General features: G+C 68.4%; 50 protein-coding genes (1 of these 50 running past the window's edge). 29 read left to right on the top strand and 21 right to left on the bottom strand.

Features of this window, described 5'->3' with window-relative positions:
- The 3 genes from ACW4E8_RS12390 to ACW4E8_RS12380 form a co-directional block, all read right to left on the bottom strand.
- Window positions 1–1,130: the 5' portion of an ABC transporter substrate-binding protein gene (locus ACW4E8_RS12390; RefSeq protein WP_456804789.1), read on the bottom strand. Its footprint begins 34 nt before the window's first position; 1,130 of the gene's 1,164 nt are visible here — the first part of the coding sequence; its start codon is at window positions 1,128–1,130; its stop codon lies beyond the left edge, outside the window.
- A gap of 85 nt (window positions 1,131–1,215) precedes the next feature.
- Window positions 1,216–2,379, bottom strand: a complete 1,164-nt coding sequence (locus ACW4E8_RS12385; protein ID WP_456804788.1) for a methyltransferase — start codon at window positions 2,377–2,379, stop codon at window positions 1,216–1,218.
- Between the two features lie 89 nt (window positions 2,380–2,468).
- Window positions 2,469–3,410, bottom strand: coding sequence for a CysB family HTH-type transcriptional regulator (locus ACW4E8_RS12380; RefSeq protein WP_456804787.1), 942 nt, complete (start codon window positions 3,408–3,410; stop codon window positions 2,469–2,471).
- 165 nt (window positions 3,411–3,575) lie between these two features.
- Here ACW4E8_RS12380 and ACW4E8_RS12375 point away from each other — a divergent pair, with 165 nt between their 5' ends.
- Genes ACW4E8_RS12375 through cobA form a run of 7 tightly spaced genes read left to right on the top strand, consistent with a single transcriptional unit; the run spans window position 3,576 to window position 10,598 of the window.
- Window positions 3,576–4,349 (top strand): sulfite exporter TauE/SafE family protein, encoded by a 774-nt coding sequence (locus tag ACW4E8_RS12375; protein WP_456804786.1) that lies wholly within the window; start codon window positions 3,576–3,578, stop codon window positions 4,347–4,349.
- A gap of 28 nt (window positions 4,350–4,377) precedes the next feature.
- The gene (locus ACW4E8_RS12370; RefSeq protein ID WP_456804785.1) at window positions 4,378–6,060 is read left to right on the top strand and encodes a nitrite/sulfite reductase; all 1,683 of its coding nucleotides are present in this window, start codon (window positions 4,378–4,380) and stop codon (window positions 6,058–6,060) included.
- A gap of 16 nt (window positions 6,061–6,076) precedes the next feature.
- Window positions 6,077–6,661: a DUF934 domain-containing protein gene (locus ACW4E8_RS12365; protein ID WP_456804784.1), complete on the top strand. Its 585-nt coding sequence runs from the start codon at window positions 6,077–6,079 to the stop codon at window positions 6,659–6,661.
- Window positions 6,658–7,461, top strand: coding sequence for a phosphoadenylyl-sulfate reductase (locus ACW4E8_RS12360; RefSeq protein WP_456804783.1), 804 nt, complete (start codon window positions 6,658–6,660; stop codon window positions 7,459–7,461). Before ACW4E8_RS12365 ends, ACW4E8_RS12360 begins: the two co-directional genes overlap by 4 nt.
- Before the next feature lie 13 nt (window positions 7,462–7,474).
- Complete coding sequence (gene cysD / locus ACW4E8_RS12355; protein WP_456804782.1) at window positions 7,475–8,440, top strand: sulfate adenylyltransferase subunit CysD; 966 nt, start codon at window positions 7,475–7,477, stop codon at window positions 8,438–8,440.
- Between the two features lie 25 nt (window positions 8,441–8,465).
- A complete protein-coding gene (locus tag ACW4E8_RS12350; RefSeq protein WP_456804781.1) occupies window positions 8,466–9,770 on the top strand; it encodes a sulfate adenylyltransferase subunit 1 in 1,305 nt (434 codons plus the stop codon).
- A 27-nt stretch (window positions 9,771–9,797) separates the two neighbouring features.
- On the top strand, window positions 9,798–10,598 hold the full coding sequence (gene cobA / locus ACW4E8_RS12345; RefSeq protein ID WP_456804780.1) for a uroporphyrinogen-III C-methyltransferase: 801 nt from the start codon (window positions 9,798–9,800) through the stop codon (window positions 10,596–10,598).
- A gap of 81 nt (window positions 10,599–10,679) precedes the next feature.
- Here the strand turns inward: cobA and ACW4E8_RS12340 are convergent, their stop codons facing one another.
- From ACW4E8_RS12340 to lptF, 3 genes are read right to left on the bottom strand one after another with little or no spacing between them, the layout of a single operon-like run.
- Window positions 10,680–11,072: a sirohydrochlorin chelatase gene (locus ACW4E8_RS12340; RefSeq protein ID WP_456804779.1), complete on the bottom strand. Its 393-nt coding sequence runs from the start codon at window positions 11,070–11,072 to the stop codon at window positions 10,680–10,682.
- Between the two features lie 13 nt (window positions 11,073–11,085).
- A complete protein-coding gene (lptG, locus tag ACW4E8_RS12335; protein ID WP_456804778.1) occupies window positions 11,086–12,252 on the bottom strand; it encodes an LPS export ABC transporter permease LptG in 1,167 nt (388 codons plus the stop codon).
- Window positions 12,249–13,376 (bottom strand): LPS export ABC transporter permease LptF, encoded by a 1,128-nt coding sequence (lptF, locus tag ACW4E8_RS12330; protein WP_456804777.1) that lies wholly within the window; start codon window positions 13,374–13,376, stop codon window positions 12,249–12,251. The genes lptG and lptF overlap by 4 nt, the downstream gene beginning before the upstream one ends.
- Before the next feature lie 187 nt (window positions 13,377–13,563).
- Between lptF and ACW4E8_RS12325 the strand changes: the two genes are divergently transcribed.
- Genes ACW4E8_RS12325 through ACW4E8_RS12315 form a run of 3 tightly spaced genes read left to right on the top strand, consistent with a single transcriptional unit; the run spans window position 13,564 to window position 16,056 of the window.
- Window positions 13,564–15,102 carry a leucyl aminopeptidase gene (locus tag ACW4E8_RS12325; protein WP_456804776.1) on the top strand — a complete coding sequence of 513 codons (1,539 nt, stop codon included), beginning with the start codon at window positions 13,564–13,566 and terminating at the stop codon, window positions 15,100–15,102.
- 37 nt (window positions 15,103–15,139) lie between these two features.
- Window positions 15,140–15,574 (top strand): DNA polymerase III subunit chi, encoded by a 435-nt coding sequence (locus ACW4E8_RS12320; RefSeq protein WP_010814936.1) that lies wholly within the window; start codon window positions 15,140–15,142, stop codon window positions 15,572–15,574.
- On the top strand, window positions 15,571–16,056 hold the full coding sequence (locus ACW4E8_RS12315; protein ID WP_316151256.1) for a hypothetical protein: 486 nt from the start codon (window positions 15,571–15,573) through the stop codon (window positions 16,054–16,056). Before ACW4E8_RS12320 ends, ACW4E8_RS12315 begins: the two co-directional genes overlap by 4 nt.
- An 83-nt stretch (window positions 16,057–16,139) precedes the next feature.
- Here the strand turns inward: ACW4E8_RS12315 and ilvD are convergent, their stop codons facing one another.
- Window positions 16,140–17,813: a dihydroxy-acid dehydratase gene (ilvD, locus tag ACW4E8_RS12310; RefSeq protein WP_456804775.1), complete on the bottom strand. Its 1,674-nt coding sequence runs from the start codon at window positions 17,811–17,813 to the stop codon at window positions 16,140–16,142.
- A gap of 169 nt (window positions 17,814–17,982) precedes the next feature.
- On the opposite strand from ilvD, the gene ACW4E8_RS12305 reads away from it, so the two are divergent.
- Complete coding sequence (locus tag ACW4E8_RS12305; protein WP_456804774.1) at window positions 17,983–18,918, top strand: LysR family transcriptional regulator; 936 nt, start codon at window positions 17,983–17,985, stop codon at window positions 18,916–18,918.
- A gap of 43 nt (window positions 18,919–18,961) precedes the next feature.
- Window positions 18,962–19,780 carry a prolipoprotein diacylglyceryl transferase gene (gene lgt, locus ACW4E8_RS12300; RefSeq protein ID WP_013957819.1) on the top strand — a complete coding sequence of 273 codons (819 nt, stop codon included), beginning with the start codon at window positions 18,962–18,964 and terminating at the stop codon, window positions 19,778–19,780.
- Between the two features lie 13 nt (window positions 19,781–19,793).
- Here lgt and ACW4E8_RS12295 read toward each other — a convergent pair whose 3' ends face one another.
- Complete coding sequence (locus ACW4E8_RS12295) at window positions 19,794–20,813, bottom strand: M48 family metallopeptidase (protein ID WP_456804773.1); 1,020 nt, start codon at window positions 20,811–20,813, stop codon at window positions 19,794–19,796.
- 29 nt (window positions 20,814–20,842) lie between these two features.
- On the bottom strand, window positions 20,843–21,937 hold the full coding sequence (locus ACW4E8_RS12290; RefSeq protein WP_456804772.1) for a YjgN family protein: 1,095 nt from the start codon (window positions 21,935–21,937) through the stop codon (window positions 20,843–20,845).
- An 850-nt stretch (window positions 21,938–22,787) separates the two neighbouring features.
- On the opposite strand from ACW4E8_RS12290, the gene ACW4E8_RS12285 reads away from it, so the two are divergent.
- The 5 genes from ACW4E8_RS12285 to ACW4E8_RS12265 all read left to right on the top strand — a co-directional run bounded on the left by ACW4E8_RS12285 (window position 22,788) and on the right by ACW4E8_RS12265 (window position 28,664).
- Window positions 22,788–23,507, top strand: a complete 720-nt coding sequence (locus ACW4E8_RS12285; protein ID WP_456804771.1) for a GntR family transcriptional regulator — start codon at window positions 22,788–22,790, stop codon at window positions 23,505–23,507.
- Between the two features lie 68 nt (window positions 23,508–23,575).
- Window positions 23,576–25,051 (top strand): malonyl-CoA decarboxylase domain-containing protein, encoded by a 1,476-nt coding sequence (locus ACW4E8_RS12280; RefSeq protein WP_456804770.1) that lies wholly within the window; start codon window positions 23,576–23,578, stop codon window positions 25,049–25,051.
- 148 nt (window positions 25,052–25,199) lie between these two features.
- Window positions 25,200–26,213: a Bug family tripartite tricarboxylate transporter substrate binding protein gene (locus ACW4E8_RS12275; protein ID WP_035823532.1), complete on the top strand. Its 1,014-nt coding sequence runs from the start codon at window positions 25,200–25,202 to the stop codon at window positions 26,211–26,213.
- Between the two features lie 44 nt (window positions 26,214–26,257).
- Window positions 26,258–27,040, top strand: coding sequence for an enoyl-CoA hydratase/isomerase family protein (locus ACW4E8_RS12270; protein WP_456804769.1), 783 nt, complete (start codon window positions 26,258–26,260; stop codon window positions 27,038–27,040).
- 70 nt (window positions 27,041–27,110) lie between these two features.
- Window positions 27,111–28,664, top strand: a complete 1,554-nt coding sequence (locus ACW4E8_RS12265; protein ID WP_456804768.1) for a malonate--CoA ligase — start codon at window positions 27,111–27,113, stop codon at window positions 28,662–28,664.
- A gap of 48 nt (window positions 28,665–28,712) precedes the next feature.
- Here ACW4E8_RS12265 and ACW4E8_RS12260 read toward each other — a convergent pair whose 3' ends face one another.
- From ACW4E8_RS12260 to ACW4E8_RS12240, 5 genes are all read right to left on the bottom strand, one after another.
- On the bottom strand, window positions 28,713–29,411 hold the full coding sequence (locus ACW4E8_RS12260; RefSeq protein ID WP_316151244.1) for an SIMPL domain-containing protein: 699 nt from the start codon (window positions 29,409–29,411) through the stop codon (window positions 28,713–28,715).
- A 114-nt stretch (window positions 29,412–29,525) separates the two neighbouring features.
- Window positions 29,526–30,350, bottom strand: a complete 825-nt coding sequence (locus ACW4E8_RS12255) for a sulfite exporter TauE/SafE family protein (RefSeq protein WP_456804767.1) — start codon at window positions 30,348–30,350, stop codon at window positions 29,526–29,528.
- Window positions 30,351–30,402: 52 nt separating this feature from the next.
- The gene (locus tag ACW4E8_RS12250) at window positions 30,403–30,885 is read right to left on the bottom strand and encodes an EVE domain-containing protein (protein ID WP_456804766.1); all 483 of its coding nucleotides are present in this window, start codon (window positions 30,883–30,885) and stop codon (window positions 30,403–30,405) included.
- Between the two features lie 565 nt (window positions 30,886–31,450).
- Window positions 31,451–31,783, bottom strand: coding sequence for a cell division protein ZapA (locus tag ACW4E8_RS12245; protein ID WP_456804765.1), 333 nt, complete (start codon window positions 31,781–31,783; stop codon window positions 31,451–31,453).
- Window positions 31,780–32,100, bottom strand: coding sequence for a hypothetical protein (locus tag ACW4E8_RS12240; protein ID WP_456804764.1), 321 nt, complete (start codon window positions 32,098–32,100; stop codon window positions 31,780–31,782). The genes ACW4E8_RS12245 and ACW4E8_RS12240 overlap by 4 nt, the downstream gene beginning before the upstream one ends.
- 582 nt (window positions 32,101–32,682) lie before the next feature.
- Here ACW4E8_RS12240 and ACW4E8_RS12235 point away from each other — a divergent pair.
- From ACW4E8_RS12235 to ACW4E8_RS12205, 7 genes are read left to right on the top strand one after another with little or no spacing between them, the layout of a single operon-like run.
- Complete coding sequence (locus ACW4E8_RS12235) at window positions 32,683–34,599, top strand: TonB-dependent receptor plug domain-containing protein (RefSeq protein WP_456804763.1); 1,917 nt, start codon at window positions 32,683–32,685, stop codon at window positions 34,597–34,599.
- A 15-nt stretch (window positions 34,600–34,614) separates the two neighbouring features.
- Window positions 34,615–35,622, top strand: a complete 1,008-nt coding sequence (locus ACW4E8_RS12230; protein ID WP_456804762.1) for a FecCD family ABC transporter permease — start codon at window positions 34,615–34,617, stop codon at window positions 35,620–35,622.
- Window positions 35,619–36,458 (top strand): ABC transporter ATP-binding protein, encoded by an 840-nt coding sequence (locus ACW4E8_RS12225; RefSeq protein WP_456804761.1) that lies wholly within the window; start codon window positions 35,619–35,621, stop codon window positions 36,456–36,458. The genes ACW4E8_RS12230 and ACW4E8_RS12225 overlap by 4 nt, the downstream gene beginning before the upstream one ends.
- Window positions 36,455–37,087 (top strand): cob(I)yrinic acid a,c-diamide adenosyltransferase, encoded by a 633-nt coding sequence (gene cobO, locus ACW4E8_RS12220; protein WP_456804760.1) that lies wholly within the window; start codon window positions 36,455–36,457, stop codon window positions 37,085–37,087. Before ACW4E8_RS12225 ends, cobO begins: the two co-directional genes overlap by 4 nt.
- Before the next feature lie 33 nt (window positions 37,088–37,120).
- Window positions 37,121–38,161, top strand: a complete 1,041-nt coding sequence (gene cobT, locus ACW4E8_RS12215; protein ID WP_456804759.1) for a nicotinate-nucleotide--dimethylbenzimidazole phosphoribosyltransferase — start codon at window positions 37,121–37,123, stop codon at window positions 38,159–38,161.
- The gene (locus tag ACW4E8_RS12210; RefSeq protein ID WP_456804758.1) at window positions 38,158–38,994 is read left to right on the top strand and encodes an adenosylcobinamide-GDP ribazoletransferase; all 837 of its coding nucleotides are present in this window, start codon (window positions 38,158–38,160) and stop codon (window positions 38,992–38,994) included. Before cobT ends, ACW4E8_RS12210 begins: the two co-directional genes overlap by 4 nt.
- Window positions 38,979–39,560 (top strand): histidine phosphatase family protein, encoded by a 582-nt coding sequence (locus ACW4E8_RS12205; RefSeq protein WP_456804757.1) that lies wholly within the window; start codon window positions 38,979–38,981, stop codon window positions 39,558–39,560. Before ACW4E8_RS12210 ends, ACW4E8_RS12205 begins: the two co-directional genes overlap by 16 nt.
- Here ACW4E8_RS12205 and ACW4E8_RS12200 read toward each other — a convergent pair whose 3' ends face one another.
- Genes ACW4E8_RS12200 through cobU form a run of 4 tightly spaced genes read right to left on the bottom strand, consistent with a single transcriptional unit; the run spans window position 39,561 to window position 43,164 of the window.
- Window positions 39,561–40,466, bottom strand: coding sequence for a cobalamin-binding protein (locus tag ACW4E8_RS12200; RefSeq protein ID WP_211980179.1), 906 nt, complete (start codon window positions 40,464–40,466; stop codon window positions 39,561–39,563).
- An 18-nt stretch (window positions 40,467–40,484) separates the two neighbouring features.
- Complete coding sequence (gene cobD, locus ACW4E8_RS12195; protein WP_456804756.1) at window positions 40,485–41,504, bottom strand: threonine-phosphate decarboxylase CobD; 1,020 nt, start codon at window positions 41,502–41,504, stop codon at window positions 40,485–40,487.
- Window positions 41,501–42,475 carry an adenosylcobinamide-phosphate synthase CbiB gene (gene cbiB / locus ACW4E8_RS12190; protein WP_456804755.1) on the bottom strand — a complete coding sequence of 325 codons (975 nt, stop codon included), beginning with the start codon at window positions 42,473–42,475 and terminating at the stop codon, window positions 41,501–41,503. Before cbiB ends, cobD begins: the two co-directional genes overlap by 4 nt.
- Window positions 42,469–43,164 carry a bifunctional adenosylcobinamide kinase/adenosylcobinamide-phosphate guanylyltransferase gene (cobU, locus tag ACW4E8_RS12185; RefSeq protein ID WP_456804960.1) on the bottom strand — a complete coding sequence of 232 codons (696 nt, stop codon included), beginning with the start codon at window positions 43,162–43,164 and terminating at the stop codon, window positions 42,469–42,471. The genes cbiB and cobU overlap by 7 nt, the downstream gene beginning before the upstream one ends.
- A 42-nt stretch (window positions 43,165–43,206) precedes the next feature.
- On the opposite strand from cobU, the gene ACW4E8_RS12180 reads away from it, so the two are divergent.
- Together ACW4E8_RS12180 and ACW4E8_RS12175 are read left to right on the top strand one after the other, a co-directional pair.
- Window positions 43,207–44,727 carry a cobyric acid synthase gene (locus ACW4E8_RS12180; RefSeq protein ID WP_456804754.1) on the top strand — a complete coding sequence of 507 codons (1,521 nt, stop codon included), beginning with the start codon at window positions 43,207–43,209 and terminating at the stop codon, window positions 44,725–44,727.
- A gap of 131 nt (window positions 44,728–44,858) precedes the next feature.
- Complete coding sequence (locus ACW4E8_RS12175; RefSeq protein ID WP_456804959.1) at window positions 44,859–46,052, top strand: PepSY-associated TM helix domain-containing protein; 1,194 nt, start codon at window positions 44,859–44,861, stop codon at window positions 46,050–46,052.
- Window positions 46,053–46,101: 49 nt separating this feature from the next.
- Here ACW4E8_RS12175 and panC read toward each other — a convergent pair whose 3' ends face one another.
- From panC to ACW4E8_RS12160, 3 genes are all read right to left on the bottom strand, one after another.
- Window positions 46,102–46,950, bottom strand: coding sequence for a pantoate--beta-alanine ligase (gene panC, locus ACW4E8_RS12170; RefSeq protein ID WP_456804753.1), 849 nt, complete (start codon window positions 46,948–46,950; stop codon window positions 46,102–46,104).
- A 203-nt stretch (window positions 46,951–47,153) separates the two neighbouring features.
- The gene (locus ACW4E8_RS12165) at window positions 47,154–48,044 is read right to left on the bottom strand and encodes a segregation and condensation protein A (protein WP_456804752.1); all 891 of its coding nucleotides are present in this window, start codon (window positions 48,042–48,044) and stop codon (window positions 47,154–47,156) included.
- A gap of 31 nt (window positions 48,045–48,075) precedes the next feature.
- On the bottom strand, window positions 48,076–48,267 hold the full coding sequence (locus tag ACW4E8_RS12160) for a DUF3460 family protein (protein WP_456804751.1): 192 nt from the start codon (window positions 48,265–48,267) through the stop codon (window positions 48,076–48,078).
- A 167-nt stretch (window positions 48,268–48,434) separates the two neighbouring features.
- Here ACW4E8_RS12160 and ACW4E8_RS12155 point away from each other — a divergent pair, with 167 nt between their 5' ends.
- Genes ACW4E8_RS12155 through bamE form a run of 3 tightly spaced genes read left to right on the top strand, consistent with a single transcriptional unit; the run spans window position 48,435 to window position 55,021 of the window.
- Window positions 48,435–50,237: an autotransporter assembly complex protein TamA gene (locus ACW4E8_RS12155; protein ID WP_456804750.1), complete on the top strand. Its 1,803-nt coding sequence runs from the start codon at window positions 48,435–48,437 to the stop codon at window positions 50,235–50,237.
- Window positions 50,238–50,277: 40 nt separating this feature from the next.
- The gene (locus ACW4E8_RS12150) at window positions 50,278–54,429 is read left to right on the top strand and encodes a translocation/assembly module TamB domain-containing protein (RefSeq protein WP_456804749.1); all 4,152 of its coding nucleotides are present in this window, start codon (window positions 50,278–50,280) and stop codon (window positions 54,427–54,429) included.
- 43 nt (window positions 54,430–54,472) lie between these two features.
- On the top strand, window positions 54,473–55,021 hold the full coding sequence (gene bamE, locus ACW4E8_RS12145; protein ID WP_456804748.1) for an outer membrane protein assembly factor BamE domain-containing protein: 549 nt from the start codon (window positions 54,473–54,475) through the stop codon (window positions 55,019–55,021).
- Window positions 55,022–55,184: the final 163 nt, after the last annotated feature.

Here is a 55,184-nt window from a genome sequence, read left to right as displayed (position 1 = left end):
CGGATCACCCCCATCACGCGCGAACGCTGGTCGAAGCCCTGGTGGTCCTTCGGGTTCAGGTTCATCACGCCGTTGGGGATGGTGAGATTGGTGGTGGCTTCCAGTGCGTCGCGCATGGCGGCGCGGAATTCGCGCGTGCCAGGCTGGGCGCCGGTCTTCAGCGCGCGGCGGGCGGCGTCGTCCAGCAGCATCCACGCGCCCCAGGCGTCGCCGGCAAACTGCGTGACGCTGTCGGCGCCGTACTTGCTCTCGTAGCGGTTGACGAAGTCCAGCGCCACCTTGCGCACCGGGTGGCTCTCGGGCAGCTGGCGCGCGACCACCACCGGCCCGGTCGGGAACAGCGTGCCTTCGACATCCTTGCCGCCCATGCGCAGGAAGTCCCAGGTGGCGATGCCGTGGGTCTGGTAGACCTTGCCCTTGTAGCCGCGCTCGCTCAGCGTTTTCTGCGGCAGTACGGACGGCGTGCCGGCGCCGGCAATCAGGATCGCGTCCGGGTTGGCCGCCATCAGCTTGAGCACCTGCCCGGTCACCGAGGTGTCGTTGCGCGAGAAGCGCTCGTTGGCGACCACCTTGATCTTGCGCACCTCGGCCAGCTTCGAGAACTCGCGCCACCAGCTCTCGCCGTAGGCGTCGGCAAAGCCGATAAAGCCGACCGTCTTCACGCCATGGTTGCTCATGTACTCGGTCAGCACGGTCGCCATGTGCGAGTCGTTCTGCGGCATCTTGAAGGCCCAGCGGCGCTTGGCGTCGGTCTGCGGCTCGACAATGGAGGCCGAGGCGGCCAGTGCCACCATCGGGGTCTCGCCCTCGGCCACGGCGTCGAGCGCGGCGATGGCGGTGGGGGTGATGTTGGGGCCGACGATCACGTCGACCTTTTCCTCGGAGATCAGCTTGCGCACGTTGCGCACCGCCGCGGCCGGGTCGGTGCCGTCGTCCAGGATCACGTAGTGCGCCTTCTGGCCGCCCAGCGTCTGCGGCCACATCAGCACGGTGTTCTTCGAGGGGATGCCGATCGAGGCCGCCGGCCCGGTGGTGGACACATCGATGCCGACGCGGATGTCGGCATGCGCGGCGCTGGTGAAGAGCAGGGCGCCGGCCAGCAGCAGGGGGCGCAGGGGCAGTTTCAGCATCGTCTCCTCCGTTCTTATATGTGACGGGAAGGATAGCCGAACTCGGCCGGCGGGGCACGCCTGCGCCCCGCCGCGGCCGTGCTGGTCAGCGCACGCTCAGGCGCCAGAGCGTGGTCATCTCGGCGGAACGCGCCGCATGCAGCGGGTCAGCGGCATCTGTTGCGCGCGGGTGGCGAGGACGGATATCGGAGCGGCCCAGCACTTTCAGCCCGGCGGCGTCGATCCAGCCCATCAGTTCCTCGCGCGGGCGCAGGCCGAGATGCTCGGCCAGGTCCGACAGCAACAGCCAGCCTTCGCCGCCCGGCGCCAGGTGGTCGGCCAGACCTTGCAGGAAGCCACGCAGCATGGCGCTGTCAGGGTCGTAGACCGCGCGCTCGACCGGCGAGCTGGGCCGGGCCGGCACCCAGGGCGGGTTGCACACCACCAGTGGTGCCCGGCCTTCGGGGAACAGGTCGGCCTGCACGATCTCGACCTGCGCGGTGTAGCCAAGCTGCGCGATGTTCTCGCGCGCGCAGGCCAGCGCGCGCGGGTCCTGGTCGGTGGCGACCACGCGCTGCACGCCGCGGCGGGCCAGCACCGCGGCCAGCACGCCGGTGCCGGTGCCAATATCGAAGGCGAGGGTCTTGGCCGGCAGCGGCTCGGCCGCGACCAGGTCGACATACTCGCCGCGCACCGGCGAGAACACGCCGTACCAGGGGTGGATGCGGTCTTCCAGCGCGGGGATCTCCACGCCCTTCTTGCGCCATTCATAGGCGCCGATCATGCCCAGCAGCTCGCGCATCGACGCCACGTAGGGCTCGCTGGCCGGGCCGTAGACCTGTTCGCAGGCGTCGCGCACATCCGGCGCGCGGCGCAGCGGCACCTCGTGGCTGGCCTCGAATGGCAGCAGCAGCATGCCCAGCGTGCGGGCGCGCTGCGATTGGGCCAGCCGGTGCAGGTTGAAGGCCTCGGTTGGTGACGCGGCCCCGCCCTTGGCCTTGTCCTTGGCTTTCTGGCCGGGGCGGCTGGCCTTCTTGGGCTTGCGCTCGGTGCGGCGGGCCAGCGCGTGCAGCAGCTGGCGCGCGTTCTGGAAGTCGCCGCGCCACAGCAGCGCGGTGCCTTCGCAGGCCAGGCGGTAGGCAGTGTCGGCGCTGGTGGTGTCGTCGGCGATGACCACGCGGCGCGGCGGCGGCAGGCCGGCTTCAGAGCGCCAGGCGGCGCTGCGCTCGACGCCGTCCTCAGTCCAGTGAATGCGGGGCAGGTCGCTCACAGGGCCTCCGGCCGGCAGGGCGTGATGGGCAGCAGATGCATGGTTGGGTTTGCTTCTTATATAGAGAGAGAGGCGGCGCTGGGCCGTCCTCACAGTTCGTAGGCTTCGTGTTCGCCGGACATGGCCTGCTCAACCAGCTTGCGGTTGAGCGTCGGCGAGAACAGCTCGATGAAGGTGTAGACAAAGCTGCGCAGGTAGGCACCCTGCTTGACGGCCAGGTGCGTCACGTTGCTGCCGAACAGGTGGCCGGCCGGGATGCCGCGCAGGTTGCGGTCGCGCTCGGCATCATAGGCGACGCCGGCGACGATGCCCACGCCCAGCCCGATCTCCACATACGTCTTGATCACGTCCGCGTCGATGGCCTCCAGCACGATGTCCGGCTCCAGGTGGCGCAGCCCGAAGGCCTTGTCGATCTTGGTCCGGCCGGCAAAGTTGGCATCGTAGGTGATCAGCGGGTAGCCCATCAGGTCTTCCAGCGCCAGGTGCTTCTTGTCCAGCAGCGGATGCTCGGGTGGCGTAATCACCATATGGGTCCACTGGTAGCCCGGCAGCGACACCAGGTTCTTGTCGCTGGAGATGCCCTCCGTGGCGATGCCGATGTCGGCCTTGTCATGCAGCAGCATGTCGGCGATCTGCGCCGGGTTGCCCTGCTGGATCGACAGCCGCACCTTGGGGTAGCGCTTGGTGAACTCGCTGATCACCCGTGGCAGGGCGTAGCGCGCCTGGGTGTGGGTGGTGGCGATGGTGAAGTTGCCCTGATCCTGTGCCGCATAGTCCATGCCGACGCGCTTCAGGCTTTCCACCTCCTGCAGGATCTTCTCGACCGAGCTCAGGATGCGGCGGCCCGGCTCGGTCAGGCTGCGGATGCGCTTGCCGTGGCGGGTAAAGATATCCACGCCCAGCTCTTCTTCCAGCTCGATGATGGCCTTGGACACGCCTGGCTGTGACGTGTAGAGCGCTTTTGCGGCCTCGGTCAGGTTGTAGTTCTGCCGGACGGCCTCACGCACGAAGCGAAACTGGTGCAGGTTCATATATCTGGGTTCGTATAAACAAACAACTTCTTATTAGTTTGAGGTATGAGGCCAGTTTATTACGATTCTCGAACTTTGTTAATTAATGGCCCGCCCTCCGTGCGTCCACTCGCAGCAGCCACTTTGTGATGCGAGACCCACGGGCCAGGCCCCACCGAGTCCCCTATGTCTGTTGCCTATACCGTTTCCGGTCTGTTTGTAGGCGTCCTCGTCGGTCTGACCGGGGTGGGAGGGGGCTCGTTGATGACGCCGCTGCTGACGTTGCTGTTCGGCTTTTCGCCGGCCACCGCGGTCGGCACCGACCTGGCCTTCGCCGCCATCACCAAGGGCTTCGGCACCATCGCGCACCGCGCCCACGGCCATGTGCAGTGGCAGGTGGTGCGGCGCCTGTGCATCGGCAGCCTGCCGGCGGCAGTGGCCGCGATCCTGGTGCTGAAGAGCGCCGGCGAGCTCAACGCGCAGTGGCTGCACGCGATCCGCCTGACCATCGGCGTGTCTGTGCTGCTGACCGTATTGTCGCTGCTGTTCCGCAAGCAGATGCTGGTCTGGCTCGAACGCAATCCGCGCTTCCAGCTGCACGGCCGCGCCCAGGTCATTGCCACCGTCGCGGTCGGCGTCGTGATCGGCGTGCTGGTGACCGTATCGTCGATCGGCGCCGGCGCGGTTGGCGCCACGCTGATCCTGCTGCTGTACCCCCATATGAAGCCGGCCGAAGTGGCCGGCACCGACATTGCCTACGCCGTCCCGCTGACGGCGATTGCCGGGCTGGGCCATGTGTGGCTTGGCACGGTCGACTGGAATTTGCTGCTGGCGCTGCTGGTGGGTTCGATCCCCGGCATCTGGCTGGGCGCGCAACTGTCGCGGGCGCTGCCCGAACGGCTGGTGCGTGCCGCACTGGCGACCACGCTGACGCTGGTCGCCATCAAGCTCGTTTCCTGAATTCAACGAATACTGAACGGACCCCGCCATGTATCAGTACGACCAATATGACCAGCGCATCGTCGCCGAGCGCGTCGCCCAGTTTCGTGACCAGGTGCGCCGCCGCCTGTCCGACGAGCTGACCGAGGAAGAATTCCTGCCGCTGCGGCTGCAGAACGGCCTGTACATGCAGCGCCACGCCTACATGCTGCGCGTGGCGATCCCGTACGGCCTGCTGTCGTCGAAGCAGATGCGCAAGCTGGGCCATATCGCGCGCGAGTACGACCGCGGCTATGGCCACTTCTCCACGCGCCAGAACATCCAGTACAACTGGATGGAACTGGAGCGCGTGCCCGACGTGCTGGCCGAGCTGGCCAGCGTCGAGATGCACGCCATCCAGACCTCGGGCAACTGCGTGCGCAACATCACCACCGACCACTTCGCCGGCATCGCGCCGGACGAGTCGGTGGACCCGCGCGTGCTGGCCGAGCTGCTGCGCCAGTGGAGCACGTTCCAGCCGGAATTCGCCTTCCTGCCGCGCAAGTTCAAGATCGCCATCTCGGCCTCGGCCGACGACCGCGCCGTGGTGCAGATGCACGATATCGGCATCTACGCCTACAAGAACGCCGAAGGCGAAACGCGCCTGCGCATCCTGGCCGGCGGCGGCCTGGGCCGCACGCCGATCCTGGGCACGATCATCAAGGACGACCTGCCGTGGCAGCACATGCTGTCCTACGTCGAGTCGGCCATCCGCGTGTACAACCGCTATGGCCGCCGCGACAACAAGTACAAGGCGCGCATCAAGATCCTGGTGAAGGCCATCGGCGCGGAGAAGTTCGCGCAGGAAGTCGAGGAAGAGTGGCAGCACAGCAAGGACGGCCCGGCCACGCTGACGCAGGCCGAGTTCGACCGCGTGGCGCAGTACTTCACGCCGCCCGCCTATGAAAAGCTGGCCGACACCGACGCTTCGTACGAGAACCACCTGCTGGAAGACAAGGCCTTTGCCCGCTGGGTGAGCCGCAACGTGCACGGTCACAAGGTGCCGGGCTACGCCGCGGTGACGCTGTCGACCAAGCCGGGCGTGGCCTCGCCCCCGGGGGACGCCACCGACGCGCAGATCGAAGCCGTGGCCGACCTGGCCGACCAGTTCGGCTTCGGCGAGCTGCGCGTCGCGCACGAGCAGAATCTGATCCTGCCGGACGTGAAGAAGCAGGACCTGTACGCGCTGTGGCAACTGGCCAAGAAGGCCGGCCTGGCGACCCCGAACATCGGCCTGCTGACCGACATCATCGCCTGCCCGGGCGGCGACTTCTGCTCGCTGGCCAATGCCAAGTCGATCCCCATCGCGCAGGCGATCCAGGAGCGCTTCGACGACCTCGACTATGTCTATGACCTGGGCGAGATCTCGCTGAATATCTCGGGTTGCATCAACGCCTGCGGCCACCATCACGTCGGCAATATCGGCGTGCTGGGCGTCGACAAGGATGGTTCGGAGTGGTACCAGGTCACTCTGGGCGGCGCCCAGGGCAACCAGACCGCGCTGGGCAAGGTGATCGGCCCGTCGTTCAGCGCCGAGGAAATGCCTGAGGTGGTGACCCGCATCATCGACACCTTCGTGGCCAACCGCATCGAAGACGAACGCTTTATCGAAACCCTGTCCCGCATCGGCATCGCCCCGTTCAAGGAGCGCGTTTATGCCGACAAGCAGCCGCGCGAGCGCGCTGAAGCCTGAGGACCGGAGACTGAACATGGCAAAGATCATTCAACTGCAACAGGACGGCGCTACCGTCGCCCCCGTCATCGTCGATGACGCCTGGACCGTGCTGCGCGGCACCGCCGAGCAGCCGCTGACCGACGAGCAGATCGCCGCGGCCGTGCAAAGCCAGGACGCGGTGCTGTTCCCGCTGTCGGTGTTCAAGGCCAACGAAGCGCTGCTGGCCGGCCGCGACGCGGCCCGCACCGGCGTGTGGCTGGCCCCGGAAGACGAGCCGGGCGATGCCGAGGCGTACTTCGCGCGCGTGGCGCTGGTGGCGGTGGACTTCCCGGTGTTCCGCGACGGCCGCGGCTTTTCCACGGCCTACCTGCTGCGCACCCGCTACCACTGGAAGGGCCAGCTGCGCGCCATCGGCGACGTGCTGCGCGACCAGCTCAACTTCATGAAGCGCTGCGGCTTCGACGCCTTCGCGGTGCGCGCCGACAAGAGCATCGACGACGCCATCAAGGGCTTCACCGAGTTCACCGTGACCTACCAGGCTTCGGTGGATGAGCCGCTGCCGCTGTTCCGCCGCGCGCGCACCGAAGGTGGTGCCGTGCAGTCGAAGGAAACGGCATGAGCACGGTACTGAGCGAAATCGCGGTGGTCGATGCCGGTGCGGTGTCGGGACTGCGGCCGCCCGCGCTTTGGGTAGCGCCGGAGTACACCGGCAGCATCGAAGCGCTGGAGCAGAAGGAACGCGAGCTGGGCGAGCGTCTGGCCGGCATCGCCTCGCGCTTCTTCCGCGCGCGCTTTGCCTCGAGCCTGGCGGCCGAGGACATGGTGCTGACCGACGCGATCCTGCGCGGCACCGAAGCCGTGCGCGCCGGCATCCGCGTGTTCACGCTGCAGACCGGGCGCCTGCACGCCGAGACGCTGGGAGTGCTGGACAAGGTGCAGGCGCACTACGGCTACAGCATCGAGCAGTTCACGCCGGACGCCGAGGCCGTCGAGAACTACCTGAAGAAGCACGGGCTGAACGGCTTCTACGACAGCATCGACCTGCGCAAGGAATGCTGCGGCATCCGCAAGGTCGAGCCGCTCAACCGCGCGCTCTCGCACGCCGACGCCTGGATGACCGGCCAGCGCCGCGAGCAGGCCGTGACGCGCGCCGAGCTGCCGTTCGAGGAACTGGACGAAGCCCGCGGCATCCCCAAGTTCAACCCGCTGGCGGACTGGAGCGAGCCTGAGGTGTGGGCTTACCTGAAGCGCCACAACGTGCCGATCAACGACCTGCACGCCAAGGGCTATCCCAGCATCGGCTGCGAGCCGTGTACGCGTGCGGTGCGCGCGGGCGAGGATGTGCGCGCGGGACGTTGGTGGTGGGAGAGCAAGGACTCGAAAGAGTGCGGGCTCCACGAACAGAACATCAAGCATTGAGGCCGGTACAAAAATGGGCATCATGAACGACATCGCAGAAGCCACCAGCAGCGTGGCGCACCTGTTGCAGGTACAGAACGACCATCTCGACCGCCTCGAAGCCGAGTCGATCTACATCATCCGCGAGGTGGTGGCCGAGTGCCGCAACCCGGCGCTGCTGTTCTCGGGCGGCAAGGACTCGATCGTGATGCTGCACCTGGCGCTGAAGGCCTTCCGCCTGGGCGACCGCAAGATCGAGCTGCCGTTCCCGCTGGTGCATATCGACACCGGCCACAACTATCCGGAAGTGATCGCCTTCCGCGACCAGCGCGTGGCTGAGCTGGGCGCGCGCCTGGTGGTGGGCCATGTGGAAGACTCGATCAAGCGCGGCACCGTGCGCCTGCGCAAGGAAACCGATTCGCGCAACGCGGCCCAGGCCGTGACGCTGCTGGAAACCATCGGCGAGCACCAGTTCGACGCGCTGATGGGCGGCGCCCGCCGCGACGAAGAGAAGTCCCGCGCCAAGGAGCGTATCTTCTCGTTCCGCGACGAGTTCGGCCAGTGGGACCCCAAGGCCCAGCGCCCCGAACTGTGGAGCCTGTACAACGCCCGCATGGCGCAAGGCGAGCAGATGCGCGTGTTCCCGATCTCGAACTGGACCGAGCTGGACGTGTGGCAGTACATCGCCCGCGAAAAGCTGGTGCTGCCGCCGATCTACTACGCGCACCAGCGCGAAGTGGTGCGCAAGAGCGGCCTGCTGGTGCCGGTCACGCCGATCACGCCCAAGCAGGACGGCGATGTCAGCGAAGTGCTGTCGGTGCGCTTCCGCACCGTGGGCGACATCAGCTGCACCTGCCCGGTAGCCAGCGTTGCCGATTCGCCGGAAGCGATCATCGCCGAGACCGCGGTGACCGAGATCACCGAGCGCGGCGCCACCCGCATGGACGACCAGACGAGCGAAGCCTCGATGGAACGCCGCAAGAAGGAAGGCTACTTCTAAGCCGCACGCAGCAAAGGATCCAGACATGACTCACCAAGCATCCCACCAAGGCCTGCTGCGCTTCATCACCGCCGGCTCCGTCGACGACGGCAAGAGCACGCTGATCGGCCGCCTGCTGTATGACAGCAAGGCCGTGCTGTCCGACCAGCTGACCGCGCTGGCCAACGCCAAGAACAAGCGCACCGCCGGCGAGCAGATCGACTTCTCGCTGCTGACCGACGGCCTGGAGGCCGAGCGCGAGCAGGGCATCACCATCGACGTGGCCTACCGCTACTTCTCGACCGCGCGCCGCAAGTTCATCATCGCGGATACGCCGGGGCACGAGCAGTACACCCGCAACATGGTCACCGGCGCTTCGACCGCGGACGCGGCCATCGTGCTGGTCGATGCCACCCGCGTCACCGTCACCAACGGCCGTGCCGAGCTGCTGGCGCAGACCAAGCGCCACTCGGCGATCCTGAAGCTGCTGGAGATCCGGCACGTCATCGTCGCCATCAACAAGATGGACCTGGTCGACTACAGCGAACAGCGCTTCAACGAGATCCGCACCGCCTACACCGAACTGGCCGCCCAGCTCGGCCTGAAGGACGTGCGCTACGTGCCGGTGTCGGCGCTGCGCGGCGACAACATCGTGCATGAGAGCGATGCCATGGCCTGGTACCAGGGCGAGCCGCTGCTGCCGCTGCTGGAAGAGTTGCCGGTGGAAGAAGCCGCCCCGGAAGACGACGCCGCGCTGCGCTTCCCGGTGCAGCTGGTGATCCGCCAGGACGGTTCGCAGTCGGACGACTTCCGCGGCTATGCCGGCCGCATCGAAGCCGGCACCGTGCGCGTGGGCCAGAAGCTGCGCGTGCTGCCCGCCAACCGCGATGCCGTGGTGGCCGAAGTGCTGACGCCCAACGGCGCCGCCCAGTCCGCCAATGTCGGCGACACGGTCACCGTGCGACTGTCCGAGGACGTCGATGTATCACGCGGTGACATGTTCGTCGCCGCCGATGCCGCCACCGCGCCCGCCAAGAAGCTGCAGGCCGACCTGTGCTGGTTCGACGACGAGTCGCTGAACCCGGCGCGCAAGTACGTGCTCAAGCACACCACGGCCAGCGTGTTCGCGCGCGTGTCGGCGGTGGACCGCGTGCTGGACGTGCACACGCTGTCGCATGAGACCGGCCGCCACGATATCCGCCTGAACGACATCGGTTCGGTGCAGATCTCGCTGCAGAAGCCGATCGTGTGCGATGCCTACGGCGACAACCCGGCAACGGGCGCCTTCGTGCTGATCGACGAAGCGACCAACCACACGGTGGCCGCGGGCATGATCCGTGCGTTCTCCTGATCGGTAACGACAGGAAAGGGACCGGAGATGAACAAGCAGGCGCAGAAGACTTACGGCAAGGTGTTCCTCATCGGGGCAGGCCCCGGTGCGGCAGACCTCATTACGGTGCGTGGTGCACGGCTTTTGGGCGAAGCCCAGGTGGTGCTGCACGATGCACTGGTAGCGCCGGAGATGCTGGCCTGGTGTCCGCAGGCCGAGTTGGTCGAGGTGGGCAAGCGCTGCGGGCAGCGCTCCACCGCGCAGCTGTTCATCAACCGGCAGATCGTCGACCTGGCCAGCAAGTACGAACGCGTGGTGCGCCTGAAGGGCGGCGACCCGATGCTGTTCGGCCGCGCCGACGAGGAACTGCAGGCGCTGGAAGCCGCTGGCATCGAGTATGAAGTGGTGCCGGGCATCACTGCGGCGCTGGCGGCCGCTTCGGCGATCGGCAAGCCGCTGACCAAGCGGGGTGTGTCGCGCAGCGTGGCGTTTGCCACGCAGGCGAAGGCTGCGGATGGTGAGGGCTCGGCTGATATCGAAGCCGCGGTCAAGGCCGATACGCTGGTCTACTACATGGGCCGCGACCAGGCGGCGTCGATTGCCGCGCAGCTGATCGCGCATGGCAAGCCGGCGTCCACGCCGGCGTGGGTGGTGGAAGCCGCCAGCACGCCGCGGCAGCGTAGTCGTGAATTCACGTTGGGTCGGATGGCAGCGGGCGAGGCCGCGGCCTGGATCGATCCGGTGCAGCCGAGCCTGCTGATGATCGGGGCGGCGCTGGCTGCGCGGGCTACCGAAACGCCGCGCGAAGGCGTGGGCGAGACCGTCGTGCAGACGCCGCGCGCTGCCTGATCGCGCTGCGCACCACTAGAAAAAAAGCCCTGTATCGGCATGCCGGTACAGGGCTTTTGTCATGGAGGACCACGTTTCTGCTCAGGGCTGGCCGCTCGCGGGCAATGAGGCAACGCAGTACGCCGCCATCGCATCCAGCACTGCATCGGCCTCGCCTGCTGCCGTCGCGCAATGGATGCGCAGCCCGGGATGCGCTTGCCGGCATTGGTCGAGCAAGGCCGGCAGGTCGCGCCGCAGGTGGCCGCCCTGGCCAAGGAACACCGGCACCACAGTGGCGTCGGACACGCCGCGCGCTGCCAGGTCGGCGAGCGCGTCGGGCAGCGCGGGCGTCATCAGTTCCAGGAACGCCAGCCGCACCTCGCACCCGGGCAGGGCAGCGGCCACCTTCTGCTGCAGGCGGTCGAACGGCTCGCGCCAGCGCGCATCGCGCGCGCCATGCGCGAACAGGACCAGGGCCCGGGTGGGTGCAGTCATGGCAGCCCGCCCCTCAGTGCCGGTCCACCCAGCGCAGCGCCAGCAGCGCCACCATCAGGTAGAGCGTGCCTGGCACCAGTGCCGAGATGATCGGCGGCCAGGTATGCAGCAGGCCGACGTGCGAGAACAGCGTGTTCGCCAAGTGGAACGACAGCCCCAGCATGATGCCCCCGAACACCTTCACGCCGACGGCGCCGGCACGGGCGTGCAGGTAGGCGAAGGGCAGGGCCAGCGCCACCATCACGAACAGCGTCAGCGGGTAGATCACCTTCTTCCAGAAGGCGATCTCATAGCGCTGCGTGTCCTGCTTGTTGTCGCGCAGGTGGCGGATATAGCGGAACAGGTCCAGCGTCGACATCCGCTCAGGCGTCACCAGCAGCACCGACAGGATCTGCGGCGTCAGCTCGGAATGCATGGTCACGCGCGGGAACTTGACCTGCTCGGCGCGGAAGTCCGGGGCCAGCGCATCGCGTGCCGGCTTCGCCCCCTGTGCCGGGGGCGCCAGCTCGATGAAGCGGGTCTCGTTGACGCCCTGCAGCTCCCAGGACTGGCCACCCTGGTAGCGCCCCTCCTGCGCCACGCGGATCACGCGCAGGCGGTATTGCGGGTCGAACTCGTACATGGTGATGCCGGTGATGGTCTGGTCCGGCCGCAACCCCGCCACGTTGACGAAGCGGGTGATCTCGCCGCCGTCGGTGGCGGCATCCTTGTCGCGGTCCTTGACCCAGACGCCCGAACGGAAGCCCGACGACACGGTTGCGCCGATTGCCTCGAGCTTGATCTTCTGCGCGTACTGCTCGGCGCGGGGGCCGATGAACTCGCCGAAGATAAAGGTCACGATGGCCAGCGGCACCGCCAGCTTGAACAGCGAGAACAGCGCCTGGCGCGTGTTCAGGCCGGCCACGCGGAAGATGGTGTACTCGGACTGGCTGGCCAGTTGTGAGAAGACGTAGATCGCGCTGATCAGCACCGCGATCGGCAGCACCTCATACACCCGCGTGGGCGCCTGCAGCAGGACGTGGAACAGCGCGACCAGCGAGGTGTACTGGTTGTTGACGTTCTCGAGCTCGTTGAGCATGTCGAAGAACACGAACAGCGACAGCACCGCGAACAGGATAAAGGCGAACACGCCATAGACCAGCCGGCCGAAGTAGCGTTCATAGACGCGCAGGATCCTCATGCCCGGCCTCCGGTGGCCGCGGCATCGCGCTTGCGCAGGCCGAACACGGCGCGCCAGCCGCCCAGGCTGCGGTTCTGGCGGTAGCGGAACAGCACCAGCGCCCCCAGGAAGACCGCCAGGTGGATCGGCCACCACGCCAGCCAGAACGGGATCGCGCCCGAGCGCACCCAGGACTGCGACAGGTTGACCAGGTTGCTGTAGGTCAGGTAGATCAGCACCGCGAACACCAGCGGCGTGTAGCGGCCCAGGCGCGGGTTCACATAGGCCAGCGGGATCGCGATCATCACGAAGTTGAACGCCAGGATCGGCAGCGAGATGCGCCACACCAGCTCGCCCAGGTTTTCACGCGTGGGGTTGCGGATCAGCTCGATGGTGTCGCGGCTCTTGGGCGGCAGGCTGGCCTCGGACTCAGGCGGCTTGTTGTCCACCTTGACCGCGTAGCGTTCAAATTCAACGATGCGGTAGTCGATCTGGCCGGGCGTGCCCGAGTAGCGGCGGCCGTTTTCCATCACCACCAGGCGGTCGCCGTTGGGCGTGGTCTCGAACTTGCCCTGGTGCGCCAGCGCCACGCCGATCTTGTCGGCCTCTGAGTTGGCGACGAAGACATTGCGCGCATACTTCATGTCGGCATCCATGCCCTCGATGAACAGCACGTAGTTGGCCTTGGCCGGCTCGATAAAGCGCCCTGCGGCAATCATCGACATCACGCCGCGCTGCTCGAAGCGGTCGCGGAACAGCGCGCTCTGCTGGTTGGCCCAGGGCCAGGCAAACATGCCCAGCAGCAGCGCAAGCACGACGAAGGGTGCCGCGAACTGCAGCACCGGCTTGACCAGGTCGCGCAGCGAGATGCCGGCCGAGAACCACACCACCATCTCCGAGTCCTTGTACCAGCGCGTCAGCACGATCAGGGTGGAAATGAAGAGCGTGGCCGACAGCAGGATCGACAGGTAGCCGATGGTGGCCAGGCCGATCAGCATCAGCACGTCGTTGGGGCTGGCCTTGCCGTTGGCGGCCAGCCCCAGGATGCGGATCACGAGCGACGTGAGCATGAAGGTCAGCATCACCAGGAACACCGCCCCGGCGGTGTAGGCAAGCTCGCGTCGCAGGGCTTGTTGAAGGATCATGCGGGTTCGGTTCCGGGCTGCCGGCCGGAGCGGGCGATGTGCCGTGCGAAGTGCCTGGCAGAACAGCTGGCTGGCAGCACAGCATGCTGTCAGCGTGGCCGGGGCGCATCAGCGGCGGCAGGTCGCGGGATAAAAATCGCGGATAATGGAGGCTTTCGTGTCTAACGAGCCCCTGGAAGGAAGCGCGATGGAATTTAGCACAAAAGCCTTGGATTGGAGCAAAGCCGGCCAAAATGGTTTCCTGGCGACCAAGACCGACTGCCTGGTGGTCGGCCTGTTCGAAGGCCAGAACCTGGCCGGCGTGGCCAAGGCACTGGATGTGGCCACCAAGGGCCTGGTGGGGCGGCTGGTCAAGCAGGGCGACTTCGAGGGCAAGCGCGGCACCCAGCTGATGCTGCATGAGGTGGCCGGCGTGGGCGCCGCGCGCGTGCTGCTGGTGGGCCTGGGCAAGGAAGCCGATTTCAGCGACAAGGCCTTTGCCGACGCGGTCCGCACCGCCGTGCGTGCCTTGTCGGCCACGCGTGCGGCCTCGGCCCTGTGGTGCCTGGCGCAACAGGCGCCGCAGCAGCGCGATGTCACCTGGGGCGTGATCACCACCATCACGCTGGTGCGCGAAGCCGGCTATCGCCTGCTGGAGCGCCATCCGGGCCTGAAGCGCGCCAATGCCAACCCCAGGCCCAACGGCAACGACAAGTCCTCGCTGCGCAAGGTCGTGATCGCGGTCGACAGCGGCGATGCCCGCACCGCCACCCAGGCCGTGGTGCGCGGCACCGCCGTCGCCAACGGCATGGAGCTGACGCGCGACCTGGGCAACCTGCCGTCCAATATCTGCACGCCGACCTACCTGGCCAACACCGCCCGCGGCATTGCCAAGCGCCACAAGCTCAAGGCCGAGGTGCTGGGCCGCAAGCAGATCGAGGCCCTGAACATGGGGGCCTTCCTGGCCGTGACCAAGGGCAGCGAAGAGCCGCCGCAGTTCATCGTGCTGCGCTACGACGGCGCCGGCGCCAAGCAGGCCCCGGTGGTGCTGGTGGGCAAGGGCATCACCTTCGACACCGGCGGCATCTCGCTCAAGCCGGGCGAGGGCATGGACGAGATGAAGTACGACATGTGCGGCGCCGCCTCGGTGCTGGGCACGATCCAGGCCGTGGCCGAGATGGGCCTGAAGCTCAACCTCATCGCCGTGGTGCCGACCTGCGAGAACATGCCCAGCGGCATCGCCACCAAGCCGGGCGACGTGGTCACCAGCATGTCCGGCCAGACCATCGAGATCCTGAACACCGACGCCGAAGGCCGCCTGATCCTGTGCGACGCGCTGACCTACGTAGAGCGCTTCAAGCCGGCCGCGGTGATCGACGTGGCCACGCTGACGGGTGCCTGCATCATCGCGCTTGGCCACGTCAACAGCGGCCTGTACGCGCGCTCCGACGCGCTTGCCGATGCCCTGCTGCAGGCCGGCCGCCGCGCCATGGACACCGCCTGGCGCATGCCGCTGGACGACGAGTACCAGGACCAGCTCAAGTCCAACTTTGCCGACATGGGCAATATCGGCGGCCGCCCGGCCGGCAGCGTGACGGCGGCGTGTTTCCTGTCGCGCTTTGCCGAGAAGTACGACTGGGCCCACCTGGACATCGCCGGCACCGCCTGGAAGAGCGGCGCGGCCAAGGGGGCCACCGGCCGCCCGGTGCCGCTGCTGACGCAGTTCCTGATGGACCGCGCGGCCTGATGGCAGCGGCGGCAGGCAACAGAGGCAGCAAGGGTCCATGACGCGCATCGATTTCCACAGCAACGTGCCGGACGTGCTCGGCTATGTCTGCCGGCTGGTCCGCAAGGCCTACGGCGCCGGGCAGAAGGTGGTGATCCACGGGGCGCCGGCGCAGCTGGCGGACCTGGATGCGCGCCTGTGGACGTTCTCCGCGCTGGACTTCCTGCCGCATTGCGGGCTGGAAAGCCCCAATGCGGCGGTCACGCCGATCCTGCTGGCCGCCACCACCGAAGGCGTGCCGCACCACCAGCTGCTGATCAACCTGGCAGACCAGGCCCCGGCGCAGTTTGCCAGCTTCGAACGGCTGATCGAGGTGGTGGGCGCGGGCGATGCCGCGCGCGAGGCCGGCCGCCAGCGCTACCGCTTCTACCGCGAACGCGGCTATCCGCTGACGCACCACGACATCGGCCAGCCCAAGGGAGACGCCGCATGAGCGAACGCACCACCTCGCGGGTGATCCCGCGGCTCGATCCGAACGACAGCATCCCGCTGCTGACCGAGGTGTTCGAACTGCCGGATGCAGGGGCAGCAGCGCCGGCTGCCGCTTCGCAAGAGGGCGTAATCGATACCTTCGGCATGGCCGATTCGGGCCTGGTCATGCATGTCGGCGATACCGGCGACGCCGTGGCGGATGAGGGCGCCGCGCCGGCATCGGCGATGCCGGCAGATACCGGCGCCCCGGGCGAGGACGACCTGCGCGCCGTGCGCACCGAGTTGCTGACGCGCGTGATGATGCGCTTCCGCACCGAATGGCCGCAGGTAGTGGCGGCCCATACCGAAGCCACGCTGCAGTCGCGGCTGGCGCCGCTGACAGCGCAACTGGCCAGCGAGCTGACGCAGTCGCTGGAGGCGCGGCTGGTGGAATGGCTGGATGCGACGCTGGAGGAGATCGAGAAGACGCCGGGCGGGGATTGAGCCCGGGCGAGTCCTGACGGTAACCGGCAAAAAGCCTGCGATCTCTCGCAGGCTTTTTCGTTTTTTCATGGTCCGGACCCGGATCAGTCCGTCACCGCACCCTTGCTCGCCGTCGACGCCAGCTTCGAGAACTTCGCCAGTACCCCACGGGTATAACGCGGCGCAGGCTGTTTCCAGTTGGCGCGGCGCTTGGCCAGCTCTTCATCCGCCACGTTCAGCTGCAGCAGCAGCTTGTGCGCATCGATGGTGATCGAATCCCCTTCCTGCACCAGCGCAATAGTGCCGCCCACATACGCTTCCGGCGCCACGTGGCCGACCACCATGCCCCAGGTGCCACCCGAGAAGCGCCCGTCGGTAATAAAGCCGACCGACTCGCCCAGGCCCTTGCCGATGATGGCCGAGGTCGGGGCCAGCATTTCCGGCATGCCGGGGCCGCCCTTGGGGCCCAGGTAGCGCAGCACCAGGATGTCGCCGGCGTTGATCTTGTCGGCCAGGATGGCTTCCATCGCGCTTTGCTCGTCCTCGAACACGCGCGCCGGGCCGGTGATGACCGGGTGCTTCAGGCCGGAGATCTTGGCGACCGCGCCTTCTTCGGCCAGGTTGCCCTTCAGGATGGCCAGGTGGCCCTCCTTGTACAGCGCCTTCTCGATCGGCAGGATCACGTCCTGGTCGGCGCGCGGGGTGTCGGGCACGTTTTCCAGCTCTTCAGCCAGCGTGCGGCCGGTGATGGTCAGGCAGTCGCCGTGCAAGAGGCCCGCCTTGAGCAGGATCTTCATCACCTGCGGGATGCCGCCGGCGCGGTGCAGGTCGGTGGCCACGTACTGGCCCGACGGCTTCAGGTTGCAGATCACCGGCACCTTGCGGCGGATGCGCTCGAAGTCGTCGATGGTCCATTCCACCTCGGCGGCGTGGGCGATGGCCAGGTAGTGCAGCACGGCGTTGGTCGAGCCGCCCGTGGCCATGATCAGCGCCACCGCGTTCTCGATCGACTTGCGCGTGATGATGTCGCGCGGCTTGATGTCCTGCTTGACGGCTTCCACCAGCACGCGGGCCGATTCGGCGGCGCTGTCGACCTTTTCCTGGTCCGGGTTGGCCATGGTCGACGAGTACAGCAGCGACATGCCCAGCGCCTCGAACGACGAGCTCATGGTGTTGGCGGTGTACATGCCGCCGCACGAGCCGGTGGAGGGGCAGGCGTTCTTTTCTATGCCCTCGAAGTCTTCCTCGCTCATGCGCCCGGCGGTGAATTCGCCCACGGCCTCGAACGACGACACGATGGTCAGGTCCTTGCCCTTCCAGTTGCCCGGCTTGATGGTGCCGCCGTAGACGTAGATGCCCGGCACGTTGGTGCGCGCCAGCGCGATCATGCCGCCCGGCATGTTCTTGTCGCAGCCGCCGATCACGACCACGCCGTCCATCCACTGGCCCTGCGCGGCGGTCTCGATGCAGTCGGCGATGACTTCACGCGAGATCAGCGAGTACTTCATGCCCTCGGTGCCCATCGACATGCCGTCCGAGATGGTCGGGGTGCCGAACACCTGCGGGTTGGCGCCGGACGCCTTGATGGCGTCGATGGCGGCATCGGCCAGGCGCTGCAGGCCGGCGTTGCAGGGGGTGATGGTCGAGTGGCCGTTGGCGATGCCCACCATCGGCTTGTCGAAGTCTTCCTTCTGGTAGCCGAGTGCGTAGTACATCGAACGGTTGGGCGAACGCGCCACGCCTTGCGTGATGTTCTGCGAGCGTTTGTTGAATGCCATGGTGGGGAATCTCCGGGGGATCTTCAGTGCCGCTCCGCGCCGCGCCCGAAGGCCTGGATGCACGAACACACGGCGGCGATGTTGTGGGCCAAAGAATGACGCTTGCGTTTTGGAGTGTCAAATATATTATTTGACCTTTATTGAGTCGAAAAACATATCAGGAGGGCGTTTGGACCTGCGTCAGTTGCGTTACTTCGTCACAGTGGCGGAAGAGTTGCATTTCGGCCGCGCGGCAGGGCGCCTGTCGATGACGCAGCCGCCCTTGTCGCAGCAAATCCAGGCGCTGGAAGAGGAAATCGGCGTGCAGCTGTTCGTGCGCACGCGGCGCTCGGTGGCGCTGACGCCGGCTGGCCAGCAGTGGCTGCCCGAGGTACGGCGCGTGCTGGCCGATGCCGCAGCGCTGCCCGGGCTGGCGCAGCGGCTGGCGCGGGGGGAGGTGGGGTCGCTGTCGCTGGCCTTTGTCAGCACCGCCGACTACGGCATCCTGCCCGACCTGTTGCGGCGCTTTCGCGCCCGTCACCCGGAGGTGCAGCTGCAGTTGCGCGAGGCCACCAGCGACGTGCAGCTCGAGGCGTTGATGGAGGGGGCGATCGACGCCGGCCTGGTGATCCGGCCGCAGCTGCCGGCCATGCCGCACGGGCTGGCCTACCTGCCGCTGGTGAGCGAGCCGCTGGTGCTGGCCGTGCCCGACGGCTGGCGGCCGGCGGGCGGGGTGCTGGCGGGCGACGGCACGGTCTCGCTGCGCGAGGCGGCCCATGAACCGCTGATCATCTTCCCGCGCCGAAGCGCGCCGGCGTTTTATGACATCATTACGGGCTACTATGCGCGCGAGGGCCTGGTGCCCGTGATTGCGCAGGAAGCCATCCAGATGCAGACCATTGTCAGCCTGGTGTCGGCGGGCATGGGCGTGGCGCTGGTGCCGGCGTCGCTGTGCAACCTTCGCCGCACCGGGGTGTCGTACCTGGCGCTGCGCGAGACCGGCCCGCAGATCGAGACCGGGCTGGTCTGGCGCGACGGCGCGTCCGCCGGCGTGGCGCCGGTGCTGCGCTCATTCATCGATATTGCGACCGCGCTTGCACAAGAAGCCGGTGCAGCCGGCCACTGACAATACGCAGGCCGCGGCCTTTACAACCTCCATTCACGCCAACATGCTGATTCATCCCCAGTTCGACCCGGTTGCCATCCACCTTGGCCCACTTGCCATCCGCTGGTACGGGCTGATGTACCTGGCCGGGTTCATCATGTTCCTGGGCTTCGGGCGCCTGCGCATCCGCCAGCCGCATATCGCGGCCAAGGGCTGGACCACGCGCGACCTGGACGACATGCTGTTCTTCGGCGTGCTGGGCGTGATCCTGGGCGGGCGGCTGGGCTATGTGCTGTTCTACAAGCCGTCGTACTACCTGGCCCATCCGCTCGAGATCCTCAAGGTGTGGGAAGGCGGCATGGCCTTCCATGGCGGCTTCCTGGGCGTGATCGTGGCGATGTGGCTGTTCGGCAAACTGCGCCGGCGCCACTGGATGGAGGTGACCGACTTCATCGCGCCGATGATCCCGTGCGGGCTGGCCGCCGGGCGCATCGGCAACTTCATCAACGGCGAGCTGTGGGGCCGCGCCACCGACCTGCCGTGGGGCATGATCTTCCCGCAGGCGGGCGACAACATCCCGCGCCATCCGTCGCAGCTGTACCAGTTTGCCGGCGAGGGCGTGGCGCTGTTCATCATCCTGTGGCTGTTCGCGCGCAAGCCGCGGCCGATGGGCGCGGTGTCGGGGGTATTCCTGATCGGCTATGGTGCCTTCCGCTTTGCCGCGGAATTCGCGCGCGAGCCCGACAACTTCCTGGGCCTGCTGGCGCTGAAGCTGTCGATGGGCCAGTGGCTGAGCCTGCCGATGATCCTGGCCGGCATCGCCATGGTGGTCTGGGCCTACCGGCGCCAGCCCGGCGCCGGCGCATCGCAGCCGGCGGCCTAAGAACCCGTCCGCGCTATTTGCCGGCGCGGCGCAAGGCGTCGATGCGCGCCTGCGTTTGCGGGTGGGTCGACATGAAGTCCTGGCCGCGTTCCGGCTCGGCGTCCGACGCCGCACCGCGCCGGTGGTCCAGCCTGACCAGCACATCGGCCAGCGCCGCGGGCGGCAGGCCGTTGCGCTGCATGACCTCGATCGCAAAGGCGTCGGCCTCGCGCTCGTGGTCGCGTGAATAGCGCAGCGTCAGGATGGCGGCCGGCACCCCGGCCAGCACCGTCGAGATATCCCCGAACAGGTAGGCCGACAGCGCCGCCAGCGCCGACCCCTGGATCACCTGCTGCAAGCCGTGCCGGTTGGCGACATGGCCGGCTTCATGGGCCAGCACGCCCATCATGCCGGGACCGGTGCCGGCCAGGCTGACCAGCTCGTCGGTAACCACGATGGTGCCGCCCGGCAGCGCCAGCGCATTGGCGCCGATCTCGCCGCCCTGGCGGAACAGGATCTGGTAATCGTGGCCGGCATCGCGCGGCCGCTTCAGCGCCGCGAAGGCCGAGCGGATGCGTTGCTGCTCGGCGGGCGGCAGCTGCGTCGGCTTGACCATGCCGTTGTCCAGGCTCGCCAGCGTCAGCTTGCCGAGATGGGCCTCTACCTCGGGCGGCACCGCGCGCGCCATCATGCCGGCGCCCCACGGCAGCAGCACGTAATAGCCCAGCACCAGCACCGCCACCAGCGCCGCCACGGCAAGGCCGGCCAGGCGCCAGCTGTTCTGCGCGCGCGCCACCAGGCTGTCGCGATGGCCGGTGGCGGCCAGCATGTGGTCGAAGGCGGCGTGGTCGGTGATCTCGCAGAAGGCGCCGTCGGCAAAGGTGACCAGCCGCGGCGCGCGGCGCACGCGCTCGGACACGCGTACGTCCGACAGCGGCGCGCGCCGCAGCTCGGCGCCGGATTCGTCGCGCAGCACGGCCTGCTGCGCCTCAACGGCCAGCGTGGCCGGATACGCGCGCGACGAGCGGCCATCGAAGAAGGTGACTGGGATCATGGTGCGGGCCGGGTCAGCGCACGGCGCGCTCAGAGCGCGATGTCGATGTCGTACCAGTCTACTGCCGCATCGCCCAGCGCACCCACTTGCTGCGCCTCGCCGGCCACGAAGGTGTCGAGCGGGCCCGCCGCCAGCATGGTCACGCATTCGAGCCGGTAGCGCGCCGAACGCACCCGCGCGAACGGCAGGTACAGGCCCAGCGTCAGCGCGATGGCGATCAGGTTGGTGACGAAGATAAAGACCATGCGGCCGGCCCCCACCTCGCTGCGGAACGCATGCGGCGCCAGCGTGGTGTGGCTCCACACGACATTCTGCAAGCGCGCCATCACGTAAGGGCTGACGGCCAGCAGCGCCAGGTAGAAACCGCCCACGCCGATGCCGAACGACAGCATCATGCCCGCCTTGCCCGACGCGGTCGCGCCCAGCACGAAGCCGGCCAGCGCCGCGGCCGCCACCAGCGCGACCATCATGCCGAAGGCGCGCAGGTAGACGCCGTAGAAATTGCCCGCGCCGGCGTGGAAGGCAAACGGTGCGGTACCGAAGCGGGTGTGGTTGTGCTGGTAGCGCTTGAAGCGCTGGTGCGCCAGCGGCCCCAGCAGGCCCAGCGTGGCCACTGCGGCCAGCGGCCACAGCACGAACACCTTGTAGGCATCGGCATTGCCGCCGGTGAATGCGAAGCGCAGGCCGCGGTAGCTGGAGTTGGCCATGCGGAAACGCAACGAGCGCACCAGCAACAGGGGGAACACCGCCAGCAGCGCCACCAGCATCGCCAGCGCAAGGAAGGGCGAGACCGTGGAAGCGATCTGGAAGGCGAACACCAGCGCGAACACGATGGCGCGGCCCTTCAGGATGGCGGACGGCTTGCCGTGGTAGTCAAAACTCGCGCCGTCGAGCCGCGTGTTGCGATAGAAATACTGCAGCGTGCGCACCTTGGCCCAGGCCGAATAAATGCCGAAGGTGACGATGGTCAGCAGTGCATTGACGATCCAGATACGGAAGTACTCCGAACCCGATCCGGTAAAGGACAGGCCCAGCGGCCGCGGCACGGCGTAGCGCGGCTCGGCAGGCGCCGGCGTCTCGTTTGCCGGGGTGCCGGCCAGGGTGAAATCGCTGCCAGCTTGCATGGCGGAACTCCAGTTTGTGTGGAAAGCGACAGTCAGGATTGCGGCCTCGACCGCAGTTTCAGGAATGCAACCACTTTAGTCAGGGCATTTGCGGCGATGCGCTCACATTCTCGCACTGATAAATAGCGGTCACGGCACAATCTGCATATGCCATTGCCGCCAGGCGGGCGGGTGCACAAAAAAATGTGGGAAAACCCTCGTAACACTCTAGAAACATCCTGTTACACTAGACGTATTCTGTAACAACTTCCGAATGCGTGTTGCCAATGAAATCAGGGACTTAGTCCCGCTGGCACGTAAATCGCTATCTTGATTGTTACAAAGATGAGCGGCAAGCCACAGCCGCCAACGGAAGTGCCAGGGAGGGAGTGACGGCTGACAGGCCGCACTTGCCGGCACTTCACGTACAGCCAGGGCGACGGGAAAATCCGCGCGTCAAGCGCGTTTCAAAGGGGGGCGCAGGGCCAGCGCCGGCAATCCATGGACCCACGCGGCGGATACTTTTGAAAGTACCCGCCGACGATGAAAAGCAGTACTGCAGTATTTTCAGGCGCGGGCGTTTCCTTGCAGGGAGGCATGGAAACGCCCGCCGCACCTCATATCGCACCCCACGCCGCACCCCACGCCGCACCCCACGCCGCACCCCACGCCGCACCCCACAGACCGCACCTCGCCGGTCATCCACCAGACTCAATCGCTCCAGCTTGTTTGCAGCGCAGCATCGAAATCCCTTGTATCGTTCGCGTCCTAATCCATAATTATGAATTATGGCTAGCGGGGCGCATCTGCGCTGGGCGATGCCAGACCGTGACCGGGACGCATCGGTCACGCCATCCGACCCGGGGGAAGCATGCGCATCGTCCAGCAGGCGTTGTACCTGGAAGTGGCAGACCGGCTGCGCGCCATGATCGACGCGCATACGCTGGTGCCCGGTGCATGGATCGACGAGAGCGCGATGGCCGAAACGCTGGGCATCTCGCGCACGCCGCTGCGCGAAGCGCTCAAGGTGCTGGCCGCCGAAGGCCTGGTGCGGCTGGAGCCGCGCCGCGGCTGCTTCGTCAATGAACTGTCCGAGCAGGACCTGGACGAGATCTTCCCGCTGATGGCACTGCTGGAAGGGCGCTGCGCCTACGAGGCCGCGCGCAACGCCACGCGCGCCGACCTGGATGCGCTGGACGGCCTGCATGCCGACCTGGCGCGCTACGCGCAGGCGGGCGAAATCGACGCCTACTACGAAACCAACTTCCAGATCCACGAATCGATCCAGCGGCTGGCCGGCAACCGCTGGCTGTCGGGCCTGATCAGCGACCTGCGCAAGGTGCTGCGGCTGTCGCGCCACAAGAGCCTGAAGCTGCCGGGCCGGATCCAGGAATCCTGCACCGAGCACCTGTCCGTGTTCGCCGCGCTCAAGGCCCGCGACCCCGAAGGCGCCGAGGCGATGATGAAGACCCACCTGCTGCGCCAGCGCGCGGCGCTCAAGACGCTGGATGCCGGTGCCACCGCCGGGGCGGCCGAGACCCAGGCCGTGCGCGCGCCACCGGTGCTGCGCGTGGCCGGCGGCGAGGAGTAGCCGCGGCGCCGCAACCCTAGTCCGATGTTTTCCCCACGTTCCGATCGATGCATCAAGGCAGGTACCGCATGAATTCCTTCGACACGGGTGACCAGAAGATCAGTGCGCCGCTGGGCGAGAGCGAGCCGGCAGGTTCGAAGTTTCTGTCGCGGCTGGGCCGCTGGTGGGGACGCAAGGGCGAGGGCGACGCCAAGGCCAGCCCCAAGGCCGCCGCCGCCACGCCGGCCGACGGCGAGGCGCCGCTGCCGCCGCGCGCGGTGCGCCGCCAGCGCGAGCAGCTGCGGCTTTGCTTCGACGCGCGCCTGACCGATGGCGCCGCCAATGCCGCCGCGCAGGCGTGGCAGGCCGAGTATGAAGCCGCCGGCGAGGCCACCCGGCGCGGCATGCTGGCGGTGCTGGCCGAAGTCGCCAGCAGTAGCGGCAGCAAGGGCAGCGAAGACGCCGGGGCCGACGGCGACAAGGGCGCGCGCGCCGCCCGCGCGCAGGCCGCGCCTTCGGGCCTGGCCCAGGCCCTGTCCAATGCGCGCATCCGCTTCTTCAAGCGGCTGGCCGCGCTGCATGGCCAGCGCGGCAGCAGCGCCTGCGGCCTGCACTTCCTGATCCAGCTGCGCGCCGACATGCTGCGCTGGCAGCGCCGCATGCCGGGCCTGCGCCCGCTTGACGACGACCTCGAGGCGCTGTTTTCCAACTGGTTCGACGTGGGCCTGCTGGAACTGCAGCCGATCACGTGGGATTCGCCGGCATCGCTGCTGGAAAAGCTGATCCGCTACGAGGCCGTGCATGAGATCGCCTCATGGACCGACCTGCGCAACCGCCTCGATTCCGACCGCCGCTGCTATGCGTTCTTCCACCCGCGCATCCCGCGCGAGCCGCTGATCTTCGTCGAGGTGGCATTCGCGCCGGAGATGGCGGCCAATGTCCATACATTGCTGGATGAAGCCGCGCCGCTGGAAGACTTGCGTCGCGTCAAGTGGGCCATTTTCTATTCGATCAGCAATACGCAGGCGGGCCTGCGCGGCGTGAGCTTCGGCAACTTCCTGCTCAAGCGTGTGATCGAGGAGGTCCAGCGTGAATTCCCAAAAGTGAATCAGTTCGCCACGCTCTCGCCGATCCCCGGGTTTGCCGACTGGCTGCGCAAGCAGGATGGCGATGCCATTGCGCGCGTGCTGGGCGACAAGCGCCTGGCGCGCTGGAGCGAGCGCCACGGCAAGGCGCCCGCGGACGGCGCAGGGTGGCTGGAGGCGCTGGTGCCGGATGCCGCCGATACCGTGATCCGCGATACCGCCATGACCCTGGGCGCGCATTTCCTGGTGCGCGAACGCAACCAGTCGATGCCGGCCGACCCGGTGGCGCGCTTCCACCTGGGCAACGGGGCCTGCGTGGAGCGGCTGAACTGGGGCGCCGACCTGTCGCGCAAAGGCCGCAGCCAGAGCTGCGGCATGATGGTCAACTATCTTTACGTGCCTGAGGCGCTGGATGACAATCTGGCACGCCTGGGCGCCGGCAACCCGCGCATGAGCCGTAGCGTCGGGAAGCTGCTGTGACCCTGGTCTGGTCACGGGGGTCGCCCCCCGCACCCGCGGCGCCTAGCGCGCCGCGTTTTCTTGTCGGGACCTGAGCAGTAACTTCACGCCGCGGCGGTGTCGCGCGGCCATCAGATTGACTTTCCGCAGAAGAGAGAGGAGACAAGCAATGAATCGTCGTCAGTTCAGCCTGGCCGCGTGCGCGCGGGCAACGGGCGTGGCCCTGGGCCTGGCCGGCCTCGGCGCCGGCGCAATGCTCGCCGCACCCGCCGCGCATGCCGACACCTGGCCGTCCAAGCCCGTCACCGTGATCGTGCCGTTTCCCGCCGGCGGCGGCACCGACGCCTTTGCACGGCCGCTGACCGCGCAGTTGTCCAAGCAGCTCGGCAAGCAGTTCGTGATCGACAACCGCGGCGGCGCCGGCGGCACGGTCGGTGCCAGCATTGCGGCCAAGGCCGCGCCGGACGGCTATACGGTGTTCATCGGCGGCGCGCACCACGCGATTGCCCCGTCGTTCTACAAGAAGCTGGACTACGACATCGAGAAGGACTTCATCCCGGTCACGGTGATCGCGCAGCCGCCGCAAGTGGTGGTGGTCAATCCCAACCGCGTCAAGGCCAACACGCTGCAGGAGCTGATTGCCTACGCCAAGGCCAATCCCGGCAAGCTGAACTACGGTTCGGCCGGCAACGGCTCGTCGCACCACCTGGCGGGCGAGCTGTTCAAGCTCCAGACCAAGACCTTCATCACCCACATCCCCTACAAGGGCGCGGGCCCGGCGCTGTCCGACCTGATCGCGGGCCAGGTCGACCTGATGTTCGACGGCCTGGGCTCGTCGGCGCAGCATATCCGCGCGGGCCGCATCAAGGCGCTGGCGGTGGCTTCAAGCAAGCGCTCGGCGGCGTTCCCCAACGTGCCGACCGCGGCCGAGGCGGGCGTGCCCAACTATGACGTGTCGACCTGGTATGCGATGTGGGTGCCCAAGGGCACGCCCAAGGAGATCGTCGACCGCCTGTATGCAGAGACCGAGAAGGCGCTGAACTCGCCGGAGCTCAAGCAGGTATGGCTTAACAACGGCTCCGAGACGCCGGCGTTTACGCAGGAGCAGTTCGCGCAGTTCCAGCACGCCGAGATTCGCCGCTGGGCGCAGGTGGTGCAGCAGTCCGGCGCCAAGATCGACTGACGGGGCGCCATGTCAACGCTGATCCGATGCAAGGGGGCGCGGCGATGAGCGGCACCGTATTGTTTGCCACGCAGGGCACCACCGCCACCGTGACGCTGTCGCACGCGGGCAAGCTCAACGCCATTTCCGCGCAGATGTGGCGCGAGCTGGCGGCGGGCTTTGCACGCCTGTCCGCCGATACCTCGCTGCGCTGCGTGGTGGTGCGCGGTGCCGACGGCAACTTTGCCGCCGGCGCCGACATCGCCGAGTTCCCGGCAGAGCGCGCCGACGAGGCCGCGGTGCGCCACTACCACATGGCCACCATCGCGCCGGCACTGGCGGCGGTGGCGCAATGCACGCACCCCACCGTGGCCATGATCGAAGGCGTATGCGTGGGCGGCGGGCTGGAAATCGCCTGCCACTGCGACCTGCGCATGGCCGCGTCGGACAGCCGCTTCGGCGTGCCGATCAACCGCCTGGGCTTCCCGATGGCGCCCGGCGAGCTGCAGGGCCTGCTGGCGCTGGCGGGCCGCGCCGCCGCGCTGGAGATCCTGCTGGAAGGCCGGGTCTTCGACGCCGCCGAGGCGCGCGACAAAGGGCTGCTGACCCGCGTGGTCGAGCCCGGCGCGCTGGCCGCGGAGGTCGAGGCCACGGTGCGCCGCATTGCCGCCGGCGCGCCCGTCGCCGCCCGCATCAACAAGGCCACCATCCGCCGGCTGGCGCCGCTGCCGGCACCGCTGTCGCCCGCTGAGCTGGACGCGCATTTTGCCTACGCCGAAGGTGCGGACCACGCGGAAGGGGTGGCCGCCTTCCTCGCGCGCCGGCCACCGCAGTTCCGTGGGGAGTAGGGCACGCCGCCATGATGACTGCTTCCACACGTTTTCTTCGTTTTCCTTAGCCTTTCGTTCGATCCCCGACATGAACGCCAACCTGTTCGCCCTGTTCGAATCCCGCTTCCCCGCCGACCGCACCGCCTGCTGCATCGAGACGCGTGACGGGCTGTACTACAGCTGGGACGACCTTGACCGCGCCACCGCCAAGCTCGCCAGCCTGCTGGCCTCGCTGCACCTGCCCGAAGGCGCACGCGTGGCGGTGCAGGTGGAGAAGTCCCCCGAAGCGCTGTTCCTGTACCTGGCCACGCTGCGCGCCGGCTACGTCTACCTGCCGCTGAACACCGCTTACCAGGAGGCAGAGATCGACTACTTCGTCGGCAATGCCGAGCCGTCGGTGGTGGTGTGCAGCAGCAAGAATTTCGGCTGGGTGTCCAAGGTGGCGTTCCGCCACGGCGTCAACCACGTCTTTACGCTGGACGACGACCGCAGCGGCTCGCTGCTGTCGCGCGCGGCGGGCAAGTCAGATGCCTTCGAGACGGTCGCACGCCAGGATGACGACCTTGCCGCCATTCTCTACACCTCTGGCACCACCGGCCGCAGCAAGGGCGCGATGCTGACGCACCGCAACCTGGCCTCCAATGCGCAGACGCTGCATGAATTCTGGGGCTGGCGCAGCGACGACGTGCTGCTGCACATGCTGCCGATGTTCCACGTGCACGGCCTGTTCGTGGCTTCGCACGGCGCGCTGCTGGCCGGCGCCAAGATGATCTGGGCGCCCAGGCTGGACATGGCGCAGGTGCTGAAATTCCTGCCGCGCTGCACGGTGATGATGGGCGTGCCGACCTACTACGTGCGCATGCTGCAGGAGCCGCGCTTCGACGACGACACCTGCCGCCGCATGCGGCTGTTCGTGTCCGGCTCGGCGCCGCTGCTGCTGGAGACCTTCGACGCCTTCCGCGAGCGCACCGGCCATACCATCCTGGAACGCTACGGCATGAGCGAGACCGTGATGCTGGTGTCCAACCCGTACGATGCCGCGCTGGGCGAGCGCATCGGCGGCACCGTCGGCATGCCGCTGCCGGGGGTAGCGGTGCGCGTGGTCGATGGCGAGGGCCAGCCGTGCGCACCGGGCGAGATCGGCAATGTCGAGGTCCAGGGCCCGAACGTGTTCAAGGGCTACTGGCGCATGCCGGAGAAGACCAGGGAAGAGTTCACGGAGGACGGCTGGTTCAAGACCGGCGACGTCGGCCGCTTCGGCGGCGCCATTGTCAGCCAGTCGGGCGAGCGCGTGGTGCCGGACAACTACCTGACCATCGTCGGACGCAGCAAGGACCTGATCATCTCGGGCGGCTACAACGTCTACCCGAAGGAAATCGAGAGCTTTATCGACGAGATGCCGGGCGTGGCCGAGAGCGCCGTGATCGGCGTGCCGCACGCGGATTTCGGCGAGGCCGTGGTGGCGGTGGTGGTGCGCAAGCCGGGTGCGGAAATCGACGAAGCGGCGCTGATCGGCACGCTCAAGGGCCGCATCGCCAACTTCAAGGTGCCCAAGCGCGTGCACGTGGTGGACGAGCTGCCGCGCAATACCATGGGCAAGGTGCAGAAGAACGTGCTGCGCGAGCAGTTCGCGACGCTCTGAGCGCCGTGATGGCCAGCGCCCTGCGCGATGGCGCAGGGCGCGGCTGTCTTACTTCAGCATCTGCACGGAGCCGTTGACCGACACCGTCACCTGCGTCTTGCCGCCCTCAACCGGCACCGGCACCGCAGCGTCGGCCATCATGGCCTTGGCAGCACCGTACATGCGCGGCATCGGCGGCACCACGCCGGTTTCATTCAGGCTGACTTCGCGGATGGTGTAGCTGTTGTAGCCGAACAGCTTGGTGGTCGACTGCGCCTTGCTGCGGAACGAGGCGATGGCCTGCTCGGCCAGCTTGGCTTCGGCGGCCTCGCGCGCTTCGCGCGACAGCGAGAAGGCGATGTTCTGCACCTGCATCTGGCTGGCCAGCTCGCCAGCGAGCTTGGACACGGCCGAGAAATCGCGCGACTTCAGGATGACTTCGGAACGCCCGCGCCAGGTGCTGATGCGGCCGTTGCGGTCGGTGTTCGGGTGGATGGTGAAGCCGCCCGACTCGGCGGTCACGCCCTGGACGCGGCGCGCCTGCGTGATGACGGCCTGCGTCCGGGTCGACAGGCCCGAGGAAATCGCGGCCGGTTCAGCGCCTTCCTGCTCCGCGGCAAGCGTCAGGTGCACGATATCGGTCGGCACTTCGGTGACGGCCTGCGCGCTCAGCGACAGCACGCCCGACGGCGTTTCAGTGGGGCCACCGTGCGCCGAGGCGACGATAGCGGTGGTGCCCAGCAGGGTGGCGGCAAGCCATTGTTTCATGTTGTTCTCCCGTTCAAACGTGATGGGTATCAGACGTGAACGGGTGCCCGATCGTTCCGCGAGATTGCAAACGATTGTTGCGAAGCCGGCGCGGGCGCGCCTCCCCCGTCCGGGTCAGAATGCCTGCCAGGCCTTCCACAACATATAGCTTGCCAGGCACAGCAGCAGCACGGCAAAGACCTTGCGCAACTGGCCCACATCCATCCGGTGCGCGGTGCGCGCGCCCAGCGGCGCGGTCATCACGCTGGCCGCGGCGATCACCAGCAGGGCCGGCAGGTAGAGATAGCCGAGCGATCCCGCCGGCAGCCCCGGCATCTGCCAGCCGCTCCAGACATAGCCGGCCACGCTGGCCGCGGCGATCGGGAAGCCGAGCGCGGCCGAGGTGGCCACCGCGTTGTGGATCGGCACGTTGCACCAGGCCATGAACGGCACCGAGACAAAGGCGCCGCCCGCGCCAACCAGGCTGGACAGGAAGCCGATCACGCCGCCCGCGCCCGCCATGCCGGCAAATCCGGGCAGCTGCCGGCCGGGCTTGGGGCGACGGTTGCGCAGCATCTGCAGCGCGGAAAACCCGACGAAGCCGGCAAAGGCCAGCGACAGCCAGCTGGTCTTGAGCGCCGCGAACACCTTGCCGCCGCCGATCATGCCGCCGAGCACGATGCCCGGCGCCAGCGCCAGCACGATCGGCCAGCGCACCGCGCCGCGCTTGTGGTGTGCACGCACGGACGACAATGAGGTGAACAGGATGGTGCCCATCGAGGTGGCGATCGCCATATGGACGATGGCCTCGTCGGCAAAGCCCAGGCTGGTGAACAGCAGCGTCAGGAAGGGCACCATCATCATGCCGCCGCCCACGCCGAGCAGCCCGGCGCAGAAGCCGGTGAAAGCGCCCAGGGCAAGCAGGGCAGGAACCAGCACCGGCAGGTTGTCGAACTGCATCGTGTCTTCAGGGTTGTTGTTATCAGCCTTGCCCGGGCCTGCCGGGCAGGGTTCAGCGCATCAGCTTGCCGGTGATGAAGCGCCATTCGGCCGGCGTCACCGGCGTGATCGACAGCCGGTTGCCGCGACGTAGCACCACCATGTCGGCCAGTTCCTCATGTTCGCGCAAGGCGGCCAGCGGGATCAGCGCGCTCTTGCGTTCGAAGCGCACGTCGACCAGCAGCCAGCGCGGCGCGTCGGCCTTGGACGCGGCGTCATGGTATGGGCTCTTGCGGTCGAACTGGGTGGGGTCGGGGTAGGGTACTGAGCAGACCTCGGCCAGGCCGGCAATGCCGGGCTCCGGGCACGACGAGTGGTAGAACAGCACGCCGTCGCCGATCTGCATGGCGTCGCGCATGAAGTTGCGCGCCTGGTAGTTGCGCACGCCGGTCCAGGGCAGCGTGCCTTCCCGGGCCAGGTCGTCGATGCTGGCTTCTTCCGGTTCTGATTTCATCAGCCAGTACTGGCGGGCGCGTTGGTTCTGGTTCGGGCTCACGGCGCAGCTCAGGAATGGAAGGCCTGCAAGGAAAAAGCAGGCAAGAAAAAAGGCGATGGTTCAGAAAACCACCGCCTTTTTAGGGGGTCCCCGCCTTGGCCGCTGGGTCGGCATCCTGAACCCAAGTGAGGTTCAGAGTGGCTGCGGAAGTCGCATTTCGGGTACATCATCCACTCAGGGAGTCCAGGCCAGGCCCAGACTATGAATGCGATGACGCGCTCGCCCACGCGACATGATCCCGCACCATGCATGCATATCGGTTCAAGGAGTTATGACCCTCACGAACCAGGCAGGGAAACTGTCAAACGTCTGACTCTCCAGGCGCATCATCGTGCCCGGAAAACCGGATCCGCGTGCGGGATGTCAGACGTTTGCCGTTTCTGACTAGGATGGGATGAGAACGGCGGCCGGGCGCGATAACCTAGCCTGTCGCTGCACATCTGTGGTGCCTCGTGCAGTCTGGCTACACTATACACCGCGTTGCAGGGCATACCAAGTCCACTCGCGCGTATCGTTACATTTTGCGCGACAGCGCGGCATCCGCAGCACATCCCACTTTCATCGCTCAGCCGCGCGTACCGGTGCCCACGTGCGCATATTGCCGCAGGGCCTCGTCGGCGCGCTCGTTGAGCTCGCGGATGCGCGCGCGGATGGCGTCCACCGGGATCGCGCCATCGGCTTGCTGCTTGCGCTGCAGGTTCAGCAGGTCCGAGGCGATGCTGATCGCGGCCATCACGGCCACGCGCTCCACGCCCTTGGCCGCGATGCCGTTGCGCAGCTTGTTCATCTGCGTGTCGACCAGGGCCACGGCTTCAAGCAGCGCGGCCTCGTTCTCGGGCGCGATGGCAAAGCGGTAGGGCTGGCCGGCGATATTGACTTCGACTTGCTTGTTGCTCATGCGTGTTCTCCGGGGGCCTTGTGCGGCTCGGCGTCCTGCGCCGCAGCCTCTTCGCCCAGCAGGTCGAGCTGGCGCGTGTCGCTGGCGGTCGGCAGCTTGTCAAGGATGGACTGGATGCGCAGTTGCGCTTCCTCGATCTTGATATTGAGCAGTTCGCGGTCGGCGGCCATGGCCTCGCGCTCGCCGCGCAACTGCACGGCTTCGCCCTCCAGCCGGGCGATCTCGTCGCGCAGCCGCTGGTTCTCCGCCGCCAGGGTGTCCGCATGGTGCAGCACGCGCCCGATCTTGGCGGCCAGTTGTTCGAGTTCGGTGAGCATAGGGCCTGTCATGATGGGAGAAGTGTCAGGTATCGCGATTCTAGCCGATGCGCCGGCTTGCACAATGCGGAGGAAAGGGTTTGTGACTGGCCACCCGCGTGGAAGTTGCAGGCTTCTGCACCCAAAACGCCAGCAGAGTTGTGACAAAACACTACTGGCAGCCGCGTTGACGCGGGGGGCGAAACGCCCTAGACTCGCGCACGTTCCAGGTGCTCGCCCTTTTCGTCCCTGGCGAAAGGGTAGTTCAACGGGAAACAGGGAGCCGGGCCGGCTGCGCGCCGGACAGGCCAACCTGTGCTGCCCCCGCAACGGTAAGCGACCGCGGTGCGCATCTGCCAGACCCCGACATCGCCGACAGCCAGCCTGCCGGCAACGCCGCTGGCAAGGCCGGATCCCATTCCCGGCCACATGCACCGCAGGACCGGCCACACGCCACTGAACCGCAGGTTCGGGAAGGCGCCGGCCCAGTGTCGCCAGCCCGGATACCGGCCTGAACGCGGGCTGCCGCCCGTGCGCGGCACGCCTCATCGCCATATGGTCCGCGGGGGAACGGGCCCGGCCGTTCCTATCCAGTCCTGCATCATGCGTTCATCGCTCCACAGGTCGACCCGCCCGGCAACCCCGGCGGTGCGTCCGTCCGTGCCCGCCATCCTGGCGGCCATCGCCTCGTTCACCCTGGTTCCGGCCACGTCGTTCGCGCAAGCGGCCGACAGCGGCACCGAGAGCCGCCCCGACAGCCGCACCACGCAGCTCGCGCCGGTGGTGGTCACTTCCACCCGTACCGCGCAAGCCATCACCGAGGCGCTGCCTCACACCACGGTGGTGACGCAGCAGGACATCGTCAACTCGCAGGCGCCCGACCTGCGCACGCTGCTGCGCAACCAGGCCGGCGTGGAATTCTCGGCCAACGGCGGCATGGGCACCAACACCACGCTGTTCATGCGCGGCGCCAACTCCAACCAGACGCTGATCCTGATCGACGGCGTGCGGGTATCGTCCGCGAGCAGCGGCACCGCGCAGCTGGCCAATATCCTGCCCGACCAGATCGACCATATCGAAATCGTGCGCGGCAACGTGTCGGCGCTGTACGGCTCGGATGCGATCGGCGGCGTGGTTCAGATCTTCACCAAGAGCGGCGCCGGGCAGGCCCCGGCGGCCAATGCGGCGGTGGAGTATGGCAGCAACAATACGCGCCAGGGCACGGTTGGCTATGGCGGCCAGGTCGGCGATACCTCGTTCAACCTGACCGGCTCGGCATTCAAGACCGACGGCTTCTCGTCGATCAACACGAAGCAGGCGCCGCGCGCCAATCCCAACGACAACCCGTACGAGAACCAGAGCGTGTCGGGCCAGGTCAAGCACCGCTTCGCGCCGAACTGGGACGCGGGCTTCACCGGCTATTACTCGAAGAGCAAGCTGTCGTTCGACAGCGCCTTCGGCCGCCCGACCGACGACAACCGGACCAACAGCGAGCTGTACACGCTGTCGGCCTTCGTCAACGGCAAGGTGGGGGCGGACTGGTCCACCCATTTCAAGCTGTCGCAGAGCGAGGACCGCAGCGACACCTTCCTCAACGGCAGGCCCAACGGCACCTTCAATACCCGCAACCGCCAGTTCAACTGGCAGAACGAGTATGCGCTGGCCGCCAACCACACGCTGCTGTTCGGCACCGACTACCTGCAGCAGGAGCTGGACTCCAGCGCCTACGGCGCGCCCACGCGCAATGTGTTCTCGGTGTTCGGCGGCTATGACGGGCGCATCGGCAAGCACCAGTTGCAGCTCAACGCGCGCAACGACCACTATTCCGACTTCGGCAACCAGGGCAGCTTCCGCGCCGGCTACGGCTACTACGTGACCGATGCGCTCAAGCTGATCGCCAGTGTCAGCAATGCCTTCCGCGCGCCGACCTTCAACGAGCTGTACTTCCCCAACTTCGGCCAGCCGAACCTGCAGCCGGAACGTGCCAAGTCGGTCGAGGCCGGCGTGCAGTACGCCACCGCCAGCGCCGGCCTGCTGCGCGTGACCGCCTTCGAGACGCGCTACGACGACCTGATCGTGTCGGCGCTGCAGCCCAGCGGCCTGTTCCTGGCGCAGAACGTCAACAAGGCCAAGGTGCAGGGCATCGAGGCCTCGTGGCGCGCCAGCGTCTACGGCACCGACTTCGGCGCCAGCGTGACCTTCCAGAACCCGGTCGACGAGCAGACCAACACCCAGCTGCTGCGCCGCGCGCGCCGCCATGCCGCGCTGGACGTGGGCCGTGACTTCGGCAACTGGCGCTTCGGCGGCGAATGGCTGGTGTCGTCGTCGCGCATGGATGCCGGCTCGCGCCGGCTGGGCGGATACGGTATCGTCAACCTGAACGCCCGCTACAACATCGACAAGCAATGGTTCATCGCCGCCCGCGTCGAAAACCTGTTCGACAAGGATTACCAGCTCGCCTACCCCTACAACACGCAGGGACGCGCGGGCTTCATCACGCTGGGCTGGCGCCAGCGATGAGCGCACGGGCGCGCCATGTCTGAGTTCCGGCGCGCCCTGGCGATCTGGCTGGTGCTGGCGCTCGCGGCGCTGCTGGCGTTCGCGTTGTCGCTGGCGCTGGGCAGCGTGTCGCTCGATGCGCGCGAGCTCTGGCTTGCGCTCAGCGGTACCGACACCGGCACCGCCGGAGCGATCGTGCGTGAACTGCGGCTGCCGCGCGCGGCAGCGGCGTTTGCCTGCGGCGGGCTGCTGGCCCTGTCCGGCGCGCTGATGCAGGTGCTGCTGCGCAACCCGCTGGCCGAGCCCTATGTGCTGGGCGTGTCGGGCGGCGCCTCCACTGCCGCGCTGCTGGCCATGCTGCTGCTGGCGCCGTGGTGGGGCGTGCAGGCCGCCGCCGCCATCGGTGCACTGGCGGCGATGGTGCTGGTGGCGTCGCTGGCGCGGCGCGACCTGCTGCATCCGCAGGTGCAGGGCGGCCACCGCGAGGCGGGCGCCCGGCTGTTGCTGACCGGCGTGATCCTGGCCGCAGGCTGGGGTGCGGTCATTACCCTGATCCTTTCCATTGCGCCGGAGTCGCGCCTGCGCGGCATGCTGTTCTGGCTGACCGGCGACCTGAGCGGCACCGCCGCCTACGGCGGCGCGCTGGCCATGCTGGTGGTGGCGCTGCTGCTGGCCATGCCGATGGCGCGCGCGCTCAACGTGATGCTGCTGGGCGAGACCGTGGCGCAGTCGCTGGGCGTGCGCGTGGGCCGCGTGCGGCTGGCGACCTTCCTGCTGGCGTCGCTGTGCATTGCCGCGGCCATCACCACGGCCGGCTCGATCGGCTTTGTCGGGCTGGTGGTGCCGCACCTGGTGCGGCTGGCGTGGGGCAACGACCAGCGCCTGCTGCTGCCGGCCGCCACGCTGCTGGGCGGCGCGCTGCTGATGGCCGCCGACCTGATCGCACGCACCGTGATTGCGCCCGCGCAGCTGCCGGTAGGCGTGATCACCGGGCTGCTGGGCGTGCCGACCTTCCTCTACCTGCTGCTGCGGAGGCCGCGATGAGCCAAAGCCCGCACTGGTCCCATCCGCTCACCGCCTGTCCGCAGCTTGCGCTGCGCGATGTGCGGCTGCGCACCGGCCAGCGCGTGCTGGTGGATAGCCTGACGATGACCATCGGCCCTGGGCAGCTGTGGTGCATTGCCGGGCCCAACGGTGCCGGCAAGTCCACGCTGATGACGGTGCTGGCCGGCCTGCGCCACGCCGATGGCGGCAGCGCAGAGATCGACGGCACCGCGGCGGCGCAGATCGCGCCGGCGGTGCTGGCGCGCCAGCGCGCCTACCTGCCGCAGGCCGTGCATGACACCTTCTCGATGTCGGTGCAGGATGCCGTGCGCGTGGGGCGGCATCCGCACCTGTCCGGCTGGGGCTGGACCGGGCGCGAAGACGACCGCATCGTGCACGAAGTGATCCGCGCGATGGATATTGAAGCGCTGGCCGCGCGCGATGTGCTGACCCTGTCCGGCGGCGAGCGCCAGCGCGCCTCGCTGGCCGCGGCGCTGGCGCAGCAGGCGCCGCTGCTGCTGCTGGACGAACCGGTCTCGCACCTGGACCTGCGCCACCAGATCCTGGTGCTGGAACAGCTGGCCGCGCTGGCCCGGGCCGGGCGCCACGCCATCGTGGTGATCCTGCACGACCTGACGCTGGCGCTGCGCTACGCCACCCACGCCCTGCTGATGGCAGAAGACGGCACTACGCTGCATGGCACTGCCGCCCAGGTGCTGACCCCTGAACACTGCTCGCGCGCGCTGCGAACCGCCATCGTCAGCGTCACCGACGGCGCGCATACTGCGCTGATTCCCGACGGCGCCGCCCCCACCCACACCCGACACACGTCATGACTGATACCCAGAACCCGCCTGCAGAAGACCCGGACCGCGATGCCCGCCACAAGGCGCGCATGGAGCGCAAGAAAGAAGTCGTCGACGCCAAGATTGCCGCCGCGCAGGATGAGCGCGGCGTGATCGTCATCACCACCGGCAATGGCAAGGGCAAGTCCAGCTCGGGCTTCGGCATGGTGGTGCGCGCGCTCGGCCACGGCATGCGCACCGGCGTGGTCCAGTTCATCAAGGGCGCGCAGCCCACCGGCGAGGAGATGTTCTTGCGCCGCTTCCCGGACGAGTGCGCTTTCCACGTGATGGGCGAGGGCTATACCTGGGAAACGCAGGACCGCGCCCGCGACGTGGCCAAGGCCGAGGCTGCCTGGGAAGTGGCGCGCGGCATGCTGCGCGACCCCGGCATCGGCCTGGTGCTGTTCGATGAACTGAACATCGCGCTCAAGCTGCACTATCTTGATGTGGAGCAGGTCATTGCCGACCTGCGCGCGCGCCCGCCGATGCAGCACGTGGTCATCACCGGCCGCGGCGCGCCGCCGGCGCTGGTGGAGGCGGCCGACACCGTCACCGACATGACGCCGGTCAAGCATGCCTTCCAGCAGGGCATCAAGGCGCAGCGCGGCGTTGAAATGTAGCCGCATCTCTTTGGAATACAAGGTCAAAGCATCATGCAGTTTCCGGAAATCACTCCCCTCGACGATGCCCTGCGCCCCGTGCTGCAGGCCGCCATCGACGACAAGACCAAGCCGCTCGGCGCACTGGGCCGGCTGGAATCGTTGGCCTTGCAGCTGGGCCTGATCCTCGGCACGGCGCGGCCGGTGCTGCAGCGCCCGACGGTGATCGTGTTTGCCGCCGACCACGGCGTGGCCGACGCCGGTGTCAGCGCCTATCCGGCCGAGGTCACCGCGCAGATGGTGCAGAACTTCCTGGCTGGCGGCGCGGCGATCAATGTGTTCTCGCGCCAGCACGGCATTGCGCTGGAGATCGTCGACGCGGGCGTGCGCGTGCCGCTGCCGGCGGCACCGGGCCTGGTCAATTGCCGCATTGCCGACGGCACCCGCAACTTCGCGGTCGAGCCGGCGATGACGCCGGAGCAGGCCGCCGCGGCGATGACGGCCGGCATGGCGCGCGTGCTGCGCCATGCGCAGCATGGCTGCAACGTGATCGCCTTCGGTGAGATGGGCATTGCCAATACTTCAGCCGCCGCCTGCCTGATGCAGCGGCTGACCGGCCTGCCGCTGGAACACTGCATCGGGCGCGGCACCGGGCTGGACGATGCCGGCCTGGCGCGCAAGCGCGAGGTGCTGGAGCGCGCGCTGGCGCTGCATGCCGATGTGCAGGCACCGCTGGACGTGCTGGCCACCTTCGGCGGCTTCGAGATCGCGATGATGGCAGGCGCGTTCCTGGCCGCTGCCGCGAGCCGCATGGTGATCCTGGTCGATGGCTTTATCGCCACGGCCGCGCTGCTGGTGGCGCAGCGCCTGGACCCCAACGTGCTGCAGTACTGCGTGTTCACGCACTGCTCGCATGAGCGCGGCCACCGTGCGCTGCTGGACCAGTTCGGCGCCGCGCCGCTGCTGGCGCTGGACCTGCGCCTGGGCGAGGGCACGGGCGCCGCGCTGGCGTGGCCGTTGCTGGCCTCGGCGGCGGCGTTCCTGAACGAAATGGCGACCTTTAGCGGCGCCGGCGTCAGCACCGCCTCGCCATGAGCGTGCCGTCCGACCCGGTGCCTGCACCAGCACCCGAACCACGCAGCCGCGCCCGCGTGGCCGCCGAGCTGCGCTATTTCCTGACGGCGCTGGGCTACTTCACGCGCGTGCCGCTGCCGGGCTGGCTGGCGCGCTGGGCCGGATTCGAACCGCATTACCTGCACGCCGCCGCGCGCTACTTTCCGCTGGTCGGGCTGCTGGTGGGCGGCGTGGGCGCGCTGGTCACCTGGGGGGCAATGCTGTGGTGGCCGCCCGGCGTGGCCGTGCTGCTGGGCATGTCCGCCACGCTGCTGCTGACCGGCGCCTTCCATGAAGACGGCCTGGCCGATTGCGTCGATGCCTTCGGCGGCGCGTGGCAGCGCGAGGACGTGCTGCGCATCATGCATGACTCGCGCATCGGCGCGTTCGGTGCGATCGCGCTGGTGGTGGCGTTGCTGCTCAAGTGGCAGTTGCTGGTGGCGATTGCGGGGCGCGGCGGGTTGATGGTGCTGCTGGCGGTGATCGTCGCCGCGCACGCCGCCAGCCGCGCGATGGCGGTCAGCTATCTGGCCACGCTGACCTACGTGCGCCCGGAGGGCAAGGCCAAGCCGGTAGCGCAGAAGCTGGCCGGCGCGGGGCTGGCGTTCGCGCTGCTGTGCGGGCTGGTGCCGCTGTGGCTGGTGTCGCCGTGGTTCTGCGCGACGGCAGTGGTCGCGCTGCTGGGTCTGCGCCTGCTGCTCGGCCGCTACTTTGTGCGCCGCATCGGCGGCTATACCGGCGACTGCCTGGGCATGGCCCAGCAGTGCGCCGAGATCCTGCTCTACCTGGTGGCCGCGGCATGGATGTGGTCCTGATCCGCCATGCACAGCCGCAGGTGCCGGCGGGCACCTGCTATGGCTGCCTCGACCTGCCGCTGGTGGCGCCGCTGACGCCTGCGGCGGCACAGATGGCCGCGGGCCTGCCCACGCCTGATCGCATTGTCGCCAGCCCGCTGGCGCGCGCGCTCGGCACCGCGCAGGCGCTGGTGCAGCTGCTGCCGGGCGGCGTTCCGGCCATCGACACCGAACCCCGCCTGCGCGAGATCGATTTCGGCAGCTGGGAGGGCGTGGCCTGGGACGCGATCGACCGCGCCGCGCTCGACCAGTGGGCGGCCGACCTGCTGCACGCGCGCCCCCATGGCGGCGAAGCGCCGGCGCAGGCGATGGCGCGGGTTGCCGGCTGGGCGGGAACGCTTGCCGCAGATCGCGCTGAATGTCTCTGGGTGGTCGGCCATGCCGGCCCGATGCGCATGCTGGCCGCGCACTGGCTGGGCGTGCCGCTGGCGGCGACGGTCAACTGGGAGTTGGGCTTCGGTGCCAGTTGTGGCTTCACGCTGGGGCCGGGCGGTGTCCGGCTCGGCTGGTGGAACCGCGCCGCCTGATCAGCGTGCGGGCCGGCGCTTGCGCGCCGTGTCCAGGTCCTTGCAGATCAGCTCGGCGCCTTGCACCACGCGCGGACCGGCGCGGTTGACCAGGTCGCCGTCGATCACGAACAGGTTGTTGCGCGCCACCGCCGTGACTTGCTTCCAGCGCCGCCACATCTCGAAATCCGGCAGCGGCTGGTCCGAGCGCGTGGCGCCCATGCCCGCCGTCAGCATCGCTTCCGGGTTGCCCGCGATCACCGCTTCGACCGACACGGTCGGCACCAGCGGCGTCTCGGCCGCGAACAGGTTGCGCCCGCCGCACAGCGCCAGCATGTCGCTGACCAGGTGCTGGCCGTTGAGCGTCATCAGCGGCTGCTGCCAGACCTGGTAGAACACCGTCACCGGCGGGCGTGCCGCGTAGGTCTTGCGCAGCGTCTCCACCTGCTGGCGGAAGCCGTCGGCAGCGCGCCGCGCGGTGGCTTCGGTGCCCAGCAGCGTGCCGAGCTTCTCCATGTTTTCAGGAATCGCTGCCAGCCTGCGCGGCTCGCTGTAGAACAGCGGGATGCCGAGCGCGCGCAGGCGGTCGGTCTGCTTCTGCGCATTGCCGTGGCGCCAGACCACGATCAGGTCGGGCTTGAGCGCGGCGATGCGCTCCAGGTCCAGCGCCTTGTTGTCGCCCACGCGCGCGATCTCGCGCGCCTGCGGCGGGTAGTCGCTGTAGCTGACCGTGCCGACGATGCGCTCGCCGCCGCCGGCCGCGAAGATCATTTCGGTGACATGCGGCGCCAGCGAGATCACGCGGCGCGCGGGCTGCGCCAGCGTCACGGTCTGGCCCGAATCGTCGACGGCAGACACCGCGGCGGCGGCGGGCAGGGCTGCCAGCAGCAGCGTGGAAGCGATAACGGGCGTCAGGCGGTTCAGCATGGGATCGGGGAAAGTGGTTCAGGCAGTGGCCGCGGCCAATGCCGCGTCCAGCCGCTGCCAGGCGTGTGGCTGGTCCGGCGGCAGGCCCAGGCGCAGGCTCGGCGGGCAGCCGCCGGCGGCGTCGAAGTAGCGGGTCCAGACGCCTTGTTGCGCGAGCGCGTGGTGCAGCCGCGCGGCTTCGTCATGCGGCACCCAGCAGAACAGCGGATGCATCACCGGCGCCAGGCCGTGGCGGTCCAGCAGCGCGGCCAGCTTCGCGCCGCATGCTTGCAGCCGCGCGCGGGTGGCATCTTGCCAGCCGTGGTCGGCCAGCGCATGCCGCGCGACTTCGCGTGCCGGGCCCGATACGGTCCAGTGGCCCATGCGCTCGCGCAGCGCGTCCAGCAGTGCCGGCTGCGCCAGCACGAAGCCGCAGCGGATGCCGGCCAGGCCATAGAACTTGCCGATCGAGCGCAGCACCACCAGGCCGGCCATGCCGCTGTGCGCGGCCACCGAGCCATCGGGCAGGCAGTCGATAAAGGCTTCATCGACCAGCAGCGTGCCGCCGCGCGCCGCCAGCTTCGCGTGCCAGCGCAGCAGCGTGGCGGCGGGCAGCATGCGGCCGGTCGGGTTGTTCGGGTTCACGACGACGAGATGGTCGAGCTCGTCGGCCAGCGCCGCTTGCGCGAAAGCCGCTTCATCCAGCGGCGCCACCGCATGGCCCGCGGCAGCGAAGGCCGGCGCGTATTCGCTGTAGCCGAGCGCGGCGATGCCGACGCGGCCCGGGCGCAGCAGACCCGGCAGCGTGCGGATGGCGGCCTGCGAGCCGGCGACGGGCAAGGCCTGCGGCGCGGCGCAGGCCTGTGCGGCCAGTTCGTCCAGTCCGTCGTCATCCTGCGGCAGCCGTTGCCACGCTTGCGCAGGCAGCGCCGGCACCGGATAGCCGTCGGGATTGATGCCGGTGGACAGGTCGAGCCAGTCGCCGGCGGGGCGGTCGTAGCGGCGCACCGCGGCAAGCAGGTCGCCGCCATGGCGGATCGGGGGCAGGGCGGTGCTCATGTCGGCGTGGCAAGCGCAAGGACGGCCAGCGCGCTGGCGCCTGCCAGCGCCAGCCACAGCCACAAGGTGCGCTCGACCAGCCGCAGGCAGGCCATCACGTGCATGGCTTGCGGCGCGGGGCCGGCGCCCAGCGGCGGGCGTTGCTCGATCTCGCCGTGATAGCGCGCCGGGCCGCCGAGTTGCACGCCCACCGCACCGGCGCCCGCGGCCATCACGGGGCCGGCATTGGGGCTCGACCATGCCGGGGCCTGCGTGCGCCAGCAATGCAGCGCCTGCGCGGTGGCGCCGAGCAGCGCATAGGACAGCGCGGTCAGGCGCGCGGGCACGAGGTTGAGCCCGTCGTCGATGCGCGCCGCGGCCCAGCCGAAATACAGCAGACGCGGCGTGCGGTAGCCCCACATCGCATCGAGCGTATTGGCCAGCCGGAACACGATCACGGCGGGCGCGCCGCCGACCAGGAACCAGAACAGCGCCCCGAAGACCGCGTCGTTGCCGTTTTCCAGTGCGGATTCGCAGGCGGCACGGGCCAGGGCTTCAGCATCGGCATCGGTGGTGTCGCGCGAGACGATGCGCGCGGTCAGCGTGCGCGCGGCGGGCAGGTCTGCCGCGGCAAGGGCGGCGGCGATCGGGGCGATATGCTGGTGCAGGCTGCGCGCGCCGAGTGCGGCGTACAGCGCCACCGCATGCAGCGCCAGGGCGGCAACAGGGTGCAGGCTGGCCGCAGCGTCGGCCAGCCACCATGCGAGCGCTGCCGGCACCAGCACCAGCACACACCAGCCGGCGAGACCGGCAAGGCGCTGGCGCCAGGGCGCACCGCGCTGCGGCGCAGGGTTGAGCCGCCGCTCAAGTGCGGCAGCGATGCGGCCGAAGCCCACCAGCGGATGCCAGCGGCGCGGCTCGCCCAGCCAGCGGTCCAGCAGAACGCCCGTCAGTGCCGCTGCCACGCATGCCGGCCAGGCCAGCATCAGCATGTGGGATCGGCGCCCTTCACCGCAACCGGAATGCCTGCCACCATCAGCCGCACGCAGTCGGCGGCGGCGGCCAGCTTCTGGTTCAGGCGGCCCAGTTCATCGACATAGAAGCGGGTGATGGCGCCCATCGGGATCACGCCGAAGCCGATCTCGTTCGAGACCAGGATCACATGGCCCGGCAGCGTCGGCAGCGCGGTGAGCAGCGCTTCGATTTCTTCGGTGAAGGCATCCGGCGGCGTGATCACGCCATGCTCAGGGTACGTGCGGCTGTCGGGGAAGATCAGGTTGTTCATCCACAGCGTCATGCAATCCACCAGGATGCAGCCGTCGTGGCGCGCGTTGGCGTAGAGCGCATCGGCCAGGTGCACCGGCTCTTCCACCAGGCGCCAGTCGGCGGGGCGGCGGGCGCGGTGCAGGGCGATGCGGACCTCCAGCTCCTGGTCGGCGTGCGCCGGGTCCTGGTGCGCGGTGGCGATGTAGGTGACCGGGCCGCCGGTGATGGTGGCATGGTCGGTGGCGAGCTGTTCCGCGTAATGGCTCTTGCCGGAACGCGCGCCGCCCAGCACCAGGGTGAGCTGGCGGTTACCGTGTCCGCCGGCGGCACGCGGCTGGGTGGCGGTGTCGGGGGCGGAGGCGGGTGCGATGGCCGGGGTTTCCATCCGCGTATTGTAGCCGCCGCATCCGGGCATCGCACGCGGGGTTGTTGCAGGCACCGGTGCGATAATCCGCCAATGCAAACCGACTCCTCGCAATCCCTGCCGCCGGGTGCCCTGCGCGGCACGCTGATGGTCCAGGGCACGACTTCCGATGCCGGCAAGAGCACCATCGTGGCCGGCCTGTGCCGGGTGCTGGCGCGTGCCGGCACGCACGTGGTGCCATTCAAGCCGCAGAACATGGCGCTGAACAGTGCGGTCACCGCCGACGGCGGCGAGATCGGCCGCGCGCAGGCGCTGCAGGCACAGGCCGCGCGGCTGGCACCCCATACCGACATGAACCCGGTGCTGCTCAAGCCCAGCAGCGACACCGGCGCGCAGGTGATCATCCACGGCCACGCGCGGCTGGACCTGGATGCGCGCGCCTACCATGCCTACAAGCCCGAGGCGATGAAGGCCGTGCTGGCTTCGCACACGCGCCTGGCGCAGGCCTATGAGGTGGTGCTGGTGGAGGGCGCCGGCAGCCCCGCCGAGATCAACCTGCGCGAGCGCGATATCGCCAACATGGGCTTTGCCGAGCGCGTCGACTGCCCGGTGGTGCTGGTGGCGGACATCGACCGCGGCGGCGTGTTTGCGCACCTGGTCGGCACGCTCGACTGCCTGTCCGACAGCGAACGCGCGCGCGTGACCGGCTTCATCATCAACCGCTTTCGCGGCGATATCGGCCTGCTGGAGCCCGGACTGGACTGGCTGGTCGCGCGCACCGGCAAGCCGGTGTTCGGCGTGCTGCCCTACCTGCACGGCCTGCATCTCGATGCAGAGGACGCGATCATCGGCACGCAAGCGGACAAGACAGGCACGCCGGAGCAGCGCCTGCGCGTGATCGTGCCGGTGCTGCCACGCATCGCCAACCATACCGACTTCGACGCGTTGCGCGCGCACCCGCAGGTGGACCTGCAGTTTGTCGGGCCCGGCATGCCGATCCCGCCCGCGGACCTGGTGGTGCTGCCCGGCAGCAAGAACGTGCGCGGCGACCTGGACTTCATCCGGGCCAATGGCTGGGACGCGGCGCTGGCCCGGCACCTGCGCTACGGCGGCAAGCTGATCGGGATCTGCGGCGGCATGCAGATGCTGGGGCGGCAGGTGCACGACCCCGATGGCCGCGAAGGCCCGGCCGGCAGCAGCGCGGGCCTGGGCTGGCTGGATTTCGAGACCACGCTGGCGGCAGAGAAGCAACTGCGCCAGGTTGGCGGCCGGCTGGCGCTGGATGAGGCCGATGCGCCGGTGCGCGGCTACGAGATCCACCTTGGCGTCACTACGGGCGCGGGGCTTGAGCAGCCGGCCCTGTGGCTCGACCGCGGCGACCGCACGGTGCGGCCCGACGGCGCGCGCTCGGCCGACGGCCAGGTGCTGGCCACCTATGTCCACGGCCTGTTCGACGAGCCCGCCGGCTGCCAGGCGCTGCTGCGCTGGGCGGGGCTGGACGGCGCCCAGGCGGTGGACCTCGATGCACTGCGCGAAGCATCGATCGAGCGGCTTGCCGACACCATGACCGCGCACCTGGACCTGGGGGCGATGCTGGCGCCACTGCGGCGCTGACGCATGCGGCACAGCCGCTTGGCAGGGCCCTGCTAGAATCGCGAATCTTTCGCATTTGCATTCTGCTGGAGGTGGCTTTTGCGCCATATTCCATGCATGGCAGCGTCCGCTCAACGTACTTCACCCCCCACATGGTCACCGGCCGCCTGCGCGTCGTCCTCGTCAAACTGCACCTGTATATCGGCCTGGGCCTTGGCCTGCTGTTCGTCCTGTTGGGGCTGACCGGCATGACCATCGCCTGGCGCGAAGAACTGGATGCCTGGCTCAACCCTGACCTGCTGGTGGCGTCCACGCCGATGACGGAGCCAGTGTCGCCGGCCACGGTCCAGGCAGTGACCGAGCGGCTGGCTGCGCCCTCCTACGGCAAGCCCAACCTGCTGATGCTGCCGGCCCATGCCGACGGCGTCTTTATCGCCTGGTACCCGGTCAAGGGGCCCGACGGCGTGGTGCCGGGCCGCTCACGCCAGGTGATGGTCGATCCGGTCACGCTTGAGGTGAAGGGCGAGCGGGTCTGGGGCGAGGCGGGCCTGTCGCGCCGGCTGTTGCTGCCCACGCTGTTCCACCTGCATCGCTACCTGCTGTCGGGCGATACCGGCAAGACCATCACCGGCGTGGCCGGCATGCTGCTGTTGTTGAGCACGCTGGTGGGCGTGGTGGTGTGGTGGCCCAAGATGAAGCTGCGCTCGGTGGTGCAGGCGTTCCGCATCACGCATGGCGGTTCGTGGTCGCGCTTCAACTATTCGCTGCATCGCGCGGGCGGCATCCTGGCCGCGCCGGTGCTGGCCACCATTGCCTTTTCCGGCTGGTACCTGAACCTGCCGAAGTGGGTGACGCCAATGGTGGCGGGCGTAATGACCGTGACGCCGCCGGTGAAGCACGTCTCGGCACCAGCGCCGGACGGGGCCCGGCCGCTGGGCGCGGGCGAGATCATGGCGGCGGCGCAGGCCCAGTACCCGCAAGCGCAGGTGACCCGCATCAGCTTCCCGCGCAAGCCGGGCGACGCGTTCGAGATACGGCTGCGCCAGCCCGGCGAGGTGCGCAAGGATACCGGCGCCACGCGGCTGTGGCTCGATGCCTGGAGCGGCAAGCCGCTGGGCGTGCGTGATCCGCAGGAGGCGCCGGCGGGCGACACGCTGCTGAACTGGCTGTTTCCGCTGCATACCGGCGAGGCCTTCGGGCTGCCGGGGCGGGTCTTCATCACGCTGTTTGGGCTGGCGCCGCTGGCGTTTGCCGTGACCGGCGTGCTGATCTGGTGGAAGCGGCGGCGGGGGCATCAGCGGCATGTGGTGAAGGCCGCACAACGATCCGGCATGCGCCGGGCATGAAAAAAGCAGGCCGGCGGCCTGCTTTTTTTGTCTGGTGCGGCGGCGCCGCTCAGATTTCCAGGTTGTCGATCAACCGGGTCGGGCCCAGCTTGGCGGCCGTCAGGATCACCAGCGGCTCGCCGGCGAGGAATTCCTCGCGCGTCGGCGCCTGCAGGTCGACGCGCTTGCGGATCGACACGTAGTCCGGCTTCCAGCCGCGCTTGGCCAGCGATTCCTTTGCATTCGCCTCGACGGCAAGCAGGTCGGCCGAGGCGCGGTCGCTGCCCAGCACGGTGTCGCGCACGTCATGCAGCGTGCGGTACAGCACCGGCGCCTCGGCGCGCTCGTCGGGGCCCAGGTAGCGGTTGCGCGACGACAGCGCCAGGCCGTCTTCGGCACGGATGGTCTCGGCGGGGATGATGTCGATCGGCAGGGCAAACTGCTGCACCATGCGGCGCACGATCATCAGCTGCTGGTAGTCCTTCTTGCCGAACACCGCCACGCGCGGCTGCGCGCACGAGAACAGCTTCATCACCACCGTGCACACGCCCTTGAAGAAGCCGGGGCGGAACTCGCCTTCCAAAATGTCGCCCAGGTCATGCGGCGGCTCGACGCGGTATTCCTGCGGCTCGGGGTACATGTCGCGCTCGGACGGCGCAAACAGCACGTAGACGCCTTCCCTCTGCAGTTTCTCGATATCGTCCTGCAGCGTGCGCGGGTACTTGTCGAAATCCTCGTTCGGGCCGAACTGCAGGCGGTTCACGAAGATCGATGCCACCACCGGGTCGCCGTGCTGGCGCGCCAGGCGCATCAGCGACAGGTGGCCTTCGTGCAGGTTGCCCATGGTGGGGACGAAGGCAGCGCGGTTCTGGCCGCGCAGTTGGTCGCGCAGCTCTTGGATGGAGGAAATGACTTTCATCTGCCTTGGTGTGCTGGTCGTGATAGGTGTGACCCGGGCGCCGGTCCATCGAGGGGCGGCACATGGACTACCGGTCTCGGCCTTCTGTCGGGCGTGGGGCCTTCGGGCACTTGCCGTCGGGGCCTGCACCGTGGGCCATTGGGCCGGCTGTCGGCGGATTGTAGAACAAGTGGGACGGGGCCGGACCCCGCACCGCGGGTGGGTCAGGTCGGGCTGTACGCCAATCGCACATAAATTGGTGCGAACGGTTCGGCCTGGGTGATCTCCACCAGCGCTTCGCGCGACAGCTCCAGCATGGCGATAAAGTTCACCACCACCACCGGCACGCCCTTGCCGGAGCGCACCGCGTCCTCGAACAGCTCGGAGAATTCCATGAAGCGCGCATGCTGCAGCCGGCGCAGGATCTGGCTCATGTGCTCGCGCACCGACAGTTCCTCACGCGAGATCTTGTGGTGCTGGTTGAGCTTGGCGCGCTTGAGCACATCGGCCCAGGCGGCCTTCAGGTCCACGGTTTCCACTTCGGGGAAGCGCGGCGCCAGGCTCTGCTCGATATAGACCTGCGAGCGCAGGAAGTCGCGGCCCAGCTGCGGCACCGTATCCAGGCGCTGCGCGGCCAGCTTCATCTGCTCATATTCCAGCAGGCGGCGCACCAGTTCGGCGCGCGGGTCCTCGGCTTCGTCGTCGCTGTCGGCCTTCTTGACCGGCAGCAGCATGCGCGACTTGATCTCGATCAGCATCGCCGCCATCAGCAGGTATTCCGCCGCCAGCTCCAGGTTGGTCTTGCGGATCTGCTCGATGTAGGACAGGTACTGCCGGGTGACCTGCGACATCGGGATGTCGAGGACATTGAAGTTCTGCTTGCGGATCAGGTACAGCAGCAGGTCCAGCGGGCCCTCGAAGGCTTCCAGGAAGATCTCGAGCGCGTCCGGCGGGATGTACAGGTCCTGCGGCAGCTTGAACAGCGGCTCGCCATACAGGCGCGCGAAGGCCATCCCGTCGACCATGTCGGCGGGGCCGGCCCCGGCTGCAACGGCCGGGGCCACGGTCGGCAGCTCGACGGGCAGCGGCAGCTTGTCCTGGTCGCCTGCGCTCATGGGCGGCGTGCGCTCGAGGGGGCGGCGGGAATCAGTTGTCCTGCGAGTAGACGTATGGCTTCTGCGCCACGCGCGAAGCTTCGGCGCGCGCGCGCTCTTCCAGGTTGATCGGCGACTTGTCCCACAGCAAGGCACGGCCGTCGCGCTGTTCGGCCTCCAGCGTCGGGCGCTCTTGCTTGAGCTGCTTCAGGAACTGGGTGATTTCGGATTCGTAGATGGCCATGTTCAACCGTGATGCGCCCGCGCGGGCGCCAGATGGGTGCAGTGGGCCACGATTTTACAGTATCGGCCCCCCGGAATGCATCCAGGCCGGGTGCAAGGGGCCGGAAAGTTCCGGGCATAAGGCCGGGTGTGGTCAAATACCGACTTTGTATGTGTGGACAATCGGCGATGCCGCAAGACACCGCTATTACCGCTAACTCCGCTGGCCGCGCGTGCGTGGCCGTTCGCGTACTGGCCGCGCTGGGCGCGGTGCTGGCGCTGGCGGCCGCCCCGGCCCGCGCCGCCTACGAGGTCGAAGTCGAGGCACCCAAGCCGATCCGCGAAATGCTGGAAGAGCATCTCGACCTGGCACGCTACAAGGACCGCGCCGACCTCTCGCCGGACCAGCTCGACTATATGGTCGAGACCGTCGGCGAGCAGGTGCGGGCGCTCACCTCCACCGAGGGCTACTTCGACCCGACCACCACCACCCGCGTGGAGGGCGAGGGCGACAAGCGCGTGCTCCACGTGATGGTCGACCCCGGCGCGCGCACGCTGATCCGCAATGTCGACGTCCAGGTGACGGGCCCGGCGGCGACGCGCTCGCCCGAACAGGTGGCTGAGATGCAGGCCAAGTGGGGACTGCCGGTGGGTGAGCCGTTCCGGCAGGGCGACTGGGACAAGGCCAAGGAAGACGCGCTGGTCACGCTGCAGAGCCACAACTACTACGGCGCGCGCCTGGCCGCGTCGCAGGCGCGCGTGGAGCCGGACGACCAGCGCGCTGACCTGTCCGCGCATTACGCCAGCGGCCCGGCCTACCTGCTGGGGCCGCTGAAGGTGACCGGCACGCGCCGCTATCCGGAACAGATCATCTACAACGTCAACCCGCTGAGCGAGGGCGAGCCGTACCGCGTGGAGCGGCTGCTGGAGCTGCAGCGCGCGATCCAGAACCAGCCGTACTTCTCCAACGTGCAGGTCGACCTGGAACCGCCCCCGGACGCCGACAAGGCGGCTGACGGCGTGGTGAGCTCGCCGGTCCTGGTGCGCGTGCGCGAATATCCGGCGCACCGGCTCAACAGCGGCGTGGGCTTTACCACCGACACCGGCGCGCAGATCGAAGGCCGCTATTCGTACTACAACCTGTTCAACCGCGCCTGGACCTTCGACTCGCAGGCGCGGCTGGAGCAGAAGCGCTCCTATCTGTTCGCCGAGGCCGCGATGCCGCCGGACAGGGGCAACTACCGCAACAGCGTGTACAGCAGCTACGAGCGCACCATCGACATCGAGAACACCGACACCACCAGCCTGCGCGCGGGCCTGAAGCGCTCGCGCTCGCGCGAGAAGTACGACGTGACGACGTCGCTGGATTTTTACTACGACAAGCTGCTGCCGGAGGGCCAGGCCGCCCAGATCAGCAAGGCGCTGGTGCCGGCTTTTGCCTGGACCCGGCGTGATGTCGACAACCCGGTGTTCCCGCGCCGCGGCAATGTGATCAGCACCCAGATCGGGGTGGCCGCCAAGGGTTTCCTCAGCGATGCCACCTTCCTGCGGCTGTACGGCCGTATCCGCCAGTACATACCGGTGGGCAAGCGCGACCTGGTGGTGGCACGGCTGGAACTCGGTGCCGACCTGACCGGCGACAGCTCGAGCCAGATCCCGGCCACGCTGCGCTTTCGCGCCGGCGGCACCGATTCGATCCGCGGCTACAGCTACCAGTCGATCGGCACGCCCAGCGGCTCCAGCATCTTGCCGGCCAAGTACCTGGGCACCGGCAGCCTGGAGTACCAGTACTGGTTCAAGCCGGACTGGGGCGTGGCGGTGTTCTGGGATCTCGGCACTGCCGCCGACAACCTGCACGGCGTGACCATCTACAACGGCGTGGGCGTCGGCGTGCGCTGGCGCACGCCGGTGGGCCCGCTGCAGCTGGACCTGGGCTACGGCATCCAGCAGCAGCAGTTCCGGCCGCATATCTCGCTGGGGGTGGCGTTCTGATGCGGCACCCATGTCTTTCCCGCCTGACCCGGATGCCGGCATGAGCGCCCACGATCTGCCTTCGGTGCCCGGCGGCGATTCGGCCCGGACTCCGACCCCGCCCGCGCCGCGCAAGCGCCGGCGGCTGTGGCGCGTGCTGGCCTGGCTGGTCGGCATCCTGCTGCTGTTGATGGTGGCGCTGGTGGCGGCGGGCGTGGCAGCGCTGCGCACCGAGACCGGCACCCGCCACCTGTGGACGCTGGCCACGCGGCTGTCGGCCGGCATGCTCAGCGGCCGGCTGGAAGGCGGCACCGTGGCGCACGGCCTGCGCCTGCGCGACGTGTTGTTCGCCAGCGGCCAGACGCGCGTGGCGGTGGACCGCGTGGATGGCAACTGGGCGCTCAACTGGCAGGCGCGGCGCCTGCACGTGCAGTGGCTGCGCATCGGCAAGGCCGAAGTGAAGCTCGGCCCGTCCGAGCCGAGCACCGAGCCGATGCAGATGCCCACGTCGCTCGAACTGCCGCTGGCCATCGATGTCGATTCCCTGACGCTTGAGCGGCTGTCGCTGCTGCAAGGCACGGCGCCCACGGCCGAGCCGATGGTGTTCAGCAACCTGGCCGGCGCGCTGCACAGCGACGGCCAGCGCCACCGCGTCAGCGTGGACAAGCTGGAAACACCGTACGGCAAGCTGGCGGCCAACGCCCAGCTGGGCGCACGCGCCCCGTTCGCGCTCAGCGCCGAAGCCTTGCTGGAAAGCAGCTGGCAGGATGAGTCCTTTGCCGTCAATGCTACCGCCAAGGGCAACCTGGACGCGCTGCGTGCCGAGCTGCAGGCCAGCGGCGACCGCATCCACCTGCGCGCCGGCGTCGACCTGACGCCGTTCGGCAAGGTGCCGTTCACGCACCTGCTGGTCGATGGCGATCGCATCAACCCGCGCCTGTTCAGCCCGTCGGCGCCACAGGCCAACCTGACCGTGCATGCCGAGCTGCGGCCGGTGGACGGCGTGGCGGGCGGCAAGCAGGCAGGAAGCGCGGCAGCGGCGTCGGCCCCTGCGGCGGCATCCGCACCGGCAGCCTCGGCGGCTTCGGCCCCCGCGGCCGCACCCGCCCCCGCACTGCTGGCTGTCGCCGGCGACATCGAGATCCGCAACCTGGAAGCCGGTCCGCTGGACAAGGAACGGCTGCCGGTCCAGTCGGTGCGCGCCCATGTCGAGCTGAGCGAGATGGCACAGGTCGTCTCGGACCTGCGCGTGGCGCTGGCCGGCAAGGCCGAGATCGCCGGCGGCGGTTCGCTGCGCGGCGGCCGTGGCGGTTTCGACCTGGACGTGCGCAGGCTGGACCCGGCCGCGCTGCATGGCTCGCTGACCAGCGCCAGCCTGTCCGGCCCGGTGGTGGTGCGGATGGAGCCGGGCCGGCAAAGCGTGGCGCTGGACCTGTCGGGCGGGCCTCTCAAGCTTTTCGCCGATGCCAGCATCGATGCCGAGGCGGTCACGCTGGCCACGCTGCGCGCCGCGGTGGGCCCGGGTTTGCTTACCGCGGAAGGCAAGCTCGGCCTGAAGGACAAGCAGCCGTTCAGCTTCAAGGGCAAGCTGGCCTCGTTCGATCCCTCGCGCCTGGCCAAGGTTGCCGCCGGCCGGATCAATGCGGATTTCACCGCGACCGGCGAGATTGCGCCGGAGCTTGGCGTGGCGCTGGATTTTGCCGTGCATGAGAGCGAATACGCGGGCCTGCCGATGACGGGCGGCGGCAAGGTGCGCCTGGCGGGAGAGCGGCTCTTGCCGAGCGAGGCCTCGCTGAGCATGGCCGGCAACCAGGCCAACCTGCGCGGCAGCTTCGGCGCGCGCGGCGATGCGCTCAAGCTGGCGGTCGATGCGCCGCAGCTGGAGCGGCTCAAGTTCGGCGTGGCCGGCAAGCTCAAGCTCGACGCCACCATCACCGGCACGCTGAAGAAACCCGAAGTGGTGGCCGACTACAACGCGCAGGCGCTGGAAGTGGGCCCGCACAAGGTGGCCAGCGCCAGCGGCCGCGCCGAGGTGCGCGGCGGGCTGGACGGTCCGCTCTCGGTGCAGCTGGCCGCGCGCGACTACCGCGGCCCGCAGGCCAGCCTGAGCACGCTCGATGCCACGCTCAACGGCACCCAGGCCAACCATACCTTCGACGTCAAGGCGGCCGGCAGCCTGAACAAGCGGCCATTGCAGCTGGCGCTGGCGGGGCAGGGGGCGTGGAAGGGCAAGGATGGCTGGAACGGCACCATCCGCACGCTGGAAGAGCGCGGCACGGTCAACCTGCGCCTGGCCGCGCCGACGCAGCTGCTGGTGGCCGACCAGCGCGTGCGCCTGGGCGCCGCGCGCCTGCTGCTGGACCGCGCCACACTGACGATCGACAGCCTGGACTGGGACCACGGCCGCATCCGCAGCGCGGGCAGCCTGGACGGCCTGCAGGTGGGCCATGTGCTGGAGCTGATGGAAACCATCACCGGCGAGAAGCCGCCGGTGCGCTCCGACCTGGTCATCGACGGCCGCTGGAACCTGGCGCTGGCCGAGACCGCGACCGGGTTTGCCGAACTGCGCCGGCGCAGCGGCGACCTGTCGGTCAACGCCGGCCGGGGCTTCACCACGCTCGGCCTGGGCGAGACCAGCCTGCGCGCCGAGGCCGGCGGCAACCGCATCGCGCTGCGCGGCGGCATGGTGTCGGGCCGCATCGGCAAGGTGGTGGTGGACGCCTCTGCCGGACTGGTGCAGGAGCAGGGGCTGCAGACCGTGGGCCCGGCCTCGACCCTGGGCGGCACGGTGACCGTCGACGTGCCGCGCCTGAAATCGCTGGAAGCGCTGACCGGCCCGCAGTACGCCTTCGACGGCAAACTGGCCGCGGCGATGCGCCTGGCCGGCACGGTCGGAGCGCCGCTGCTGACCGGCACCGTCGACGGCGACAACCTCGCCGTCACGCTGTACGACCTGGGCCTGCGCCTGACCGACGGCACCGTGCGCGTGGTGCTGGACCAGAACACGGTCGAGCTCAAGCACGTGGAATTCCACGGCGGCGACGGCAAGATCACGGCCACCGGCAACATCAAGCTGGGCGAGGCCGATCCCAACCTGACCGGCAAGATTGTCGCCGACAAGCTGCAGCTGTTCGCCAGCCCCGAGCGCACGCTGGTGGTCTCGGGCGACGCCAGCATCGCCAACGAGAACAAGCAGATCGTGATCCGCGGCAAGTTCCGCGTCGACCGCGGCCTGTTCGACCTGCCCAAGGCCGGCGCGCCGGTGCTGGGCGACGATGTGGTGGTGATCCGGCGCAAGGACCAGCGCGCCGTGAAGACTGCCGCCACGCCGGCGCCGGAGACCAAGCCGGCAAGCAAGTTCAGCCCGGTGATCGACCTGACCGTGGACCTCGGCAACAACTTCCGCTTCCGCGGCGCGGGCGCGGACCTGATGCTGGCGGGCCAGATCGGCGTCAAGAGCGAGCCGCTGGCGCCGATGAAGGCCACCGGCACGGTGCGCGTGACCGACGGTACTTATGAAGCCTTCGGGCGCAAGCTGGACATCGAGCGTGGCATCATCAACTTCAACGGCCCGATCGACAACCCGAACATGAACATCCGCGCCATGCGCCGCAACCAGGAAGTGGAGGCGGGCGTGGAGGTGACCGGCACGGTGCGGCTGCCGCGCGTGCGGCTGGTTTCGGAGCCCAACGTGCCGGAAGAGGATAAGCTCTCGTGGCTGATGTTCGGCTACGGCGCGGAAAGCGCCGGTGCCGGCCAGCAGCGCCAGCTGGGTGGCGCCGCGCTGGGCGGCGCGGCGCTGGGCATGATCGGCGGCAAGGCCGGCAAGGGGATCGTGCAGCATTTCGGCATCGACGAATTCTCGATCGGGCCCAGTACCGCCGGCCTGAACGACCAGCAGGTGGTCAGCATGGGCAAGGCCGTGACCGACCAGATCTCGGTCGGCTACGAGCAGAGCCTGACGTCCGCCTCAAACGTGGTGAAGCTGACCTGGCAGTTCTCGCGGCGCTGGTCGCTGATTGCCAAGGGCGGGTCCATCAACGGTTTGTCGGTGTTGTTCAACCGCCGTTTCGACAGCTGGGAGAACCTGTTCAGCGGAACCTCGGGTCGCAGCGGCACCAGAAGGAGCCAGCAGGATGAGAGCCAGCCAACCAGTCCCGACAGCGCGGCACAGGCAGCCTCGGCAGCCGTCGCCGAACCCGAGCGCCGCTGACGGGCGCCCCTCCACTTTCGCGTCGCCGCGACGCCTTGCCGCCATGGGACTCTTTGCCTCTTTGCTTGCGCTGTTCGGCTGCGACCAGCAGAAGGTCGATGAAGCCATGAAGAAGGCGGGCGACACCGCCCGCAACACCTGGAACGCGATCAAGCCCGACAGCGAGCTGTTCAAGGGCATCGTCCCCGGCCAGTCCACCGAGGAGGACCTGCGGCGCCAGGCCGGCAAGCCGGAGATCGTCTGGGAAGAAGCGGACGGCGGGCGCCGGCTTGAATACCCGCGCGGCCCCGAGGGCACCACTACCTGGATGGTCACCATCAGCGCCGATGGCAAGGTCGCGAGGATCGAGCAGGTGCTGTCGGCCGAGAACTTCACACGCGTGCGCGCCGGCATGAGCAAGGACGACATCCGCCGCCTGCTGGGCAAGCCCACCAAGGTGGAGGCATTTGCGCTGAAGAAGGAAGAGGTGTGGGGCTACCGCTGGATGGAAACCTCGACCGACAAGGCCTTCTTCAACGTGCATTTCAACAGCGACGGCACCGTCACCACGACCTCGCGCAGCGACGATCCGTCGAAGATGCAGGGCGGCTGACGCGTGCCCCGGCCCTTAGAACCCGTTTCAGAATGAAAAAGGGGACGCGTTCAAGCCAGGCGCGGCGCAGGCTAGGCGCGGGCCGCCGGCCTTGGTCATGTCAAGGCCCGCAACAACGCATGCGCCGCGCCTGGCTTGAACCCGCAGGGAAGGCTGCTGGCGG

Source organism: Cupriavidus sp. CP313, from assembly GCF_054072015.1.
The sequence above is the reverse complement of the archived record's forward strand: the minus strand, read 5'-3'. Positions and strand labels throughout refer to the sequence as shown.

What these genes read in the sequence shown, in the direction of transcription:
- ACW4E8_RS12245 (WP_456804765.1), bottom strand. Translation starts at nt 31,783, where the DNA reads ATGAGCAACAAGCAAGTCGAAGTCAATATCGCCGGCCAGCCCTACCGC.
- lptG (WP_456804778.1), bottom strand. Translation starts at nt 12,252, where the DNA reads ATGAGGATCCTGCGCGTCTATGAACGCTACTTCGGCCGGCTGGTCTAT.
- ACW4E8_RS12180 (WP_456804754.1), top strand. Translation starts at nt 43,207, where the DNA reads ATGCAAACCGACTCCTCGCAATCCCTGCCGCCGGGTGCCCTGCGCGGC.
- ACW4E8_RS12240 (WP_456804764.1), bottom strand. Translation starts at nt 32,100, where the DNA reads ATGCTCACCGAACTCGAACAACTGGCCGCCAAGATCGGGCGCGTGCTG.
- ACW4E8_RS12270 (WP_456804769.1), top strand. Translation starts at nt 26,258, where the DNA reads ATGAGCGGCACCGTATTGTTTGCCACGCAGGGCACCACCGCCACCGTG.
- ACW4E8_RS12160 (WP_456804751.1), bottom strand. Translation starts at nt 48,267, where the DNA reads ATGGCCATCTACGAATCCGAAATCACCCAGTTCCTGAAGCAGCTCAAG.
- ACW4E8_RS12260 (WP_316151244.1), bottom strand. Translation starts at nt 29,411, where the DNA reads ATGAAACAATGGCTTGCCGCCACCCTGCTGGGCACCACCGCTATCGTC.
- ACW4E8_RS12365 (WP_456804784.1), top strand. Translation starts at nt 6,077, where the DNA reads ATGGCAAAGATCATTCAACTGCAACAGGACGGCGCTACCGTCGCCCCC.
- ACW4E8_RS12165 (WP_456804752.1), bottom strand. Translation starts at nt 48,044, where the DNA reads ATGAGCGCAGGCGACCAGGACAAGCTGCCGCTGCCCGTCGAGCTGCCG.
- cobO (WP_456804760.1), top strand. Translation starts at nt 36,455, where the DNA reads ATGACTGATACCCAGAACCCGCCTGCAGAAGACCCGGACCGCGATGCC.
- cobU (WP_456804960.1), bottom strand. Translation starts at nt 43,164, where the DNA reads ATGCCCGGATGCGGCGGCTACAATACGCGGATGGAAACCCCGGCCATC.
- ACW4E8_RS12350 (WP_456804781.1), top strand. Translation starts at nt 8,466, where the DNA reads ATGACTCACCAAGCATCCCACCAAGGCCTGCTGCGCTTCATCACCGCC.
- bamE (WP_456804748.1), top strand. Translation starts at nt 54,473, where the DNA reads ATGGGACTCTTTGCCTCTTTGCTTGCGCTGTTCGGCTGCGACCAGCAG.
- ACW4E8_RS12230 (WP_456804762.1), top strand. Translation starts at nt 34,615, where the DNA reads ATGTCTGAGTTCCGGCGCGCCCTGGCGATCTGGCTGGTGCTGGCGCTC.
- lptF (WP_456804777.1), bottom strand. Translation starts at nt 13,376, where the DNA reads ATGATCCTTCAACAAGCCCTGCGACGCGAGCTTGCCTACACCGCCGGG.
- ACW4E8_RS12235 (WP_456804763.1), top strand. Translation starts at nt 32,683, where the DNA reads ATGCGTTCATCGCTCCACAGGTCGACCCGCCCGGCAACCCCGGCGGTG.
- ACW4E8_RS12155 (WP_456804750.1), top strand. Translation starts at nt 48,435, where the DNA reads ATGCCGCAAGACACCGCTATTACCGCTAACTCCGCTGGCCGCGCGTGC.
- ACW4E8_RS12315 (WP_316151256.1), top strand. Translation starts at nt 15,571, where the DNA reads ATGAGCGAACGCACCACCTCGCGGGTGATCCCGCGGCTCGATCCGAAC.
- ACW4E8_RS12280 (WP_456804770.1), top strand. Translation starts at nt 23,576, where the DNA reads ATGAATTCCTTCGACACGGGTGACCAGAAGATCAGTGCGCCGCTGGGC.
- cbiB (WP_456804755.1), bottom strand. Translation starts at nt 42,475, where the DNA reads ATGCTGATGCTGGCCTGGCCGGCATGCGTGGCAGCGGCACTGACGGGC.
- lgt (WP_013957819.1), top strand. Translation starts at nt 18,962, where the DNA reads ATGCTGATTCATCCCCAGTTCGACCCGGTTGCCATCCACCTTGGCCCA.
- ACW4E8_RS12360 (WP_456804783.1), top strand. Translation starts at nt 6,658, where the DNA reads ATGAGCACGGTACTGAGCGAAATCGCGGTGGTCGATGCCGGTGCGGTG.
- cysD (WP_456804782.1), top strand. Translation starts at nt 7,475, where the DNA reads ATGGGCATCATGAACGACATCGCAGAAGCCACCAGCAGCGTGGCGCAC.
- ACW4E8_RS12370 (WP_456804785.1), top strand. Translation starts at nt 4,378, where the DNA reads ATGTATCAGTACGACCAATATGACCAGCGCATCGTCGCCGAGCGCGTC.
- panC (WP_456804753.1), bottom strand. Translation starts at nt 46,950, where the DNA reads ATGAAAGTCATTTCCTCCATCCAAGAGCTGCGCGACCAACTGCGCGGC.
- ACW4E8_RS12320 (WP_010814936.1), top strand. Translation starts at nt 15,140, where the DNA reads ATGACGCGCATCGATTTCCACAGCAACGTGCCGGACGTGCTCGGCTAT.
- ACW4E8_RS12325 (WP_456804776.1), top strand. Translation starts at nt 13,564, where the DNA reads ATGGAATTTAGCACAAAAGCCTTGGATTGGAGCAAAGCCGGCCAAAAT.
- ACW4E8_RS12205 (WP_456804757.1), top strand. Translation starts at nt 38,979, where the DNA reads ATGGATGTGGTCCTGATCCGCCATGCACAGCCGCAGGTGCCGGCGGGC.
- ACW4E8_RS12295 (WP_456804773.1), bottom strand. Translation starts at nt 20,813, where the DNA reads ATGATCCCAGTCACCTTCTTCGATGGCCGCTCGTCGCGCGCGTATCCG.
- ACW4E8_RS12210 (WP_456804758.1), top strand. Translation starts at nt 38,158, where the DNA reads ATGAGCGTGCCGTCCGACCCGGTGCCTGCACCAGCACCCGAACCACGC.
- cobA (WP_456804780.1), top strand. Translation starts at nt 9,798, where the DNA reads ATGAACAAGCAGGCGCAGAAGACTTACGGCAAGGTGTTCCTCATCGGG.
- ACW4E8_RS12290 (WP_456804772.1), bottom strand. Translation starts at nt 21,937, where the DNA reads ATGCAAGCTGGCAGCGATTTCACCCTGGCCGGCACCCCGGCAAACGAG.
- ACW4E8_RS12285 (WP_456804771.1), top strand. Translation starts at nt 22,788, where the DNA reads ATGCGCATCGTCCAGCAGGCGTTGTACCTGGAAGTGGCAGACCGGCTG.
- ACW4E8_RS12340 (WP_456804779.1), bottom strand. Translation starts at nt 11,072, where the DNA reads ATGACTGCACCCACCCGGGCCCTGGTCCTGTTCGCGCATGGCGCGCGC.
- ACW4E8_RS12175 (WP_456804959.1), top strand. Translation starts at nt 44,859, where the DNA reads ATGGTCACCGGCCGCCTGCGCGTCGTCCTCGTCAAACTGCACCTGTAT.
- ACW4E8_RS12265 (WP_456804768.1), top strand. Translation starts at nt 27,111, where the DNA reads ATGAACGCCAACCTGTTCGCCCTGTTCGAATCCCGCTTCCCCGCCGAC.
- ACW4E8_RS12275 (WP_035823532.1), top strand. Translation starts at nt 25,200, where the DNA reads ATGAATCGTCGTCAGTTCAGCCTGGCCGCGTGCGCGCGGGCAACGGGC.
- ACW4E8_RS12225 (WP_456804761.1), top strand. Translation starts at nt 35,619, where the DNA reads ATGAGCCAAAGCCCGCACTGGTCCCATCCGCTCACCGCCTGTCCGCAG.
- ACW4E8_RS12375 (WP_456804786.1), top strand. Translation starts at nt 3,576, where the DNA reads ATGTCTGTTGCCTATACCGTTTCCGGTCTGTTTGTAGGCGTCCTCGTC.
- cobD (WP_456804756.1), bottom strand. Translation starts at nt 41,504, where the DNA reads ATGAGCACCGCCCTGCCCCCGATCCGCCATGGCGGCGACCTGCTTGCC.
- ACW4E8_RS12380 (WP_456804787.1), bottom strand. Translation starts at nt 3,410, where the DNA reads ATGAACCTGCACCAGTTTCGCTTCGTGCGTGAGGCCGTCCGGCAGAAC.
- cobT (WP_456804759.1), top strand. Translation starts at nt 37,121, where the DNA reads ATGCAGTTTCCGGAAATCACTCCCCTCGACGATGCCCTGCGCCCCGTG.
- ACW4E8_RS12200 (WP_211980179.1), bottom strand. Translation starts at nt 40,466, where the DNA reads ATGCTGAACCGCCTGACGCCCGTTATCGCTTCCACGCTGCTGCTGGCA.
- ACW4E8_RS12150 (WP_456804749.1), top strand. Translation starts at nt 50,278, where the DNA reads ATGAGCGCCCACGATCTGCCTTCGGTGCCCGGCGGCGATTCGGCCCGG.
- ilvD (WP_456804775.1), bottom strand. Translation starts at nt 17,813, where the DNA reads ATGGCATTCAACAAACGCTCGCAGAACATCACGCAAGGCGTGGCGCGT.
- ACW4E8_RS12255 (WP_456804767.1), bottom strand. Translation starts at nt 30,350, where the DNA reads ATGCAGTTCGACAACCTGCCGGTGCTGGTTCCTGCCCTGCTTGCCCTG.